Annotated in this window: 53 protein-coding genes, 1 tRNA gene, 1 other RNA gene and 1 pseudogene (1 of these 56 running past the window's edge); 38 read left to right on the top strand and 18 right to left on the bottom strand. The window is 48.7% G+C overall.

Going from position 1 to position 57,671, the window contains the following annotated elements:
• From PY479_RS11985 to PY479_RS11995, 3 genes are all read left to right on the top strand, one after another.
• Positions 1-77: transfer RNA gene (locus PY479_RS11985), tRNA-Asp, on the top strand.
• Between the two features lie 388 nt (positions 78-465).
• Positions 466-2,439, top strand: a complete 1,974-nt coding sequence (gene aegA, locus PY479_RS11990) for a formate-dependent uric acid utilization protein AegA (protein ID WP_275483909.1) — start codon at positions 466-468, stop codon at positions 2,437-2,439.
• 152 nt (positions 2,440-2,591) lie between these two features.
• Positions 2,592-3,866, top strand: a complete 1,275-nt coding sequence (locus PY479_RS11995; protein ID WP_275483910.1) for a CinA family nicotinamide mononucleotide deamidase-related protein — start codon at positions 2,592-2,594, stop codon at positions 3,864-3,866.
• A 39-nt stretch (positions 3,867-3,905) separates the two neighbouring features.
• On the opposite strand, the gene PY479_RS12000 is transcribed toward PY479_RS11995, so the two are convergent.
• The 3 genes from PY479_RS12000 to argE form a co-directional block, all read right to left on the bottom strand.
• Positions 3,906-4,436 (bottom strand): DUF1439 domain-containing protein, encoded by a 531-nt coding sequence (locus PY479_RS12000; protein WP_275483911.1) that lies wholly within the window; start codon positions 4,434-4,436, stop codon positions 3,906-3,908.
• Positions 4,436-7,081, bottom strand: a complete 2,646-nt coding sequence (gene ppc, locus PY479_RS12005; protein WP_275483912.1) for a phosphoenolpyruvate carboxylase — start codon at positions 7,079-7,081, stop codon at positions 4,436-4,438. Before ppc ends, PY479_RS12000 begins: the two co-directional genes overlap by 1 nt.
• Positions 7,082-7,191: 110 nt before the next feature.
• Entirely contained in the window at positions 7,192-8,343 is a 1,152-nt protein-coding gene (gene argE / locus PY479_RS12010; RefSeq protein WP_212594708.1) for an acetylornithine deacetylase, read from the bottom strand.
• A 255-nt stretch (positions 8,344-8,598) separates the two neighbouring features.
• On the opposite strand from argE, the gene argC reads away from it, so the two are divergent.
• The 5 genes from argC (at position 8,599) to argH (ending at position 14,007) form a co-directional block, all read left to right on the top strand.
• Positions 8,599-9,579 carry an N-acetyl-gamma-glutamyl-phosphate reductase gene (gene argC / locus PY479_RS12015; RefSeq protein ID WP_212594707.1) on the top strand — a complete coding sequence of 327 codons (981 nt, stop codon included), beginning with the start codon at positions 8,599-8,601 and terminating at the stop codon, positions 9,577-9,579.
• 38 nt (positions 9,580-9,617) lie between these two features.
• Positions 9,618-10,400: an acetylglutamate kinase gene (gene argB, locus PY479_RS12020; protein WP_212594706.1), complete on the top strand. Its 783-nt coding sequence runs from the start codon at positions 9,618-9,620 to the stop codon at positions 10,398-10,400.
• 13 nt (positions 10,401-10,413) lie between these two features.
• The gene (locus PY479_RS12025) at positions 10,414-11,319 is read left to right on the top strand and encodes an ornithine carbamoyltransferase (RefSeq protein ID WP_212594705.1); all 906 of its coding nucleotides are present in this window, start codon (positions 10,414-10,416) and stop codon (positions 11,317-11,319) included.
• 33 nt (positions 11,320-11,352) lie between these two features.
• Positions 11,353-12,579 (top strand): argininosuccinate synthase, encoded by a 1,227-nt coding sequence (locus PY479_RS12030; RefSeq protein ID WP_212594704.1) that lies wholly within the window; start codon positions 11,353-11,355, stop codon positions 12,577-12,579.
• Positions 12,580-12,642: 63 nt separating this feature from the next.
• On the top strand, positions 12,643-14,007 hold the full coding sequence (gene argH, locus PY479_RS12035; RefSeq protein WP_275483913.1) for an argininosuccinate lyase: 1,365 nt from the start codon (positions 12,643-12,645) through the stop codon (positions 14,005-14,007).
• 60 nt (positions 14,008-14,067) lie between these two features.
• Here the strand turns inward: argH and PY479_RS12040 are convergent, their stop codons facing one another.
• Positions 14,068-16,641, bottom strand: coding sequence for a PBP1A family penicillin-binding protein (locus tag PY479_RS12040; RefSeq protein WP_275483914.1), 2,574 nt, complete (start codon positions 16,639-16,641; stop codon positions 14,068-14,070).
• 182 nt (positions 16,642-16,823) lie between these two features.
• Here PY479_RS12040 and PY479_RS12045 point away from each other — a divergent pair, with 182 nt between their 5' ends.
• From PY479_RS12045 to PY479_RS12085, 9 genes are all read left to right on the top strand, one after another.
• Complete coding sequence (locus PY479_RS12045) at positions 16,824-17,903, top strand: pilus assembly protein PilM (RefSeq protein WP_212594701.1); 1,080 nt, start codon at positions 16,824-16,826, stop codon at positions 17,901-17,903.
• The gene (locus PY479_RS12050) at positions 17,891-18,484 is read left to right on the top strand and encodes a PilN domain-containing protein (protein WP_275483915.1); all 594 of its coding nucleotides are present in this window, start codon (positions 17,891-17,893) and stop codon (positions 18,482-18,484) included. The genes PY479_RS12045 and PY479_RS12050 overlap by 13 nt, the downstream gene beginning before the upstream one ends.
• Positions 18,481-19,107 carry a type 4a pilus biogenesis protein PilO gene (locus PY479_RS12055; RefSeq protein ID WP_212594699.1) on the top strand — a complete coding sequence of 209 codons (627 nt, stop codon included), beginning with the start codon at positions 18,481-18,483 and terminating at the stop codon, positions 19,105-19,107. The genes PY479_RS12050 and PY479_RS12055 overlap by 4 nt, the downstream gene beginning before the upstream one ends.
• Positions 19,104-19,622 (top strand): pilus assembly protein PilP, encoded by a 519-nt coding sequence (locus tag PY479_RS12060; protein WP_212594698.1) that lies wholly within the window; start codon positions 19,104-19,106, stop codon positions 19,620-19,622. The genes PY479_RS12055 and PY479_RS12060 overlap by 4 nt, the downstream gene beginning before the upstream one ends.
• 18 nt (positions 19,623-19,640) lie before the next feature.
• Entirely contained in the window at positions 19,641-21,698 is a 2,058-nt protein-coding gene (locus tag PY479_RS12065; protein ID WP_212594697.1) for a type IV pilus secretin PilQ family protein, read from the top strand.
• A 212-nt stretch (positions 21,699-21,910) separates the two neighbouring features.
• Positions 21,911-22,426: a shikimate kinase AroK gene (gene aroK / locus PY479_RS12070; protein ID WP_212594696.1), complete on the top strand. Its 516-nt coding sequence runs from the start codon at positions 21,911-21,913 to the stop codon at positions 22,424-22,426.
• Between the two features lie 8 nt (positions 22,427-22,434).
• Positions 22,435-23,514, top strand: a complete 1,080-nt coding sequence (gene aroB, locus PY479_RS12075) for a 3-dehydroquinate synthase (protein ID WP_275483916.1) — start codon at positions 22,435-22,437, stop codon at positions 23,512-23,514.
• Positions 23,515-23,530: 16 nt separating this feature from the next.
• Positions 23,531-24,976, top strand: coding sequence for an ATP-binding protein (locus tag PY479_RS12080; protein WP_212594694.1), 1,446 nt, complete (start codon positions 23,531-23,533; stop codon positions 24,974-24,976).
• A 68-nt stretch (positions 24,977-25,044) separates the two neighbouring features.
• Complete coding sequence (locus tag PY479_RS12085) at positions 25,045-25,884, top strand: Dam family site-specific DNA-(adenine-N6)-methyltransferase (RefSeq protein WP_212594693.1); 840 nt, start codon at positions 25,045-25,047, stop codon at positions 25,882-25,884.
• A 28-nt stretch (positions 25,885-25,912) separates the two neighbouring features.
• Here PY479_RS12085 and PY479_RS12090 read toward each other — a convergent pair whose 3' ends face one another.
• Complete coding sequence (locus tag PY479_RS12090) at positions 25,913-26,269, bottom strand: hypothetical protein (RefSeq protein ID WP_212594692.1); 357 nt, start codon at positions 26,267-26,269, stop codon at positions 25,913-25,915.
• A 188-nt stretch (positions 26,270-26,457) separates the two neighbouring features.
• On the opposite strand from PY479_RS12090, the gene rpe reads away from it, so the two are divergent.
• From rpe to trpS, 3 genes are read left to right on the top strand one after another with little or no spacing between them, the layout of a single operon-like run.
• On the top strand, positions 26,458-27,126 hold the full coding sequence (gene rpe, locus PY479_RS12095) for a ribulose-phosphate 3-epimerase (protein WP_275483917.1): 669 nt from the start codon (positions 26,458-26,460) through the stop codon (positions 27,124-27,126).
• Between the two features lie 2 nt (positions 27,127-27,128).
• Positions 27,129-27,809 (top strand): phosphoglycolate phosphatase, encoded by a 681-nt coding sequence (locus PY479_RS12100; protein WP_212594690.1) that lies wholly within the window; start codon positions 27,129-27,131, stop codon positions 27,807-27,809.
• A 19-nt stretch (positions 27,810-27,828) separates the two neighbouring features.
• Positions 27,829-28,836 carry a tryptophan--tRNA ligase gene (trpS, locus tag PY479_RS12105; protein ID WP_212594689.1) on the top strand — a complete coding sequence of 336 codons (1,008 nt, stop codon included), beginning with the start codon at positions 27,829-27,831 and terminating at the stop codon, positions 28,834-28,836.
• A 75-nt stretch (positions 28,837-28,911) separates the two neighbouring features.
• Here the strand turns inward: trpS and dolP are convergent, their stop codons facing one another.
• From dolP to PY479_RS12125, 4 genes are all read right to left on the bottom strand, one after another.
• Positions 28,912-29,487, bottom strand: coding sequence for a division/outer membrane stress-associated lipid-binding lipoprotein (gene dolP / locus PY479_RS12110; protein WP_212594688.1), 576 nt, complete (start codon positions 29,485-29,487; stop codon positions 28,912-28,914).
• Complete coding sequence (locus PY479_RS12115; protein WP_212594687.1) at positions 29,484-30,077, bottom strand: phosphoheptose isomerase; 594 nt, start codon at positions 30,075-30,077, stop codon at positions 29,484-29,486. The genes dolP and PY479_RS12115 overlap by 4 nt, the downstream gene beginning before the upstream one ends.
• A gap of 96 nt (positions 30,078-30,173) precedes the next feature.
• Positions 30,174-30,500: a YraN family protein gene (locus PY479_RS12120; protein ID WP_275483918.1), complete on the bottom strand. Its 327-nt coding sequence runs from the start codon at positions 30,498-30,500 to the stop codon at positions 30,174-30,176.
• Between the two features lie 16 nt (positions 30,501-30,516).
• A complete protein-coding gene (locus PY479_RS12125) occupies positions 30,517-32,409 on the bottom strand; it encodes a penicillin-binding protein activator (protein ID WP_275483919.1) in 1,893 nt (630 codons plus the stop codon).
• 88 nt (positions 32,410-32,497) lie between these two features.
• On the opposite strand from PY479_RS12125, the gene rsmI reads away from it, so the two are divergent.
• The 6 genes from rsmI to PY479_RS12155 all read left to right on the top strand — a co-directional run bounded on the left by rsmI (position 32,498) and on the right by PY479_RS12155 (position 37,931).
• Complete coding sequence (gene rsmI / locus PY479_RS12130; RefSeq protein WP_275483920.1) at positions 32,498-33,343, top strand: 16S rRNA (cytidine(1402)-2'-O)-methyltransferase; 846 nt, start codon at positions 32,498-32,500, stop codon at positions 33,341-33,343.
• Between the two features lie 44 nt (positions 33,344-33,387).
• Positions 33,388-33,748: RNase P RNA component class A (gene rnpB, locus PY479_RS12135), an RNA gene on the top strand.
• A 96-nt stretch (positions 33,749-33,844) separates the two neighbouring features.
• Positions 33,845-35,122, top strand: coding sequence for a DUF6538 domain-containing protein (locus PY479_RS12140; RefSeq protein WP_275483921.1), 1,278 nt, complete (start codon positions 33,845-33,847; stop codon positions 35,120-35,122).
• Between the two features lie 181 nt (positions 35,123-35,303).
• A complete protein-coding gene (locus PY479_RS12145) occupies positions 35,304-35,567 on the top strand; it encodes a type II toxin-antitoxin system HigB family toxin (protein ID WP_275483922.1) in 264 nt (87 codons plus the stop codon).
• Complete coding sequence (locus tag PY479_RS12150) at positions 35,560-36,792, top strand: ImmA/IrrE family metallo-endopeptidase (protein WP_275483923.1); 1,233 nt, start codon at positions 35,560-35,562, stop codon at positions 36,790-36,792. Before PY479_RS12145 ends, PY479_RS12150 begins: the two co-directional genes overlap by 8 nt.
• Before the next feature lie 11 nt (positions 36,793-36,803).
• The gene (locus tag PY479_RS12155) at positions 36,804-37,931 is read left to right on the top strand and encodes a beta family protein (protein WP_275483924.1); all 1,128 of its coding nucleotides are present in this window, start codon (positions 36,804-36,806) and stop codon (positions 37,929-37,931) included.
• A 185-nt stretch (positions 37,932-38,116) separates the two neighbouring features.
• On the opposite strand, the gene PY479_RS12160 is transcribed toward PY479_RS12155, so the two are convergent.
• Complete coding sequence (locus PY479_RS12160; RefSeq protein WP_275483925.1) at positions 38,117-38,350, bottom strand: hypothetical protein; 234 nt, start codon at positions 38,348-38,350, stop codon at positions 38,117-38,119.
• Between the two features lie 287 nt (positions 38,351-38,637).
• Between PY479_RS12160 and PY479_RS12165 the strand changes: the two genes are divergently transcribed.
• The 3 genes from PY479_RS12165 (at position 38,638) to PY479_RS12175 (ending at position 41,631) form a co-directional block, all read left to right on the top strand.
• Complete coding sequence (locus PY479_RS12165; RefSeq protein WP_275483926.1) at positions 38,638-39,189, top strand: recombinase family protein; 552 nt, start codon at positions 38,638-38,640, stop codon at positions 39,187-39,189.
• Between the two features lie 472 nt (positions 39,190-39,661).
• Positions 39,662-40,921: a hypothetical protein gene (locus PY479_RS12170; protein ID WP_275483927.1), complete on the top strand. Its 1,260-nt coding sequence runs from the start codon at positions 39,662-39,664 to the stop codon at positions 40,919-40,921.
• A gap of 227 nt (positions 40,922-41,148) precedes the next feature.
• Entirely contained in the window at positions 41,149-41,631 is a 483-nt protein-coding gene (locus tag PY479_RS12175; RefSeq protein ID WP_275483928.1) for a hypothetical protein, read from the top strand.
• Between the two features lie 439 nt (positions 41,632-42,070).
• Here the strand turns inward: PY479_RS12175 and PY479_RS12180 are convergent, their stop codons facing one another.
• The 3 genes from PY479_RS12180 to PY479_RS12190 all read right to left on the bottom strand — a co-directional run bounded on the left by PY479_RS12180 (position 42,071) and on the right by PY479_RS12190 (position 46,208).
• On the bottom strand, positions 42,071-43,168 hold the full coding sequence (locus PY479_RS12180) for an NADH:flavin oxidoreductase/NADH oxidase (protein ID WP_275483929.1): 1,098 nt from the start codon (positions 43,166-43,168) through the stop codon (positions 42,071-42,073).
• Between the two features lie 104 nt (positions 43,169-43,272).
• Entirely contained in the window at positions 43,273-44,886 is a 1,614-nt protein-coding gene (locus PY479_RS12185; protein ID WP_275483930.1) for a hypothetical protein, read from the bottom strand.
• Between the two features lie 101 nt (positions 44,887-44,987).
• Positions 44,988-46,208 carry a threonine/serine exporter family protein gene (locus PY479_RS12190; protein WP_212594682.1) on the bottom strand — a complete coding sequence of 407 codons (1,221 nt, stop codon included), beginning with the start codon at positions 46,206-46,208 and terminating at the stop codon, positions 44,988-44,990.
• 166 nt (positions 46,209-46,374) lie between these two features.
• Between PY479_RS12190 and PY479_RS12195 the strand changes: the two genes are divergently transcribed.
• Positions 46,375-46,770, top strand: coding sequence for an MAPEG family protein (locus tag PY479_RS12195; protein WP_212596693.1), 396 nt, complete (start codon positions 46,375-46,377; stop codon positions 46,768-46,770).
• Positions 46,771-46,924: 154 nt separating this feature from the next.
• Positions 46,925-49,150, top strand: a pseudogene (locus tag PY479_RS12200) (YgiQ family radical SAM protein); the annotation flags it as partial.
• A 241-nt stretch (positions 49,151-49,391) separates the two neighbouring features.
• Here PY479_RS12200 and PY479_RS12205 read toward each other — a convergent pair.
• Positions 49,392-49,907 carry a GNAT family N-acetyltransferase gene (locus PY479_RS12205; RefSeq protein WP_275483932.1) on the bottom strand — a complete coding sequence of 172 codons (516 nt, stop codon included), beginning with the start codon at positions 49,905-49,907 and terminating at the stop codon, positions 49,392-49,394.
• Between the two features lie 227 nt (positions 49,908-50,134).
• On the opposite strand from PY479_RS12205, the gene PY479_RS12210 reads away from it, so the two are divergent.
• Entirely contained in the window at positions 50,135-50,461 is a 327-nt protein-coding gene (locus PY479_RS12210) for a DUF1232 domain-containing protein (RefSeq protein ID WP_212594679.1), read from the top strand.
• Positions 50,462-50,668: 207 nt separating this feature from the next.
• Positions 50,669-51,706: an acyltransferase gene (locus tag PY479_RS12215; RefSeq protein ID WP_275483933.1), complete on the top strand. Its 1,038-nt coding sequence runs from the start codon at positions 50,669-50,671 to the stop codon at positions 51,704-51,706.
• A gap of 54 nt (positions 51,707-51,760) precedes the next feature.
• Here PY479_RS12215 and PY479_RS12220 read toward each other — a convergent pair whose 3' ends face one another.
• From PY479_RS12220 to PY479_RS12235, 4 genes are all read right to left on the bottom strand, one after another.
• Positions 51,761-52,339, bottom strand: coding sequence for a lipid-binding SYLF domain-containing protein (locus PY479_RS12220; protein WP_212594677.1), 579 nt, complete (start codon positions 52,337-52,339; stop codon positions 51,761-51,763).
• 197 nt (positions 52,340-52,536) lie between these two features.
• The gene (locus PY479_RS12225; protein ID WP_275483934.1) at positions 52,537-53,382 is read right to left on the bottom strand and encodes a hypothetical protein; all 846 of its coding nucleotides are present in this window, start codon (positions 53,380-53,382) and stop codon (positions 52,537-52,539) included.
• A gap of 66 nt (positions 53,383-53,448) precedes the next feature.
• The gene (locus tag PY479_RS12230; protein WP_275483935.1) at positions 53,449-53,820 is read right to left on the bottom strand and encodes a nitrous oxide-stimulated promoter family protein; all 372 of its coding nucleotides are present in this window, start codon (positions 53,818-53,820) and stop codon (positions 53,449-53,451) included.
• A gap of 137 nt (positions 53,821-53,957) precedes the next feature.
• On the bottom strand, positions 53,958-54,317 hold the full coding sequence (locus PY479_RS12235; RefSeq protein WP_212594674.1) for a DsrE family protein: 360 nt from the start codon (positions 54,315-54,317) through the stop codon (positions 53,958-53,960).
• A gap of 231 nt (positions 54,318-54,548) precedes the next feature.
• On the opposite strand from PY479_RS12235, the gene PY479_RS12240 reads away from it, so the two are divergent.
• From PY479_RS12240 to PY479_RS12260, 5 genes are all read left to right on the top strand, one after another.
• Complete coding sequence (locus PY479_RS12240) at positions 54,549-55,187, top strand: hypothetical protein (protein ID WP_275483936.1); 639 nt, start codon at positions 54,549-54,551, stop codon at positions 55,185-55,187.
• A 101-nt stretch (positions 55,188-55,288) separates the two neighbouring features.
• A complete protein-coding gene (locus PY479_RS12245; RefSeq protein ID WP_275483937.1) occupies positions 55,289-55,582 on the top strand; it encodes a hypothetical protein in 294 nt (97 codons plus the stop codon).
• Positions 55,582-57,030 (top strand): YdiU family protein, encoded by a 1,449-nt coding sequence (locus PY479_RS12250; protein WP_275483938.1) that lies wholly within the window; start codon positions 55,582-55,584, stop codon positions 57,028-57,030. The genes PY479_RS12245 and PY479_RS12250 overlap by 1 nt, the downstream gene beginning before the upstream one ends.
• Positions 57,031-57,045: 15 nt before the next feature.
• On the top strand, positions 57,046-57,357 hold the full coding sequence (locus PY479_RS12255) for a DUF3630 family protein (RefSeq protein ID WP_275483939.1): 312 nt from the start codon (positions 57,046-57,048) through the stop codon (positions 57,355-57,357).
• On the top strand, positions 57,354-57,671 hold the 5' end (the start) of the coding sequence (locus PY479_RS12260) for a serine/threonine protein kinase (protein ID WP_275483940.1). The gene runs 678 nt beyond the window's last position; the window shows 318 of its 996 coding nt (coding positions 1-318); its start codon is at positions 57,354-57,356; the stop codon falls past the right edge of the window. Before PY479_RS12255 ends, PY479_RS12260 begins: the two co-directional genes overlap by 4 nt.

The raw sequence follows: 57,671 nt of genomic DNA on the forward strand, positions 1-57,671 counted from the left end.
GGGGTGGTAGTTCAGTTGGTTAGAATACCGGCCTGTCACGCCGGGGGTCGCGGGTTCGAGTCCCGTCCATCCCGCCACTAATAGCAAGGCCTCGTCTCACGACGAGGCCTTTTGCTTTTTCCTCTCTTGCGTTTTATCTTCATTATTTGTTCTATCTAAGCGTTGTCGCCTTGTTTAATTTTTTCACTAAACGAGTCAAGATTCCGGATTTTATAATAAATCTGTAATTTAATTACAATTATGCTGCTTATAAGCCTTTTTAAATGATTTTCTGTCATCGGATGAGTGACTTTTCTCCTATTCACAGTACTAAAAACTGCATAGTTCCTGTCCGGTATCAAGTTTTCACTTCAATTTAGCAGGTTAGAATATTCAAATGTGAAACTACGCGTAGTCTTATTTCATCTGAAATTTTGTTGGGGAGCAGAATTTCATTTGCTGGAATCGGCTTGAGTTGGGGGCGTGATGAATCGGTTTGTGATTGCGAGTGCCAAGGATTGTATTGGTTGTCGGGCGTGTGAAGTCGCCTGTGTGTTGTCGCACAATAATGGGCGTTATCCTGATAGTGCTGACTCATTTAATCCACGCATAAAAGTGGTCCGTGGGGAATCGCGGATATCTGCTGCGGTATGCCGTCATTGTGAAGATGCACCTTGTGCTAACGCGTGCCCTGTACGCGCTATTACTCGTGATCATAACAGTGTGCAGTTACAGCAAGATAAATGTATTGGGTGTAAGAGTTGTGTTTTAGCCTGTCCATTCGGCGCGATTAATATGGTGTACGAATCTGCCGACCACAACGAAGCCAAAGCCTATGCCCATAAGTGTGATTTGTGCCATGAAAATGAGCAGGGGCCGGCTTGTGTTCAGGCCTGTCCGACCAAGGCGCTGCAATTTCTTGATGAATCAGCGTTAATCAATCTTCGCCGTCAAAAGCAATTACGCAGTGCTGGCGTTGATTACGATCTGAGACTGCCACATATTCATCGCCTAACACCGATATTGGCGTCGCTACCAGAACGTCCGCGCCAGGATGCGATTAAAGCGCCTTTGGAGTTGCGTAAAACCACCTTTGTTGAAACTTATCAGCCGTTCTCTGCGGAACAAACCAAAGCACAAGCAGAACGATGCCTGAGTTGTAGTGACCGTTCCGTATGTGAATGGACCTGTCCACTGCATAACAACATCCCCAAACTGCTCGAACTGGCTAAACAAGGCCGTATAGATGAAGCGGTTGAGCTGTCGCATAAGACCAGTTCGTTACCGGAAGTCTGTGGCCGGGTATGCCCACAAGACCGCCTGTGCGAAGGCTCCTGCACTCTCAAAGATAAATATGGTTCAGTTACTATTGGTAATGTTGAGCGTTATATTACCGACACTGCGTTGTCTAAAGGCTGGAAGCCAAATCTTAGCCATGTCGTCGCTACCGGTAAACGTGTTGCCATTATTGGCGCTGGCCCCGCCGGATTAGGCTGTGCAGATATCCTCAGCCGTAATGGGGTGCAAGCCGTGGTGTTTGATCGACACCCGGAAATCGGTGGTATGCTGACCTTTGGTATCCCTGCGTTTAAGTTGGACAAAAATGTTCTGATCAATCGTCGGGAGCTGTTTAGCGGGATGGGCATCGAATTTCGGCTGAATACCGAAATCGGTCGCGATATTTCACTGCAACAGCTACTGGATGAGTTCGATGCCGTGTTTGTGGGTACGGGTACTTACCAGTCGATGAAGGCTGGCTTAGAGCATGAAGATGCTCCAGGCGTGTATGAAGCGTTACCGTTTTTAATTGCAAACACTAAACATGAAATGGGATTACCTGAACTCGCAGACGAGCCTTATGTGAATCTTGCGGGTAAAAAAGTCGTGGTCTTAGGTGGTGGCGATACGGCGATGGATTGTCTGCGGACATCTTTGCGTCAAGGTGCTGCCAAAGTCACCTGTGCTTATCGTCGCGATGAAGCAAATATGCCGGGCTCTAAGAAAGAGGTGAAAAACTCGCGGGAAGAAGGGGCTGAATTCCAGTTTAATGTGCAGCCGCAATTTATCCAGCTCGACAAAAAAGGGCGGCTGACCGGGATTGGCTTGATCCGCACCGAACTCGGTGAAGCGGATAGTAGCGGTCGGCGGCGACCGCAGGCGGTCGCCGGCTCTGAATTTGTCTTAGACGCCGATGCCCTTATCATCGCTTTCGGTTTCAGTGCGCATCAGATGCCATGGCTGGAAAAAGCACAAGTAAAATGTAATCGCTGGGGATTGATTGACGCTCCTCGTAACAATCGTTTCCCGTGTCAAACCAGTCATCCAAAGATCTTCGCCGGTGGCGATATTGTGCGCGGTGCAGATCTGGTGGTGACCGCAATGTCTGATGGTCGTAAGGCGGCGTTGGGTATTATTGCTTCGCTGGGGCTTGAGCCTCAGCCAGCACCCGAAATACAGTAAGTTTGGTTAAGAACGGCCCGCAAAAATGCGGGTCGTTTTGCTTTCAATAGGCGACGACTCACCGCCAAATCCTCGTTCTGCATACCCATCTTCAGTGAATTAGCGTAATCTGGTGTGCGTTGGATCAACATTAAAACAAACGGGTGTTTTTAATGAAGCTGGAGATGATTTGTACCGGTGAAGAGGTGCTTTCCGGACAGATAGTGGACACCAATGCCGCCTGGTTTGCTAATCTGATGATGGAAAATGGCATTGAAGTACAACGGCGGGTCACGGTGGGAGATCGGATAGAAGATCTTGTGGCAGTGTTTCGTGAACGGAGCCTGCATGCTGACGTGATTCTGGTCAATGGCGGTTTAGGTCCCACTTCCGATGATTTATCGGCTGAAGCGATGGCCAAAGCGAAAGCAGAACCGTTGGTGGAAAATCCGGTGTGGCGCGAGCATATCACTGACTGGTTTGCTCGTAATAACCGGCCAATGCCTGCCAACAATCTCAAGCAAGCACTGTTACCGGCCTCAGCTGTCATGGTTGACAATCCGGTAGGAACGGCTTGCGGCTTTCGGGTAAAACTCAATCGAGCATGGCTGTTTTTTACGCCGGGCGTACCTTTTGAATTGAAACATATGGTGCGGGAACAATTTTTACCGTTTATCCGCCAAGAGTTTGATATTCACTCTGAGGTGGCGGTCGAAAAATTGCTAACCATAGGTCACGGAGAATCCTCTTTAGCCGAAAAGCTTGAGCCACTGGCGATGCCAGACGGTATCACTCTGGGTTACCGTTCATATATGCCGCATATTGAGATCAAGATTTTTGCACGTGGCGCATCGGCGATTGCACAGCTTGCTGAAGTGACTGCAAAAGTGAAGGTTGCGCTGGGGACCGCTGTCGTTGCGGAAAATCGTACCTCGTTGGCAGAAGAGATCCACCATCGGCTGTTTAAGTCAGGTCTCAGTCTCAGCGTTGCGGAGTCCTGCACTGGCGGCATGATCACCAGTCAACTAGTGGCTTTCCCGGGTAGTTCTTCCTATCTGCATCAGGGGCTGGTGACTTACTCCAATGAGAGCAAGGTCCGAGTATTAGGCGTAAAACCTCAGACACTTGACGACTATGGTGCGGTTTCAATTCCCGTGGTGGAAGCGATGGCACGTGGAGCCCGTGAACTATTAGACAGTGATTTTGCCTTGGCGACCAGTGGCATTGCCGGACCCGATGGTGGTACGCCGGAAAAGCCCGTAGGAACTGTCGCCATAGCGCTGGCTACCCGTAACGCGGTGTACAGCCAGATGATCCTGCTCTCTGGCCGTTCACGCGAATTGGTACGCAGTATCAGTGCGGCGGTAGCTTATGACATGTTACGCCGAGAGTTGCTGAACGAAGGCGTCATTGTTGATTACTCCTTCATTCAGCGCTATCCGAAGTAATATCAAAGTGAGTAGTCACTACTCGTTAGCGTATAGTGGCTACTCAAATTCCAATACCAGCTTTCCAGGTTCCACCTTAATAGCTCGGGTCATTTCTGCCAGCTTCGCCTGCACGCTGTTGTGGGTGTTTAACTCATACACTGGTTGGTTCTCAAGCAGTGTTCTGGCCAGGTCAACCAACTGCGGTGATACGTTGCCTAACAGTTTTTGCAATTTCGCGGGCGTCGCTTTGAATTGGACTAACTGCAAATCCCGCAGAAAAATGCTATGACTCGATTTGTCGTAAACAGGTTTTGCCTCGAATTCGGCTTGCAGATCGGCGCGTAGCGGCAAAATGGGTGTCGCCACCTTTATTTCCGCCAACGCGGTCACCGCCATTACGCCTGGTTTACTCCCCAATGTTACAGTGACACTGCGAAATCCCATGGATAATGCCGATGAGTCCTTAGCTTGATGCTGCTTGGCAAGCTTGTCATTTAGGTAATTTGTTACCTGCTGTTCACTGATGCTGTATTGGCTGACACAACCACCCAAATACAGCATCGCCAGCAGCAAAATGATGAATTTCATCAACCGGTGTTCCTCATACCTGCAGCGACACCGGCGATAGTTAACATCAATGCTAATTCCAGTGTTTCCGATGCTTGCTGTTCCCGACGGGTGCGCCCCAATAGTTCAGCCTGTAGGAAGTTAAGCGGGTCAATATACGGATTGCGCAATTTAATCGACTCACGATTCCAGGGAGTATGCGCCATTAGCGTATCGCTATCGGTGAGTTCCAACACCACCTTCATCCCCAGTTGCAGTCTGGCTATCAGCTCGTCGCCAAGATGGTGCAGTTCGACCGGTACCAGGCAGGTTTCATAATAGCGTGCCAGATTTGGTTCGGCTTTGGCATAGACCATCTCCATCATGGAAATGCGGGTGCGGAAAAATGGCCAGTGCTGCTCCATTTCTTGTAGCAGCACTTTTTCACCTCGATCTATGGCGGCTTGCAATGATTCTCCGGCACCCAGCCATGCAGGCAACATTAGGCGGTTTTGCGACCAGGCGAAGATCCATGGGATCGCTCGTAAGCTCTCAATACCACCATCCACGCGTCGCTTGGCCGGACGGCTACCAAGGGGCAGTTTCCCCAACTCTATTTCTGGCGTTGCCGCGCGGAAATAGGGCACAAAATCAGGCTCTTCGCGCACAACTTTACGATAGGCGGTGACCGAATCCGAGGCAATGCGCTCCATACATTCGCGCCACTCCGGTTTGGGCTCCGGCGGTGGCAGTAAGGTCGCTTCCATCACCGCCGAGGTATATAACGCCAGCGATTGTATTGCCTGTTTCGGCAGGCCGAATTTGAAACGGATCATCTCGCCTTGTTCCGTCACCCGGATTCGGCCATCAACGGAACCTGGCGGTTGTGACAGAATGGCATCGTGCGCTGGTGCACCACCGCGGCCAACGGTGCCGCCGCGACCATGAAACAGAATAAGTTTTACGCCAGCATTACGGCATACCGCGACTAACTGTTCTTGTGCCCGATACTGCGCCCAGGCCGCCGCCATCACACCGGCGTCTTTGGCGGAGTCCGAGTAACCAATCATCACCTCTTGGGTGCCCTTAGTGTAGCCTCGGTACCAGTCAAGATTGAGCAGTGCGGTCATACAGCTGGCAGCATTGTTAAGGTCTTCTAGGGTTTCAAACAGTGGCACTACCCGCATCGGGTGCGGACATCCGGTTTCTTTCAACAGTAATAACACGGCCAGCACATCGGATGGCTTACCTGCCATAGAGATCACATAAGACCCCAACGCTCTTGCCGGTTGTTTGGCAATCAAGCGACAAGTGGCAAGCACTTCGGCAACATTGTCCGAGGGTTGCCAGGTGCCAGGAAGCAGAGGTCGGCGGTTAGTCAGTTCTTTCAGGAGAAACGCTTGCTTCTCTGACTCCCCCCAATGCGCATAATCGCCTATACCGAGATAACGGGTGAGTTCTGCCAACACTTCCGCGTGTCTGGCGGCATCCTGACGGATATCCAGACGCACCATATGAATACCGAAACAGGCGAGCCGTCGCAGCATATTTAACAGTAAACCGTTGGCAATGAGGCGCATACCGCAATCGCATAGACTGTGATACAGCAACATTAACGGCGTTTTTAAATCGTCTTCGTGCCAGATAATGGTGCTGTAATCGACCTCTGGCTGATGTCCTTCAATCCGGGCATTAAGAAAGTCGATGGTGTTTCGCAACTTTTGCCGTAAATCTCGCAGCACATCGCGGTAGGGTTCACGACTGTTGTTGGTGTAGGCCATCAGTGCTTCATTGGCATCTTCCATTGACAGCTCTGCCAGGAGCTCAACGATATCTTTGAGGTGCAATCTGGCCGCCGCGTGACGATTGCGATCGAGCACTTCCTGGGTCACTTTAGCGGTGACAAACGGGTTGCCGTCACGGTCACCGCCCATCCAGCTGGAAAATCGTACCGGCGCAATATCAATAGGCAATTGCACACCCGTACGTTCTTCAATCTGATCGTTAAGCTGTCTTAGAAAATCGGGCACTGCCTGCCACAGTGAGGCTTCAATGGTGGCGAGGCCCCAACGCGCTTCGTCAACCGGGGTCGGGCGTTCACTGCGAATTTCATTGGTATGCCAAATCTGCGATACCAATTGCCGTAACCGCAGATTCAGCTGCTTGGTCTCGCGTTGGCTGAGTTTGTCGTTTTCCAACGCTGCCAGGCAATCGACTACCGCAGCATATTTCTGGATTAACGTACGTCGCGATATCTCAGTCGGATGTGCGGTCAGCACCAGGTCGATATCCATCGCTTTCAAACAGTCCAGCATCTGCTGCTGATCTATCGGGCCATTGAGCATCCGGCTTAGCAACAGCTCAACGGGATCGGGGACACACACCAGCTCATCACAATTGCGACTGATGGTATGGAACTGCTCGGCAATGTTCGCCAAATTGAGAAACTGGTTAAACGCTTTAGCGACGGGGACTAACTCGTCATCTGGTAATGCATTAAGTAGCTGCAACATCTGCTCACGTGCAGCACTGTCGCCTTTACGCGAACTTTTGGCTAACTGGCGGATCTGTTCCACCTTTTCCAGAAATGAATCCCCTAAGTGGTCGCGCATCGTCTCACCGAGGATCTGCCCTAACATACTGACGTTCGCCCGTAGTGAGGCATACATATCTGTCGTTTGTTCCATTGTGGCTCCCATTTCCCCAAAAATGTGTTGCTGTGCCTCAGCACCTACCCGTCACAATACCTAGCCGAGGCCATTAAGGTCAATGAAGTGTAGATGACATTGCGTTAATGCTATTCAATACAAGCGTGATAAATCAGTTGCTTAAGTAGTGATATTGTCGGCTTTAGCTGCGCCAAATCGATAAATTCATCTGGCTGATGTGCCTGATCGATGCTGCCAGGTCCGAGTACCAGTGTATGGCAACCAATGCTGCGAATATATGGAGCTTCAGTAGCATAATTCACCACCTCCGGTGCGTTCCCGGCCAATTTGGCCACCAGTTGGCTCCAGGCAGAATCTGCGGTATCGGCAAAGGGTTCTGCCCCTGGGTACAAGGTGCTGATGCTGATGGCACCCGGATATTTTTCAGAAATGGGTAACAGGTACTGCTGCGTCATCAACTGCAGATCGGCAATGGCGATGCCGGGCAAGGGGCGGATGTCCATATGCAAGTCGCAACACCCACAAATACGGTTAGCGGCGTCACCACCATGAATATGACCAAAGTTCATCGTAGGATATGGCACACTGAAGGCATTTTCTCGATAGTTATCTGCCAGATGCTGTTTTAACTTCAGCAACTGCCCAATCACCTGATACATGATATCGATGGCGTTAAGTCCCTTGGCTGGGTCAGACGAATGACCGCTGCGGCCAGTAATTCTGATCCCTTGTGCCAGATGCCCTTTATGCATATACACCGGACGCAGGCTCGTGGGTTCGCCAATGATGGCGTACTCCGGACGGATAGCTGCGTTGGCGGCAAAAGTCTTCGCGCCACTCATGGTGGTTTCTTCATCAGCGCTGGCAAGGATATACAGCGGCCGTTTGAATTGCTGCAGTGGCATATCTTTCACGGCTTCTAATACCAGCGCAAAAAAGCCTTTCATATCGCAGGTGCCAAGGCCATACCAACGGTCGTCCTTTTCTGTCAGCACAAACGGATCTTGGTGCCAACGACCTTCATCAAACGGTACGGTGTCGGTGTGACCGGCTAATAACAACCCACCTTTACCACTGCCGAGCGAAGCCAACAGATTATATTTATTGCGACTGTCCTTCACTGGCTGTTGCTGGCAATGAAAGCCCAGTTCCGAGAACCAGTTACTGAGAAGATCGAGCACCCCTTTATTGGTCTGATCCTGTTCGGCTTCTATGGCGCTGATAGAGGGAGAAGCGATAAGCGCACTGAAGCTGTGTTTGAGTTCCGGCAATTTGGTCATAATTCCGCCAAAAATAGTAAAATAACTATTCACATATATTGCATAAATAAACTTGTATGGTAGTCTAGCAAACAGCTGAGACAGGTGTCATCAGCGAAACGCTGTCACCTGCATAAAATACCCTGTTTGAGCTTATTATTGAGCTTAATACAGATAAAAGCTGCATATAATCCCTGCAGCGTTAAACTTGTCATCAGGCATTCTGCCCGGGCACAACTTTAGCCCTTCCTTTTGACTAGATATAGATTTGAGATCATGAAAAATATTGCCATTATCGGTGCCAGTGGCTACACCGGAGCCCAGATAACCGCGTTGATTGAAAATGAACCCGGGCTCAGTGTGCAGGGGTTGTATGTGTCTGAGAATAGTCTCGACAAAGGCAAAGCCCTCGCTGACCTCTATCCTGTATATCAACAGGTTCCTTATGTATTGCAACCATTAACTGCTGAAGCCAAAGATACCATTGCGGCAGAATCAGATGCCGTAGTGCTGGCCACAGAACACGTTGTCAGTCTGGAACTCGCTGCCTGGTTTTATGAAAAAGGACTGCGAGTGTTCGATCTTAGCGGCGCTTATCGTTTTGCCGATGCCGCACAGTATCCCAAATGGTATGGTTTTGAACATACACAGCCAAAAGTGCTAGCGCAGGCGATTTATGGCTTGGCTGAATGGAATGCTGACAAGATTGCCGCAACCCGCATGATTGCCGTTCCAGGATGTTATCCCACCGCTTCATTGTTAGCACTTAAGCCAGTTAAGCCGCTGCTTACCGAAACGTTGCCAGTGATTAATGCCGTCAGTGGTGTCACCGGTGCCGGTCGAAAAGCACAACTGCATACCAGTTTTTGCGAAGTCAGTTTGACGCCCTATGGCGTGCTCGGACATCGCCACCAACCAGAAATTGCCACTCATCTGGGACAGCAGGTTATTTTTACACCGCATCTGGGTAACTTTAAGCGTGGTATTTTGGCAACCATTACCGCACAACTGAAGTCGGGCACGACTACTGCGCAGGTTGCAGAAGCCTATAGCGTTTATGATAACTCACCTTTGGTGAAGGTAAGTCAGCAGCGTTTTCCGAAAGTGGATGATGTGGTGCTGACGCCAAATTGCCATATCGGTTGGAAGTTTGATGAAGCCAGTGGCTATCTGGTGGTAGCCAGCGCTATCGACAATTTGATGAAAGGTGCGGCCAGTCAAGCACTGCAATGCATAAAGATTCATTTTAATCTTTGAATTAACCAGCCCTAGCGGCATTTTTGAGAGTTTCCTTTATGAGCACAAATGACAGTGTGTTGGTTCTGAAAGTCGGTGGCGCATTAATGCAGTGTGAGATGGGCATGGCGCGATTGATGGAAACGGCAGCCAAGATGTTGTCCCAGGGACAGAAAGTGGTACTGGTGCACGGCGGCGGTTATCTGGTTGATGAACAGTTGAAAGTCAATGGCATGGAAACCGTTAAGTTGGAAGGCTTGCGGGTGACACCTGCCGAGCAGATGCCAATAGTGGTTGGGGCATTGGCTGGTACCTCTAACAAAATCCTGCAGGCCGCCGCAGTAAAAGCGGGCGTTGTTGCTGTAGGTATGAGTCTGGCAGACGGTAACCTCGTCGACGCCAGCATTAAAGATGAACGTCTGGGCTTTGTGGGTGAAGTTACTCCAAAAGATGGTACCTACATTAATTTCCTGTTAGCCCAGGGCTGGATGCCAATTGTCAGTTCCATTGCAGTGTCAAGCGATGGAGACTTACTGAATGTCAATGCTGATGAAGCGGCCACCGTACTCGCCAAATTGGTTGGTGGTAAGCTGGTATTGCTGTCAGATGTTTCTGGTGTACTGGATGGAAAAGGCCAGTTGATCCCACAACTGAACCGCGACCAGATCCAGCAACTGGTGAAACAGGGCGTTATCGAAAAAGGCATGAAAGTTAAAGTAGAGGCTGCGCTGGATGTGGCGGAGCAGATGGGGCAGCCAGTACAGGTAGCCTCATGGCGGGATGCAGCCCAGTTGGCTGCCCTTGCCCGGGGAGAGAACATCGGAACACAAATTCAACCGTAAGTAAGGATTAGTTATGAAGCACCTGTTGTCCCTTAAAGACCTGAGCCAATCGCAACTGTTGGCATTGCTGGACTTGGCGGTCAAGATCAAAGCCAACCCAGCCGAATATCGTCATGCGCTCGATGGGAAGAGCGTAGTGATGCTGTTCGAAAAGCCCTCATTGCGTACCCGAGTGAGCTTTGATATAGGTATCAATAAGCTCGGTGGTCACTGTGTCTATATGGATCAGCAAAATGGTGCTTTGGGCAAACGAGAGTCAGTGCGCGATTTCGCCGGTAATATTTCGCAGTGGGCGGATGCGATTGTGGCGCGTACCTTTAGCCATGTCACCGTAGAAGGCTTGGCAGAATACGGCAGCGTCCCTGTTATCAATGCATTGTCGGACCTTTACCATCCTTGTCAGGCCTTGGCTGATTTCCTGACCTTGAAGGAAGTCTTGGGAAGTCTGAAAGGCCTGAAACTTGCGTATATCGGAGATGGTAATAACGTTACCAACTCGCTGATGGTTGGTGCCGCCATTCTGGGGGCACAAATGACGGTGATTTGCCCTGAGGGACATTTCCCTGATGGTTTTGCGGTAACTCAAGCGCAGCAGTTAGCCGCAGTTCACGGCGGTAGTTTACTACTGACGCCAGATGTTAGTGCGCTCGAAGGTGTGGATGCAGTCTACACTGATACATGGATTTCCATGGGAGACAGTACCAAACTTTCGGATATTGCCGTTAAATTTGCTCAATATCAGGTTTCAAAAGAACTGATGGAAAAATACAAGGTCAAGTATTTCATGCATTGCTTGCCCGCGCACAGAGGGGTAGAAGTGACGGATGAAGTAATGGACGGTGAAGGTTCGCTGATATTACAGCAGGCGCAGAACCGGATGCACGCCCAAAACGCGGTACTTGTCACTCTGTTAAGTTGATGGCCAAAGGCCTTTTAATCCAGGAAATATAAGATGTCTATTGCACAGAAAAACACACAAGTGAAAAAGGTGGTGCTGGCTTACTCCGGTGGTTTGGACACCTCGGCCATCATCCCATGGCTGAAAGAAAACTATAACAACTGCGAAATCGTCGCCTTTTGTGCGGATATCGGTCAGGATCCAGCAGAGCTGGTGGGCTTGACTGAAAAAGCCTTGGCTTCTGGTGCTTCTGAGTGCCATATCGTCGATTTGAAAGAAGAATTTGTTAAAGACTACATCTACCCGACTATTGCAACAGGTGCCGTTTATGAAGGTACTTACCTGTTGGGTACCTCAATGGCTCGCCCAATCATTGCCAAAGCTCAGGTAGAAGTGGCCCGTAAAGTCGGGGCTGATGCCCTGGCTCATGGTTGTACTGGTAAAGGTAATGACCAGGTGCGTTTTGAAGGCTGTTTTGCTGCATTGGCGCCCGATCTGAAAGTGATTGCGCCATGGCGTGAATGGACCATGCAGAGCCGTGAAGATCTGCTGGCCTACCTGGCTGAACGTCATATCAAGACCACAGCATCAGCAACCAAAATTTACAGCCGTGACGCCAATGCCTGGCACATCTCTACTGAAGGCGGTGAGTTGGAAAGCCCATGGAACGAACCCAGCAAAGCGGTTTGGACTTGGACCGTTGATCCAGAAGATGCACCAGATGCTCCTGAGTATGTCACTGTAGAAGTGAAAGATTGCCGTGTGACTGCCGTTAATGGTGAACAGCTGGAGCCTTATGCTGCGTTGGTGAAACTCAACGAAATCGCCGCGGCGCATGGTGTTGGTCGCGTAGACATTACCGAAAACCGTCTGGTAGGGATGAAGTCTCGTGGCTGTTACGAAACTCCCGGGGGCACCGTAATGATGGCTGCACTGCGTGCAGTGGAAGAACTGGTGCTGGATAAAACCAGTCGCTCATGGCGTGAACAGGTCGCTGCGCAGATGGCGCATCTGGTGTATGACGGTCGCTGGTTCACTCCGCTATGCAACTCTTTGATTGCGGCGTCTGAAGCGCTTGCCAAAGATGTTAATGGTGAAGTGGTGATCAAGCTTTACAAAGGTCAGGCGACCCCAGTGAAAAAACGTTCACCTAACAGCCTGTACTCTGAAGCATTTGCTACCTTCGGTGAAGATACTGTATACGACCAGAAACATGCGGAAGGCTTTATCCGTTTGTATTCTCTGGCAAGCCGTATCCGCGCCATCAACAGCAACAAGTAAGACGGTGATTTATGGGGCGCCCTGGCGCCCCTTTTTGTTTATTCGTAACAGAGGAATTTCAACATGGCATTATGGGGCGGCCGCTTCAGTGGCCCGAGCAGCGAACTTTTCCAACTCTTCAATGACTCGTTGCCAGTAGATTATCGGCTGGTGGAACAGGACATTCAGGGCTCGGTTGCCTGGGCTGCCGCAATTGCCAAAGCTGGTGTGTTGACTGGGGCAGAATTGGCGTCTTTGCAACAGGCACTTCAGGAATTGCTCGTTGAAGTAAAAGATCAGCCACAACAGATCCTGAGTTCTGGCGCTGAAGATATTCACAGTTTTGTCGAACAGAAACTGATCGATAAAGTCGGTGACCTTGGCAAAAAATTGCATACCGGGCGTTCGCGTAACGATCAGGTGGCAACTGACCTTAAGCTTTGGTGTAAAGAAGAAGCTGAGCACTTGCTGACTTTGCTGACGCAGTTAAAGCAGGCGATGTTAGCGCTGGCAGAGCGCGAGCTGGATGCGGTGATGCCAGGATATACTCATTTGCAACGGGCTCAACCAGTGACTATGGGGCATTGGGCCTTAGCTTACGTGGAAATGTTTGAGCGTGACCTCAGCCGTCTGCAAGATACCGTAACCCGTCTGAATACCTGTCCGTTGGGCAGTGGTGCGCTGGCAGGTACTGCTTATCCGGTGGATCGTAAAGCGTTGGCATTGAGCCTGGGGTTTGCAGCTCCTACACTGAACAGCCTTGATAGTGTCTCTGATCGTGACCATGTGGTGGAGTTATGCAGTGACGCCGCCATCAGCATGATGCATCTTAGCCGCATGGCGGAAGATATGATTTTCTTCAACTCTGGTGAAGCCAATTTCATTGAACTGGCTGATAACGTCACTTCTGGTTCATCGTTGATGCCACAGAAGAAAAACCCAGATGCACTGGAATTGATCCGCGGTAAAACTGGCCGGGTTTATGGTTCTTTGACTGGTATTCTGACCACGATGAAAGCACTGCCGCTGGCCTATAACAAGGACATGCAGGAAGACAAAGAAGGCCTGTTCGATGTGATGGACAGCTGGAGTCTGTGTCTTAAAATGGCCGCTTTGGTATTGGAAGGCGTGAAGGTGAATCGTAATCGAGCCTTGCAGGCTGCCCAGCAAGGCTATGCCAATGCGACAGAACTGGCCGATTACTTGGTTTCTAAAGGTATGCCATTTCGTGAAGCGCACCATGTCGTGGGTGAAGTGGTGTTAAAAGCAATTGCTGAAGGTAAGCCGATTGAAGCGTTGCCGTTAGCCACTTTACAGACTTATGCCGCGATCATTGCCGAAGATGTTTACCCAAATCTGACCATTGAAGCATGTCTTGAGAAGCGTAATGTGCTTGGTGGCACCGCATTAGTGCAGGTGCAAGCCGCATTGGACGCAAAGAAATACTGATCAGTGAGCCACTGATAAAAAACGCGCCAGCTGGCGCGTTTTTTATTGAATAACATTGAGTTAGTTAAACAAGTTTTCCGATGTTTTGCCGGAATCAAGGAACAAGTTACTGTCCTCGGTAGCATCGCTGGCGTATTCCTTGGGCTCAGTGCCTTGAATAAAGTATTCAAAATCACTGGTATAGTCGTTCTTACGGGATAACTTGCCAGTTGCTAAATCAATCCTTACCGAGACGATACCCGCTGGTGGTGTCATCGGGATTTCTGGCGTGCCTTCTAAGGCATCGTGCATAAACTCGTTCCAGGCCGGCCCGGCAGTCTTAGCCCCGGATTCTGCTCCAGAAATCTGATCTTTTGCACCGTTAGGATTCCAGGCCACACGACCTAACTCGCGACTATGATCATCAAAACCTACCCAGGCGGTGGTGACCAGACTCGGGTTAAACCCACTGAACCAGGTATCTCTAGATTCATTGGTGGTACCGGTTTTACCGGCAATATCATGCCGTTTTACCACGCGAGCAGCACGCCAAGCGGTACCGTTCCATGCGGTACCATGATTCCAGTCGCCCCCCCCCCAAATCACGCTCTTAAGCGCATCGGTTATCAGGAACGCAATCTGTTTGGAGATAACTCGTTTAGCATGACGTGCCTGAGGGTTGTCACAGGTATATGGCAGATCACTGGCGGCAACGGTAACCGCTACGGGATTATCCTCTGGACGGTCTAAGCTGGTAATGGTCGATTCAGGTGCCATTGCTGTAGTTTGCACGTTAGCTACTGTTGCTGCTGGCATTGTATCGCAAGCCAGTGCAGGATCAGCGCGCTCAATCGTCCTGCCATAGGCATCATCGACGCGTGCAATGAAGTAGGGTTCCAACAATTGACCGCCATTCGCGAAACTTGAGAACGCGGTAACAACCTGCAAGGGAGTCACTGACGGAGAGCCTAATGCCAGTGATTCGTTACGGTTCAGATCGGCCGGATCAAATCCAAACTGACTGAGTTTATCAATTGCCGCATCCAGTCCAATATATCGCAGTGTTCTGACCGCCATGACGTTGATGGATTGCGCCAATCCGACGCGCAGTCTAGTTGGACCGCCGTAGACATCAGGCGAATTTTTAGGGCGCCAGGCGGTACCCTGACTTAAATCAGGCTTATTAATAGGGGCGTTATTAATCAATGTCGCCAGGGTGTAACCTTTTTCCAATGCAGTAGCATACAGGAATGGCTTGATGTTAGAGCCTAACTGACGTTTGGCCTGCACCACCCGGTTGTATTGGCTTTGAGTGAAGCTAAATCCACCTACCAAGGTACGGATGGCGCCGTCATGAGGATCGAGAGAGACCATCGCGCTGGCAACTTGTGGAAGTTGCGATAATTGCCAACTATCGCCCATCGGGCGGACCCAGATCTGTTCGCCAACTTTGACAACATCCGCCGCTGATTTGGGTGATGGCCCCTGGCGTCTGTCGTTAATAAAGCTGCGTGCCCAGTTTAAACCTTCCCAAGGAATGGTTACGGTGTGACCATTTCCAAGTAATACTTCGGCCTGCTTGTCTTCCACTTTGATGACGGCAGCTGGCTGTAACTCCTGCACAGGTGCTGTCTGTTTTAGTGTTTCAACCAACTTATCCGGCGCCGGCTCAGAATCTGTCCATAAGACTGACACCGGCCCCCGGTAACCATGACGTTCGTCATAGGCATAGACGTTGTTGCGTAACGCTTTTTGCGCTTTTTGTTGCAGATCAGAATTGATAGTGGTGTAGACGTTGTAACCACCGGTGTAGGCTTCTTCTTCACCGTATTTCTGCACCATATAATCTCTCGCCATCTCTGAGATATAAGGTGCATATAGGTCGATTTCCGCACCATGGTACTTGGCGGTGATCGGCGCAGCAGCAGCCACTTGATAGTCGTTTTGATTGATGTATCCCACATCCAGCATTCGCCGCAGGACTACGTTACGACGAGCCTTGGCTCTTTCCGGAGAGGTGATGGGGTTAACGGTTGACGGCGCTTTGGGGAGCCCTGCAATCACGGCCATTTCTGCAAGCGTCAGGTCTTTTACATCCTTGCCGTAATACACTTGTGCTGCCGCCCCGACGCCATAGGCGCGTTGCCCGAGGTAGATCCGGTTGACATATAGTTCCAGAATCTCGTCTTTAGTTAAAAGCTGTTCAATGTGAAGTGCAATAAAGATTTCTTTGATTTTTCGGATAAACTTCTTATCTCGAGTCAAAAAGAAGTTACGGGCTACCTGCATGGTAATGGTACTTGCACCCTGGCGCTTTTGGCCGGTAGTAATCATCACTAATGCCGCGCGCAGCACCCCAATGGGATCGACACCGTTGTGCTCATAAAAGCGTGAATCTTCGGTAGCAATAAATGCTTGTAACAAAGGTTTGGGAACATCACTCAATTGCAATGGAATACGACGCTTTTCCCCAAATTGAGAAATAAGTTTGCCATCACTTGAATATATTTTAAGTGGCGTCTGAAGTTTGACGGTTTTCAATGTATTGACGTCTGGCAGATCCGGCAAAACGTAAAAATACGCGCCGATAATGGCAATGATTCCCAATAGCGCGAGACTGAATACAGCGATAAGTATGCGTTTAAACCACTTCACCGGATTATTCCATAACCTGTTGAGGGGTAAATAGTATATAAGGCACAATCGCTGGGGTGAAGTGAATTACAATTATAAAAATAAACAGTGCAAAAATGTTAATAGAATATTATATAAAGATCACAATCAAACTATGTTTGTGCTACGCTTCGATTCAACAATAACAATAAGGCACCGGGACAATGCTTTCTAATCTATGGAAGCGTCAAGCCCCTCAAATGGTCGGAATTGACATCGGTTCACACGAAGTCAAGGCTATTATGTTGGGTAAGACAGCTGAAGGTTATAAAATACAGGCTCATGCGGTGGTTCCCTTAAAAAAGGGCGCAGTGAGCGACCATGACATCAGGGATAAAGACGCTGTTATTGAGGCATTACGCCAGATCAAACGGCAATTGCCTAAATCTATCAAATTTGCAGCCGTAGCGGTTTCTGGCTCAGCAGTCATGACCAAAGTGATTTATATGGATGCGTCATTGACGGAAGCTGAAATGGAAGCTCAGATCGAGATTGAAGCAGATAACCTGATTCCGTATTCCCTTGATGAAGTGTCCATCGATTTTGAAACCCTTAACGTCAACAAAGCTGATCCTTCCAAGGTTGATGTGCTGCTCAGCGCAAGTCGTACCGAAAACATTGATTCCCGGGTCGATGTTTTAGATGAAATTGGCCTTGAGACCAAAGTTGTTGATGTAGAAGGTTATGCGCTGGGTCGAGCCTATGAACTGATTGCCGCGCAACTGCCGCCAGAGACAGCGAAAGGTGTCGTAGTACTGATCGATATCGGTGCCAATATGACCACATTCGCCGTGGTGGAAAATGGTGAAACTACATTTATCCGCGAGCAAGCCTTTGGTGGTGAAATCTTCACCCAGTCAATTCTCTCTTTCTACGGAATGGCGTATGACCAGGCAGAAAAAGCCAAGGTCGAAGGCGACTTGCCACGTAACTATATGTTTGAAGTATTATCGCCATTTCAGAATCAGTTGTTGCAGCAAATTAAGCGCACACTACAAATTTACTGTACTTCCAGCGGCAAAGATAAGGTTGATCAACTGGTCTTGTGTGGAGGAACTTCGAAGCTGGAAGGAATGGCCAACCTGCTGACGAATGAACTCGGGGTACCAACGATCACTGCGGATCCTTTTAAAGGGTGTTTGCAGGCTGACGGCAGTGTTCAGCAAAAACTGGCGCCAAATATCAGCAAATACATGATTGCTTGCGGTCTCGCATTAAGGAGTTATGGGCAATGGCGAACATAAACCTGCTGCCCTGGCGTGAAGAGGCGAGGGAAAAACAGAAACGTGACTATATTGGGATTCTGGCCGCTGTATTTATCGGTGCCGCGGTGCTGGTTTATCTGGCGCTGCAATTTATTGGCTGGATGACGGATGATCAGCGAGAACGTAATGCTTATCTGCAGCATGAAATTCAGCAACTTGATAAGCAGATTGCTGAGATCACCAAGATTAAGCAACGAAAAGCTGATATTGAAAAACGTACTGAAATCATTCTGGATTTGCAGCAGTCACGTAATCTGCCGACGCATATATTGGATGAGCTGGTACGGGTGATACCTCCCGGCGTTTACCTCTCAAGCGTAGAAAAGAAAGGCAGTATTATCTGGATTGAAGGTCGTAGCGAATCTAACAACAACGTAGCCAACATGATGCGCAAGATTAAGGCATCAGCGTGGCTGCAAGACCCGACAATGCAATCCATCGTATCTCAGAAAGATGATATCAGGGAACTGCAGCGGTTCAGTCTTAAAGTCACTATCAAAGGTGGAGAACAACCACCTGCGGGCTCAGCCCAGACTGCTAAGGGGGGAACCGCTAAATGAAGTTTGATTTGAGCCAGTTTAATGATCTGGACATGGAAAATATCGGTGGCTGGCCAACCCAGGTCAAAGCGGTTTTTGCCGGGATTTTAGCCATTCTGGTATTTGTCGGTGGTTATTTTCTGTTTGTTTCTGATGCGATTGATATCTACAAGGTAGAGCAGGGTAAAGAGCAGCAATTACGCGACGATTTTCGCAATAAATATCAATTAGCGGCTAATCTGGATCTCTACCGAGAACAATTAAAGCAGATGGAAGCGCAGTTCGCAGAATTGCTGAAAATGTTGCCATCTCAGAACGAAATGCCCGGATTGCTGGATGACTTGACCTATGTTGCGACGGACGCTGGTTTGCGTATCAACAGCATTGATTGGGATGCAGAAGTCCAACGTGATTTTTATATTGAATACCCAATCCGGATGTCTGTAACCGGTGATTATCATCAAATGGGACACATGGTCAGTGGTGTCGCTAAATTACCGCGGATTGTCAGTCTGCATGATTTTGTGATTAAGCGAGAAGCTGATGGCAATTTGTCGATGGACATTTTAGCTAAAACTTATCGTTTTAAAGAAGGTGCAGAGTTACCGGCAAATGCCAAAAAGGCTAAGGGGAAAAGCAAATGAGATGGATATTGCCCCTGCCGCTGATAGTGCTGCTGAGTGGTTGTATTGGCAACCACGAAGATTTACAGCAATATGTGGAGAGTGTGAAGAAAACGCATGTGGCGCATATTCCTCCGTTAAAGGAACCGCCTAAATTTGAGCATTTTCAGTATGATGCAGATCTGCTTCGCAGTCCTTTTGTACCACCATCCCGAGAGCTGACCGCTGAAGCGATAGATACAACCAAGGATTGTCGACAGCCCGACCTGAAACGTCGCAAGGAACGCTTGGAAACATACGCGCTGGATAACCTAAGAATGCGCGGCACGCTCAGTAACAACGGTGTTATCTGGGCATTGATTGAGACCCCTGACAGCAACGTTTATCGAATTGGTGTTGGAAATTACATTGGTCTATTTAACGGCCATATAACAAAGATAAATCAGAACAGTATCGAAATTACTGAATTGGTTCCGGACGGTTCCGGTTGTTGGACCGAGCGCAGCAGCAGTCTGGATTTGACCGGCGGAAAATAGGCAAAGGAAGAGGGAATAATGAGATTTTCTTTGGTGCATAAAACCCATGAGACAGCAGGCAACTGGTGGCAAGTTGCATTGGGCTGCGTGTTGATGGTGAGTCTTGTTCCTTGTGCTTTGGCTGCGAACAAACTTGTCGATGTGAAATATCACACCATCATTGACCATCAGTTGGAGTTGGAACTGGTCTTTGATAGTCCGGTGGCCGATCCAGAAGTGAAGCTCAGTGCCGAGCCTGCAGGTATTAAACTGAATTTCAGTGATGCAACGTCCACACTGGAAAAAGCCGTGCTGCCGATCAAACAGGTCGGGGTAGAGCAGTTAACAACTGAACAGCAAGATGGTGTACTGCAAGTTGCTTTGAAACTTGATAAAGTACGACCTTATCAAGGTAAGGCTATCGGCAACACTTACCGACTGACCGTTAATGATGAAGCGATGAGTGCGGCCGATAAAGCTGCCAGCCCGTTCGTTAATAAGATCGAAAATATCGATTTTCATCGGGCTGGTGACAAAGGCGGGGAGTTGGTTGTCAACCTCAATAATGCTTCAGTGGCCGCTAACGTTGAACAAAAAGGCACCAAACTGGAAGTGAAGTTTTACAACACAGAAATTCCAGATGATAAATTGTATGTAATGGATGTTCAGGACTTTTCGACCCCAGTGCGTAGTTTTGAAACGTTCCGTGACGATATGACCACGCGGTTCCTGATCGATATTAAAGGCCCGTACAAATATAGCTATAAAGAAGAGGGTAACGCCTTCCATCTGACCATGACTCAGGATGAAAAAGCGACTTCAGCTGTTGAGCCTGAGAAAAAATATACCGGTAAAAAATTGTCTTTGGATTTCCAGAACATTTCAGTACGCACCGTGCTGCAGATTCTGGCCGATTATAATAATTTCAATTTGGTGACCAGTGATACCGTCGACGGCAGCATTACGCTGCGACTGGAAGATGTGCCTTGGGATCAAGCGTTGGACCTGATCCTCAAGACCAAGGGACTCGATAAGCGGATTGAAGGTAATATTCTGATGGTGGCTCCAGCCGAAGAGATAGCGATTCGCGAGAGCCAGGATCTGAAAAACAAGCAGGAAGTACAAAAGCTGGCGCCTTTGTACTCGGAATATCTGCAAGTCAATTACGCGAAAGCGACCGACATCGCCAAATTGCTAAAAGGTGAAGCTCAAGCGAGCCTGTTAACTGACCGTGGTTCGGTCACCGTTGATGAACGTACCAATACTTTGTTAGTAAAAGACACTGCGGATTCGTTAGAAAACGTGCATCGCCTGATCAAAGTACTTGATATCCCAATTAAGCAGGTATTGATTGAATCACGTATGGTGACGGTGAGTGACACCGTGGCTCAAGACTTGGGGGTTCGTTGGGGGATTACCGATCTTCAAGGAGATTATGGCACGTCAGGAACTCTCGAAGGGGTCTCTGATTTGGTATCGGGGAGCACACCTTCAATCGATAATCGGTTGAACGTCAATTTGCCTGCCTCAGCGACAAGTGCTGCGAGTATCGCTTTCAACGTTGCCAAGTTGGCAGATGGCACTATTTTGGATTTGGAATTGAGTGCGTTGGAACAGGAAAATAAAGGTGAGATTATCGCCAGCCCGCGCATTACCACATCTAATCAGAAAGCGGCGTATATTGAGCAGGGGGTTGAAATTCCCTACGTAGAATCTGCATCTAGTGGTGCCGCAACGGTTAAATTTAAGAAGGCGGTATTGTCCCTACGGGTGACCCCGCAGATCACTCCGGATAACAAAGTGATTCTTGATCTGGAAATCACTCAGGATTCTAAAGGCGAAGTGGTGACAACACCGTTAGGTGAAGCAGTTTCTATCAATACTCAGAAAGTGGGTACTCAGGTGTTGGTTAACAATGGTGAAACCATCGTTCTTGGTGGTATTTATCAGCAGCAGTTGATCAACAGTGTCAACAAAGTGCCAGTACTGGGTGATATCCCGGTGTTAGGTGCGCTGTTCCGTAACACCTCTGATTCCAATGAACGGCATGAGTTATTGATCTTCGTAACACCTAAGATCGTTACCGATAAGTTCTAACATTCCGGCTGATTAGATAAAGCCAGTGCATGTCACTGGCTTTACTTTCAGGGAAGAATTTTGGCTTTAATGAAGTGGCACGCTTGCCTAAAGCGGCCTTTAGCTGAGATAATCCCGGGTCAAGTCTCTTTAGAGCAAGGTAAGATGATCCTGTCGGTTTGACCCTAAATCGACTTTCGGCAAACTTTTCATAAGATTCAGACGTATAAGAAATGGCTGAAAAACGTAATATATTTCTAGTAGGCCCTATGGGTGCTGGTAAAAGCACGATAGGCCGTCACTTAGCACAAATGCTGCACTTAGAGTTTCACGATTCAGATCAGGAAATTGAAAGTCGTACCGGCGCTGATATAACGTGGGTATTCGATGTTGAAGGCGAAGAGGGGTTTCGTCGTCGTGAAGCGCAGGTGATAGCCGATTTAACCGAAAAGCAGGGTATCGTATTGGCCACAGGTGGTGGTTCGGTTCAGAGCAAGGATATCCGTAATTTTCTTTCCGCAAGAGGTATCGTCGTATATCTGGAAACAACCATTGATAAACAAGTTGCCCGTACTCAGCGTGACAAACGTCGGCCATTACTTCAAGTGGATAATCCGCGTGAAGTATTGGAAAATTTGGCGGAGATTCGTAACCCACTTTACGAAGAAATTGCTGATATCGTTGTCAAGACTGATGAGCAAAGTGCCAAGGTTGTTGCAAACCAAATCATTGAACAGTTAGGTTTTTAAGGCCAGTTATGGAACAGATCCAGGTAGCGTTGGGAGATCGTAGTTATCCTATATTGATCGGCCAGGATCTGTTACAGCAGGCTGATAAATTATTGGCTTTACTGACCAATAAAACGTTGTTTATTGTTACGAATGACACTGTTGGTCCCCTGTACTTGCAACAGGTGACTGACGTGTTATCTGCAATTGCCACTCAAGTGCATGCAGTGGTGTTGCCTGATGGTGAACAATTCAAAACGCTTGAACAGCTGAATAATATTTATACCGCATTACTTGAACATAACTGCAGTCGCGATGTAATCATCGTGGCGCTCGGCGGTGGTGTTATTGGTGACATGGCCGGGTTTGCTGCTGCAAGTTACCAACGTGGTGTCGATTTTGTGCAGCTACCGACGACATTACTGGCTCAAGTTGATTCCTCTGTTGGGGGCAAAACTGCCGTGAATCATCCATTGGGCAAAAATATGATCGGTGCATTTTACCAGCCCAAAGCGGTAGTCATTGATACACATTGTCTGCGTACTCTTCCCGCGAGGGAGTTTGCGGCAGGAATGGCCGAAGTCATTAAATACGGCATCATTTGGGATGCTGAATTTTTTACATGGCTTGAAGCACATGTCTCCGAGTTAAAAGCATTGCAGCCAGCGGCGTTGTCATACGCTATTCGTCGTTGTTGTGAAATTAAAGCCGAAGTTGTCGCTGAAGATGAGACTGAGCATGGCGTTAGAGCATTGCTTAATCTCGGCCATACGTTTGGTCATGCGATCGAGGCTGAGATGGGGTACGGTAACTGGTTACATGGTGAAGCCGTCGCCGCTGGCACAGTCCTTGCTGCAGAAACAGCCAAAGCTATGGATTTATTGGATGCGTCAATTGTTTGTCGCATCCGTCAGTTACTGGAAACCTTCGAGTTACCGGTAAAGGCTCCAGCATCCATGGGATTTGAAAGCTTTATCAAACATATGCGGCGTGATAAGAAGGTTCTTGCAGGGCAAATTCGATTAGTGTTACCCACTGCGTTGGGACGCGCCGACGTTTTTGGCCAGGTGAGTGACGCTCTGCTGGAGCAGGTTATCCGCCAACATTAATCACTGTGGTGTACAGGTGGCTGGCGAACAACTTCTACTGCCTTCTCAGGAAGCGCTTCTTCATCGATTACAGCATCTTGCCTGTTATGGCGAGCAATTGGTGTTGCTGGCAGGCTCTCAAGGTGCTGGCAAGACCGTCATATTGACGGCCTTAGCGAATGAGTTGGAAGACTATAATCTAGCGTTAGTCGCCTGTCCTCAGTATGCTTCTGCCGCAGAAATCCGCCGTAAGATCGTCATGCAGTTGTTACCCGATCCGCTGTTTGATGATGACACTTCACTGGTTGATACCCTGCTAAGATTTACCCCGAAATTGTTAAAACCGATCCATATCTTATTGGATGATGCCGACAATCTTCCTTTGGCAGTTTGGGCAGAATGTCTGATGCTGACTCAGGTCATCTGTGGTGGGGCGGCGGTGACGCTGACGCTGACGGCCAAGCCTGAGTTCGTTGGGCAGTTACTGCAACAATTACCGCAACAGCAGCGACAGTGGTTGCTGCAATTGGGGATTGAGCCATTGTCGATGGCAGAACGGGAAGGGTTATATCAGACGCTGTTAACTCGCTCTCGGCAAAAAACATTCACCCCAAGAAGCATTGTCGTGAATCAACTGGAACAGCAATCCGGTACGCCAGCAGAGGTGTTGCAGTTACTAGATTTGGCGTTACATGGCGAAGCAGAAACACCAAAAGAATTCCCCTGGCGAAAGTTAATACAAACTGCGTTGGTGGTTTTACCTATATTAGCAATGGGTGTGTGGTATATGGGGAAGATGAGGGTGCCACTTCCCAAGCAAGCGCTGCCGTCTCTCGCGATAACCGCTTCGTCAACGTTGTCGTTGCCTGAATTTTTACTAGACTGGCTCCCACCCACACTAAGACCTGCAGCGACAATTGCAGCAACATCCGTTGGTCAATGGCCCTGGCTGGCTGAGGTTAATACCCGCGTCAACGTCGATGAGACTCCATCCGCAGCGGTGAGTGAATTACTGCAGGATGCGGCTGCTACGGCAGATGTTACCACTGCCGAAGTTGTGACTTCTGATGCCGCCACTGTAGAGGTCACAAGCGTTGCCCATGTTGCTTCTGATTCAGCCGCGCCTATCTCAGAGTCTTCGGCAGCCTCTGCAGTCATTGCTGCTAATGTGCCTTCCCAAAAAATTGAAACTGCCGCTATTGCTGCAGCCTTAGTGCTCACTTTACCCACGGACGGTTATACACTGCAGATCACCAGTATGAAGCAACAACAATCAGTCGCTGGGCAGTTGTCAGTGCTACCCAAAAATGAGCCATTCTGGCTATGTCGTTCTGGTCAATGGTGGGTGGTGTTATTGGGACATTTCTCTACCTATAAACAAGCACAACAAGCAGCGGCAAAATGGCAGCATCAACATGGTGCCGCTCCTTGGATCCGGGCGTGGAAAGATATTCAGAATTACCAACCACAAGCACAGCCATAGCCGTGATATTTATTGGCAAACAGGTTACAATCCAGGCCTTTGTATGAAGTTGGCATCAATCATAATAAATGAATAAAAAACAACGCGCCTTTCTTAAATGGGCTGGCGGTAAATTCAAGCTGGTTGATGCTATTACTCGTCATCTGCCTCCAGGTCAACGACTGGTTGAACCGTTTGTTGGGGCGGGTTCGGTATTTCTGAATACAGATTTCCCGAGTTACCTTCTGTGCGATATTAATCAGGATCTTATCGACCTGTACCAGATTATCCAGCGGGAGCCAGAGCGATACATAGGCGCGGCCGCAGAATTGTTTGTTCCGTCGATGAACGATAGTGACGCATTCTATGACGTACGAGACCGGTTTAATCGTAGTCGTAATGCCTTTGACCGCGCCGTTAGTTTTTTATATCTCAATCGCCACGGCTTTAATGGCTTATGTCGCTATAATCGGCGTGGAGCGTTCAATGTGCCATTTGGCTCTTATAAAAAGCCCTATTTCCCAGAGCGGGAGATCCGCGCATTTGCCGCTAAATCCTCCCGTGCAGAATTCATGTGTATTGGTTATGAGCAGGCATTTGCGCTATTGAAGGCTGGCGATGTCGTGTATTGCGACCCGCCATATGCACCGTTATCAACCACCGCTAGTTTTACTACTTATGTTGGGGCGGGTTTCAGTCTGGATGACCAAGCGATTCTCGCTCGTTGTTCCCGCCAAACAGCTTTGGAAAAAGGGATCCCGGTGGTAATAAGTAATCACGATATTGCGTTAACTCAGGAGTTATATCGTGGAGCCAAGAAGGAAAGGGTTAGCGTACAACGTAATATCAGTCAGAAAGGCAGCGCCAGGAATAAGGTCGATGAATTAATCGCGCTTTATGATCACACCTGTGAGTGCCAACCCGATTAACCCAATGCTCATAACACTCAAATAGATGTTAAAAAACAGAAGAGCGTCCAGTATTGGTCGGTGTCATATCATCTAATGGTTTACGTTCATGACCATGCAGTAGTTCCAGCAGATCAATAAAGTGGAACTGCCCTGAACGGCTTTTTCCGCTTAACCAACTGGTCCAGCTCAGATCATCATCCTGTACAGCGCAGCGGTTATTGGGATGGCTACTCGGGAGATTGGAATTGTATTCTGTTACCTGTGCGCAGTTCTGCGCCAAACTATCATCGGCGGCGGTGAGCGACTGAAATACCAGCGCAGCAATCCCTACAGTACCGGCAACACTCGCCAGTATCGCAGCAGATTTTAAGCTGGAAGCACAATGCTCATTCTTGAAGGCCATTTTCCCGTCACTCGATACTGTATGACGTTAGGAGTATAACAAAAGCGCTGTTAATTTAAACAGCTTTTTAGAAAGGCGGGGAAATCCCTTTTTTTGCCCATAACTGGCAGAAAAATCCCTGAGTCTATAGAGACTAATGGCCCTGGCGGGTAAAATAGGCGACTTCTTAAACATCCCGTGAGTACATTATGCGACCTTTTTTGATTGCCCCCTCAATATTATCTGCCGATTTTGCCCGGCTTGGTGAGGAGGTTGACGCAGTGCTGGCTGCCGGTGCTGATGTTATCCACTTTGATGTCATGGACAATCACTATGTGCCTAACCTTACTTTCGGGCCCATGATTTGTAAGGCATTGCGTAAATACGGTGTGACCGCCGATATCGATGTGCATTTAATGGTCAAGCCTGTCGACAGCCTGATTCCTGATTTTGCCAAGGCGGGGGCGTCGATTATTACTTTCCATCCGGAAGCTACTGAACACGTGGATCGTTCACTGCAACTGATCCGTGACCACGGCTGTAAAGCCGGGCTGGTATTTAATCCGGCAACGCCACTGAGCTATCTTGATTACGTGATGGATAAACTGGATGTCATTATGTTGATGTCGGTCAACCCAGGTTTTGGCGGTCAGTCTTTTATCCCGACCACCATGACTAAATTGGCGCAAGTACGTAAGTTGATCGATGACAGTGGCTACGACATTCGCCTTGAAGTCGACGGCGGCGTCAAGGAGGACAATATTGCTGAGATTGCGTGTGCTGGCGCCGATATGTTTGTTGCTGGTTCCGCTATCTTTGGCCAAGCGGATTATAAGGCAGTAATCGATAGGATGCGGCAAGCACTGGCGGGATTGTAAGGATGACAGATTTTAGAAATATCAAAGGTATTGCGTTTGATTTGGATGGTACACTGGTGGACAGCGTGCCGGATTTGGCTGAGGCTTGTCGCGCGACATTACGCGATTGGTCGCTGAGCGGTTGCACTGATGCAGAAGTGCGTAATTGGGTCGGTAATGGTACGACTATGCTGATGCGCCGCGCATTGCAAAACAGCCTGGGGCAAGAGCCGACTGATGCGCAAATGGATGAAATAATGCCGTTATTTTTCAAGCATTATGAAGCGTGTCTTGAAAAGTTCAGTCAGTTATATCCTGGGGTCGCTGCTGTTTTACAGCAATTCCATCAACAAGGCTATCGTTTAGCTGTGGTGACCAATAAGCCCTATCGTTTTACGGTGCCGCTGTTGCAATCATTTGGGATCGCCCCGCTATTTTCGTTGATCCTTGGCGGTGATAGCCTGGATAAAATGAAACCCGATCCATTGCCATTACAGCACGTGATGCAGCAATGGCAATTGTCGAATGACGAATTGTTGATGGTTGGTGATTCCCGTAATGATATTCGTGCTGCGAAAGCCGCAGCAATTGCGAGCATCGGCTTGACCTATGGTTATAACTACGGTGAAGATATCAGTCTCAGCGGCCCGGATGCTGTCTGTGAACATTTTGAGCAAATTCTGGCGTTATTGGCGTCTAAATAAACGGAGCGTATGAAACATCATGAGCAGTAACAGTAAACCTATTGTATTCAGCGGTGCCCAGCCTTCCGGTGAATTAACCATCGGTAACTACATAGGAGCACTGCGGCAGTGGGTGAACATGCAGGATAGTCATGATTGCATTTACTGTGTGGTGGATTTACATGCGATAACGGTGCGTCAGGAACCAGAACAGTTACGTAAGGCATGTCTTGACACCCTGGCCTTGTATCTGGCCTGTGGCGTTGATCCACAAAAGAGTACGGTATTTGTGCAGTCTCAGGTGCCAGAGCATACCCAGTTGGCCTGGGTGCTCAATTGCTATACCCAGATGGGTGAACTGAGCCGTATGACTCAGTTTAAAGACAAGGCGCAGCGCCATGCGAATAACGTGAACGTTGGCCTGTTTGACTATCCAGTGCTGATGGCGGCGGACATCTTGTTGTATCAGGCCAATCAGGTACCGGTTGGTCAGGACCAAAAGCAGCATTTGGAACTGACCCGCGATATCGCTATCCGTTTTAATAATGCTTATGGCGATACCTTTACCGTTCCAGAACCCTTTATTCCAGAACTCGGTGCCAAGGTGATGGCATTGCAGGAACCGACGAAGAAGATGTCGAAGTCGGACGATAACCGCAATAACGTGATTGGTCTGTTGGAAGATCCAAAAGCCGTCATGAAAAAGCTGAAAAAGGCGATGACTGACAGTGAAGAGCCGCCTGTGGTGCGCTTCGATATCGATAATAAGCCAGGGGTGTCAAACCTGCTGAGTCTGATGTCTGGTGTGACCGGTGAAAGTGTACAGACTTTGGAAGCACAGTTTGAAGGGAAAATGTATGGCCATCTTAAAACTGCTGCGGGTGAAGCTGTTGTGGCCATGCTGGAGCCGTTACAACAGCGTTATCGTGAGTATCGTGAAGATACTAGTTTTTTGAATAAGGTTCTGCATGAAGGGGCTGAAAAAGCACGTGCACGTGCAGCCGCTACCCTTAAAAAGACTTATGAAAAGGTGGGCTTTCCACTGTAATTGCGAATTAACCAGAAAAACGCCGACGCGGATTTCCAACGTCGGCGTTTTTGTTCATGGGTGATAACGCTGGGCTTATTGCTTTGGTTCTATATAGTCAAACATTCGGATGACTTTGCGAACACCGGAAGTATTGCGGGCAATATCGGTGGCTATATCCGCCTGTTCACGGCTGATAACCCCAAGTAAGAACACTTCCCCGTTTTCAGTCACTACCTTAATCCGGGTCATATCCAAGTTTTTATCATTCAACATCCGGCCCTTCACTTTAGTGGTGATCCAGCTGTCATTGCTGCGAGTTGTAAAGGAGACGGGGTTGCCGATACGGATCTGGTTGTGAATTTTGCCACCGAGCTGGAGTCCTTGCACTAATTGCACGGCTTTATCCCTCAGGTGGGAATTGGGTGCCTGCCCAATCAGCAGTACATTTCCATTCATACTCAGGCCGCTGATATTGGCTTGAGATTTCAGTTCTTCATCACCAGACAATACGCTGGTGATGCGAAACTCCGTATTGGTATCATCCAACTGGGTAGTGATCGGTCGTTCATCATTGAGCACTACGGCTCCACCTACCGTGCCCGCCATCATGGCACCAGCACAGCCGGTGAGTATCCACACCGTCATCCCCAGCAGGAGCAGGAATCTCATTGATTGTCGTCCTGTGGAAACAGCGTCCGGTCAATACTGTCGCAGAGGCAGTGAATGACTAGCAGGTGCACTTCTTGGATACGCGCAGTGACATTGGATGGCACTCGCACTTCCACATCATTGGCACTCAGTAAGCCGGCCATGGCACCGCCATCTTTACCGGTCATTGCTACAATGGTCATGTCACGGCTCAATGCCGCTTCCATGGCTTTAATAACATTACGTGAATTACCGCTGGTAGAAATGGCCAGTAAAATATCACCTGGTTGCCCCAGTGCCAGCACCTGCTTAGAAAACACTTCGTCATAACTGTAATCGTTAGCAATAGCGGTGAGGGTGGAGCTGTCAGTTGTCAGTGCGATGGCTGGCAAAGGTGGCCGTTCAATCTCAAAGCGGTTCAACAGCTCAGCAGAAAAATGTTGGGCATCACCGGCACTGCCACCATTACCACAGGCAAGAATTTTGTGACCGCCTAATAAGCAGTTCACCATCATGGTAGCGGCCTTCTCGATGTCGTCAGGCAAGGCTTCTGCTGCGTCGATTTTGGTTTGAATCGACTCGGTAAAACAGTCTTTAATACGTTCTAACATCCGTTAATCCTTCACTGACAAGAGTCACTATCATGCCACAATATCAGCGTTATTTCAGGCATTGAAAGTGTAATAAATACGTTAATCAATGGCTTGCTAAAATGCTCCCGCTAGCCAGTTCACTTCGCTGCCGTCGATGGCAATGACATCAAACCGGCAGCTTTCCCTGATGTTATGTTGCTGCAGATATAAACTGGCCGCCTTGCGGATGCGTTCCCGTTGCGCGGCCGTCAGCGCCTGCAACGCGCCGCCAAACCCCTTGGTGGCGCGATATTTTACTTCTACGAAAACCCATTCAGAGTGCTGTTTCATGACCAGATCCAGCTCTCCAAAGGGATATCGAACATTCTGTTCGACAAATATCAGCCCCCGTTGTTCGAGAAATTTTCGGGCGAGCTGTTCAGCATCCTTGCCTGTCGTCATCTAACCCTATCCTCGATTATTGAGGTCGCAGCACCCCATGCCAGTATTTCCCCCACTTCAGCTGCCGGTTCAGTACACCATCACTGTCGACCGATAACAGTCCGGTGCGGCCGTTGAACTGGTAGCCGGGGAAGGCGCGCATCTGCGCCAACTTATTTACCAACTGCAGCGAGTCAAATCCCATCGCATAAAGCCGTTTTTGAGTATTGCCCCACGAGGGCCATAAACTCGAAACATTACTGTCACTGCTGTTTTGTAACAGCCAGGGGATATCGCTGAGCGTGATATTATTCAGTTCTTGCACCGTTTGGCGGCTGTCATCCTGTCGGGCCCGACTACTGGTATAAATGGGGACCGGCTCCGCGAAAACACTGAAGTTAACGTCAATGTACGGTTTCAGCAGCGGTAATGCCTGGTTACTACAGATCATATAGATAGCATCAATATCTCGCCGTGAACGGAAATCTGCCTTAATCTGATTGCCAAGAATGCTCTTAATCTGCTTAATCCGGTCCTGACTGTCGCTGACATTAAGCGCATCCTGAACCGTATCCCGCATCTTATCCGCTGAAAAATAATGAATTTCAGCGGGTTCATTGGTTAAGGCTTGCCAGCTGACATTAAAACTTTCGGCCATGCGATGGCCAATATTATCGTCGCTGGCCAGCAACAGCGGACGTTCAATACCATCCTGATACATGCGTTGAGCCGCATCCGCGGATTCCTGCGTCGGTGACAAGGCAAAATAGTATTTATCTTTATTAACCAATAGCTTGCTTGTATGGTTCAAAAACAACTCTGGTGGTGCAGCGCGTGGCGACACTGCTTGTGCTGGGGTCGGTTGTGCACTCCCGGTGGTGGTTGATGGCACTATTGGTGCTGACGGTTGTTGCCCTAATGAGAGAATCTGTTCGACTTCATTAGGCAACAATGGACCGATGATAAAATCCGCGTTGTTCTGCAGCGCTTGCTGATAGGCTTTAGCCGCACCGGTGGCAGTGTCATAGAAATTAATGCTGACCGAATCATCTGGTTCTGCCAGATAGGCAGCGACTATGCCCTGCCGTATGGGTTCAGCAATATCGGCGCGCTCCCCGCTCAATGGCAGTAACACTGCAATATGTTGCGGATGGTAAGGTTTGGTATTTAACGCCCGCTGCAAATCCTGGGGTAATTGTAACGCGGCGGGATGCGACGGATTCGCTCGTTGCCAGCCATCCAGATGACTGACCAGACTTGCCGGATCCACCGCGTAGTGTTTTGCCAGATAAGCTAATTGCAGCCAGCCAAGGTACGCAGTATCGCCGCCTTTATTTGCCTGAGCTTCTAACGTTTCCTCAGGTACGGATTTGAGTAGTGTCCAGATTTGCTGATACAGCGGTTTGGCTTCATCCGCAGGTAAATGCTGGCTCCAGTCGTTCAACTCTCGTGCTTGTAATACCGGTTGCTTAGTTTTTTCATAAAGACGCACCCGCATTTGGTGATAATTGTTCCATTGCCACTGAGGGAGTTGCCAGGTGGATTGGAACTGCAGTTGCGTCAAGGCATCACCTAAATGCCCCTGCTGTTCAAGCACTCGGGCATTGAGAATGCGATATTCCGCCATCAATTCCGGATCAGCTAACAGGTTTTTTTTCAGCGCTGTCAGAATCTCAGCCGCGGACTCAGGCTGATTGCTGTTCAGGTAACCCTTTGCCGCCAATAGCAACAAGCGCTGGCGAGTGGCTGGTTCAGCCGCTTTAGTGGCTTGTGCTATATAGCTGGCAGGTGTGGCATTAGCCGTTGCCAATGAGATGACCTGGCTTTGAATATTTTCTGTTGGTTGTTGCGGTCGGCTGCCACAACCCCAGAGGCTGGCCAACAGCACAATGGCAATTGTAGGCTTGATCAAATTCTGGCTTTTCAACACAAGGCTGTACTCTGGTAATATGCTGGCCTTAGTTTAACCTTCTATGTTGTCCAGCGAAAGACCGGACAATCTGTTATCCGAGGTGGTTATGACCATGCCCGTTGCGCTTTATATTGTTCCAACTCCGATTGGTAATCTAGGGGACCTCACCCCACGGGCGGTAGAGGTGTTGTCTGCAGTCAGCCTGATTGCCTGCGAAGATACCCGTCATAGCGGTAAATTACTGAGTCACTTTAATATTACCACTCGTACGATGGCACTGCATGATCACAATGAACGCGCCAGGGCGCAATGGTTTATCGAAAAGCTGCAGGCCGGGGAGTCGGTGGCATTGATCAGCGACGCCGGGACTCCGTTGATTTCCGATCCCGGCTATCATTTGGTGTCACAGGTGCGTGACGCCGGATTTCAGGTCAGTCCGTTACCGGGGGCTTGTGCCGCAATTACAGCCCTGTCGGCGTCAGGGCTGCCGTCCGATCGCTTCTCGTTTGAGGGCTTCCTGCCGGCCAAAGATAAAGCACGTCTGGATAAATTGGCGTCGCTCAAGGAAGATAGTCGCACGCTGATATTCTATGAATCGCCTCACCGAATTCTGCCAAGCCTAGAGGCTCTGGAACAGGTATTCGGCAGCAAGCGGCCGATGGTGATGGCGCGCGAACTTACCAAGACCTTTGAAACCTTTCTGGTGGGGAGTATCAGCGAGGTTCGCGCCCGGGTTGAGGCAGACCCCAATCAGCAAAAGGGCGAAATGATACTGATGTGCCACGGTTATGTCGGTGCTGCCGATGAAGATGCGATACCCGCAAAAGCGCTGGATACACTGAAACTGCTATGTGGCGAATTGCCACTTAAAAAGGCAGCTGCAATTACCGCTGAAATCTACGGCCTGAAGAAAAATGCCCTTTATAAACAGGGATTGGAACTTGGCTGGTAACAGAAATAGTTTGCCAGTGGGGCTGGCTGGGCTATAATCCGCGCCGAGTTGGCCAGGCAGTCGCTGCGTTCGCAAGAACGGGGAGGAAAGTCCGGGCTCCACAGAGCAGGGTGCCAGATAACGTCTGGGCGGCGTGAGCCGACGACCAGTGCAACAGAGAGTAGACCGCCTGCCTTCGGGCCGGTAAGGGTGAAAGGGTGCGGTAAGAGCGCACCGCGCGGCTGGTAACAGTCCGTGGCATGGTAAACTCCACCCGGAGCAAGATCAAATAGGGTTCCTTATGGCGTGGCTCGCGTCGGAACCGGGTAGATTGCTTGAGCCTGCGAGCGATTGCAGGCCTAGAGGAATGGCTGCCGCTCCCTTCGGGGAGAACAGAACCCGGCTTATATAGTGCCAACTCACGGATTAGGGTAACCGCTTGTATATCAGGCGGTTATCCGACTCCGCCCCTACAAAATTCCAATCAGCTGGTACACAACTTGAGACACAGGTTGGTACTAGATGCTTTATCTCTGCCGTAGAAATCACACATATTATTTCCGCTTTCGCATTCCTGCTCGCCTAAGGCAACTGAGCGATTCACCTGAGATTAAATACTCCCTTCATACCACCAGCTATTCTGAAGCCGTCGAGTCTGTCGCACCTTTTCTCAAGGCGATTCGACTAATCAAACGTGCTCGTGAAATGAACGCAGCGGTTGAGTCCGCACTTAAAGAAATCAGAGAACCAGTTTTATATTATCCAGCAGCCCAGCCTGTTCCGTTAGCACAACTCTCAATGCCGACTGAGAATCAGGAAGATAGTAAGCTTCCCCCATACCTGCTTAGCGAAGCGTGGAGCGATTTCAGGGCGTTCAAGAAAGACTGGAGTCACAAGGTTATCAGACAGAATGAACGCTACTACGAGCTTATGAAGTGCTTGTGGGAGGATGTTGATGTGCGTTCAATTAATAAAAGAATGATTAAAACCCTACTATCACGCTTTCAAGATTTTCCTCGGGGCAACATCAATCCTTACTGCAAGCTGTCGGTCGCAGAACTGCTGGAATTGGACGCACAGTCAGTTGCAGATGAATACAAGGTTTCTGGCAAATTGGTCAAAGATCTCTTGAAGCTTTGCCAGAGTTTCTTCAGCGCTTACCTTACGATTGAAAGAGGTGTTTACCAAGTTGCTCCAACTTCCAATGTTCGGTATGAGGCTAAGTCAAAGTCTTACGCTAGCTTCTCAGATACTCAAGTGCGCCGGATTAAAGCTAAGGCTCTAACTCTTGATGGTTGGGAGCGCTGGTCGGTTTTGTTGGCAATATATACGGGTGCTCGGCGAGGAGATATCACTGGATTAACCAAGAGCAGCTTGAGGTTTGATGAAGACTCCCAGCGATATTACCTATGGATATCAGAAGGTAAAACTGAGGCAGCTACACGTGCTATACCGATTCATAAGGAGCTAATTCGTAATGGCTTTTTAGAGTTTGTTAGAGCCAGTAAGACCACCTTGTTTCCTAAATTGATGAGTCGCCCAGCTCGAATGACACATCACGTCAGAGAGTTGCTGGATGAGCTTGAAGTACCGGATGTTAACGACAAGGGGCAGAGATATTCATTGCACAGCTTCAGGCATACGTTCATCACCAAGGTACAGCAATGCGGCGTGCCTACCTCGTTGTTCCAGACTGTGGTTGGTCACCAAAAATCTGAGTTAGGTATCTCGAAGCGATATACGCACGATTTTACTGTCAATGCTTTGTCCGTAGTTATGGATGCAATCAATGACTGGTAAATAAGAACGTTCTTACTAACTAGCTATAGAACTTAAAATAAATTCGTTCTTAGGTTGAAATTTAACCTAAAAGACCATACTAAATCTAAGTCAATATAATGGATTTCGTTCCCAAATGTGGAACTAATGATTGACAAGATGAAAAAGTGGCAATATATTGGTTCCCAAATGGAGAACATAGATGCGGTTGTTAGGACAGATTAAGTTAAAAGCAACACAGGGATGTGGCTCGGACATTGACTTGTGGATTGCTATTTGGATTGGTGAATTGAGCTTTGCCAATTGGAAAGAGACAAACGATGTGCTTGAGGCGTATCCAAGAGTTGAGCAGAAGGGGGCGAATGTTTTTGTGTTCCCTGTAAGTGATAGCTCACATCGGATAAAGATACTTTTGTCTTTCGAAAAGGGAACCGCGTTGATTCAAGAAGTGTATAAAAATGAATAAACCAATGCCATTGACGGTCATTAGAACTGCTGAACAGTACGAGGCTTATCTTCGGGAAGTTGAAAGCCTATTAGTGAGAGAGCTTGAACCCGGCTCAGATGAATCAGAGAGGCTGGAAGTTTTAACTGTTCTTATTGAAAGTTATGAGAAGACAAACTTTGAGATTGTACCCGTTGACCCAATAGACGCTATCAAATTTCGTATGGCAGAGAAGGGTCTAAAACAGGTGGATTTGGCACCTTATTTCGGTACTAAAAGTAGAGTTTCCGAGGTGTTGTCTGGAAAGCGTCCTTTAACAGTACCGATGATTAAGTCGTTAGCTGTTGGGTTGGGAATTGCTCCTCAGACTCTTTTAGGGTTGGATGCTGAGCCGGATTTTTCGGGCCGTATTACGAAGAGGGAAATGGACTGGTCTAAGTTCCCAATCAAAGAAATGATTTCAAAAGGTTGGATTGACGATATCAAAGGGAAGGTGAAGCAAGGAGTAGAAGAACAGGTTAAAAATTTCATCGCACAGTTAGGTGAGACAACCGCTTCTGCATCTTTTAAAAGAACACTCAGTGGTGACGCATATTCTCCATCGTCACATTACAAGTTATATGCTTGGGTCGCCCGAGTTATCCAGACAGCGAGAGCTAAAAAGCCAAGGCTCGGCAGATACAATCCCGAGTTACTGTCGAATGAGTTTTTAAGAGAAGTCGCTCAGCTAAGTTGGTCAGAGTTTGGTCCATTGCTAGCTGTCGAATTGCTTGAGAAAAATGGCATTTGTGTCGTGATTGAACCAGCGCTAAAGGGGACTTCAGTTGATGGAGCTGCACTTAAAGATAGCGACGGTACACCAATAATTGCTCTTTCGCTGAGGCAGGACAGACTAGATAACTTTTGGTTTACGCTATTGCACGAATTGGTTCATATCTGGAAGCACACGGATGCTGAGAAAACATTCGTTGATGACATTGAGCACCCTAGTGATAGCCGAGACCCTTTCGAAGCTGAGGCTAATCGCATTGCTAGAGATACACTGATACCAAGAGTTAGCTGGAAGAGAAGCGATGCTTATTTGAATCCCAATGGGGCCACCATTGAGAAGTTATCGAGAGAGCTAAGAATTCACCCTGCTATCATCGCCGGAAGATTGAGACGTGATACAGGGAAATATAACCAATTTAATGAGTTGGTTGGCCGTGGGGAAGTTCGTAAACACTTTCCTTCAAGTAGCTGGTAAGAGAGGTGTCTATGAACCCTAGATATGTACCTATCCTGAGAACCAAGCAAGGTGAGTTTGAAGCTTATAGCCTGCTTGAAGATGAGATTAAGAGAGAAACACTGCCTCTTTTTGAGCTATCTCAGTTTACCGATACGATGCGTGCAAGGGTTCGTTTTCAAACGGTTACTAACCCACTTGAGATCTATATTGGTGAAGTTGCGGCCAAAATTCACGCAGCCGTTGGATCTTCATCTGTAATTACAGACATATTTAAGTGGGCACCCAACTCAACCATTGAAAATGGTGAACACGTACTAGCTTACCTGACTTCTTGCCTAACGGGGTTGGGTTCTAGTGTCATTCCTGTGATTGGCTATGAGCGCTGGGGAGATAGAGAATACTCCTCTGTCTTAAAGGGTTTGTCATCTAAATACAGTCAGTTTTGCCTTCGTCTTGAATCTTATGCTTTTGAAGATATGGTGGAAGAGCGGCATTTCTTGGAAAACATAAATGACATAATCGATTCGATGGGGTTAGACGTTACAAAATGCTGTTTGATTCTGGATTTTGGAGCGACTCAACTACCAATCGTCGACATTGAAGAGAAACTTTCCGAGGCGTTGGCGCTATTAAGTCCATACAAGTTTGGGTTCATATCTATCGCTGGATGCTCTGTCACAGTGATGGTAAATGATATGGTCTCAGAGCGGGACACTACTGGTCTCGTTGTTAGGAAAGAAATGATAGTCTGGAAATCCAACAGGAGATTCAATGCCCAGTCAAAGTTAGTGTTTGGTGATTATGGTGTTGTAAACCCTGATATGAAGGATGACGTCAAAGCGAAACACGCAAATTGTAAGATTAGATATACAACTCAAGAAAAGCATTTTGTTGTTCGTGGCCATTCGAAACAGGAGGGTTGGGACCAGATGTACGGTCTTTGCCAAACACTCATGGGCTCACCTTACTATCTCTACCCTTCATTTAGTTGGGGTGATGCTCAGATTGAGAAGTGTGCGAATGGGAAGTTCACAGGGAACGCGACGAAGTGGGTGTCATTTGATTTGAATCATCACATTACATACGTGATTGCTGAGGTATTTGAAGTTGAACGCAGTCTTGAAGTTGGCAAAGTGAAAGCGATAGCGAAAGCATAGTATTGTACTCAAGTCGGTAATGTGCCGGCTTGAGTCATCGTGAGGTGAGTTATTGGAGGGGCTTCCAACAGTATGTTGGTAATGCTGGAGTGTTGGCCCCTGATTTTAATTTTGCCGAAAAAATTTTAGATTGTATTTCAATAAAAAACGTGCATTGTTCCCCCCCCGTGCCGTCCCGCACAGGATTATGTAGGTGTCTTCCCTTTTGCAAGAGCTTCGAGAACCTCCTCCTTTGAGTACCCATCTTCGATGGAAATCTTTGAACCCGAACGAGGTGAATGGCATTCCCTGAGTATTGCAATTGTGCCTTCTGGCTTAGCAACTTTATTTATTCCAAAATCGGTGCGCTCGGTCCCTTCAATTATCTCCCCATTTGCCAGAATATAAAGGTCTTGGTATTCCTCTGTCGGTTTGTACATAAGCTTTCCCTGTCGTTGTTGAGCCGATAAGTAAATAGTTTGTCCTTGTGAAAGTAGTTGCGCAATTTATTAATAGTCCCCTTTGTTAGCTGGGGCATTCAACCGCCCTGAAAATAGACAATTCCGTTTGGTTAGCAAGCTTTGATGATTCTTGTCGTAATATTCCCAATAGCCTGTACTCCAGCGGAACAGATTCGCGGAACGGTCAATGTGTTCCGTTAGGGTTGACTTTTGATTTATGGTGCGGCTAATCTGTCAGGGTCTAGAGGCTATTGGAACACAAAGGAATGCAAACACTCGGCTATAAGCGCGTATCGACAGTTGACCAGAACACCGCTCGCCAGCTTGATGGCATGAAGTTGGACAAGGAGTTCGTTGACCATTGCTCAGGTGCAACAACAGAGCGTCCGGCACTGAAGGAGTTGATTAACCACTCGCGTGAAGGCGACGTTATTCTGGTGCACAGCATTGACCGTATGGCGAGGAACCTGAGCGACTTACTATCACTGATTAGCGGATTCACTGAGCGAGGCATTACCATTAAGTTCGTCAAGGAAGGCTGGGAGTTCACTGCTAACCAGTCAAATCCTATGCAGGACTTAATGCTGTCTGTGATGGGTGCTGTTGCTCAGTTCGAGCGTGCTCTGATTAAAGAACGTCAGCGCGAAGGCATCGAGAAGGCCAAGGCTAGGAATGTATACAAGGGGCGTAAGCAGTCCGTTGACCGCGAAGAAGTCTTGAAGCTCCACCAGCAGGGCGTGAAGAAGGCACAGATAGCCAAGCAGTTAGGCGTTGGCAGAACCAGCGTTTATCGAGTGCTTGAGGAAACTGGACTATAAGTCAGTGATGAATGGAGATAATTTCAATTAAATCAATAGGTAGTGACTGTCCGGCATAAAGATATAACGCTGAAACGAGGTCAGCCTCAATACGGAACACTCAAGGTCTGGCTGACTGTCCGGCCTACGTATAAAAATGTTCACGAATACGGGTGCAAGTCTCCAAGTTCAGCTTGGCGTCACGAGTACCCTGTTTCAGCAGAACGTCTTTCTCACCTCCATCACTCATTCATGCATCGATGACAGATATAAGTAGATGGTTTACCAACAACACAAACTACCAACCCACCATTAGTGTACCAGCCTTAGTCTCAGCCAGAACCTCTGGCATCAGCTTCTTATACCTGAATTGATTCATTAATCGACCACATTAACGAATGTCTTGGTCGATGGTGAGTCATTGGCTCTGAAGCGGCACGAAGTTTGGCTAGGAGAGGCTAGTAGCACTAATAGGGGGAATAAGGAGATTTAATTGAAGACTTCATTTTTTGAGCGACCAGCCCCCAACTTTCGTTGGCAAGCAGCATTAAAGCATCGGCAATCTGATAGATATCCAAATCTCAATACCTTCTACTTGCGTGAGTCCAAGGGGCTAGATGGAATGCTTGCCGATGTTATCGTTGATTCTTTGTTTAGCCAGCGTCGTCGTCGAACTAAGCCAATAGAAGCCGCTTGTCGATGCTTGCTGGCAAACCTAGCTCATGCAGCTTCATTTTGGGGTAACGACAAATGCGTGGGGGTTATAGTGCCCAAAGGCAAATACAAACCTGCTATTCCATCGCGCTATCGCTCCAGTGCATTCTCAGTCGACACTTTGTCTGACGCTATAGATGCCTTGATTGCTCAAGATGTCGTGGTGTTTGAGAGAGGCTTTTATTGTGTTGAACAAAGAATTGGACTTTATTCTTTCATCGTACCGACAACTTCATTCATGGAGAAGCTTGATAATAGTGAGAACCATGATTTAGTAACATTGAGCAAATTGAAGGAGCCGGTGGTACTAAAGAATGAGGACAAGTCATTGGTGGACTATGAGGATGATGAGTTTACTTGTGGTCTAAGGAACGGTCTTACCACACAGAATGAGTTCAGGCAGTCATCTCAATGGTGTTTCACTGACGAAGAAAGACAATACAGGTTGGCTGATGAGGACTTGAGATGTAAACGCGTTTTCAATGGCGGCTGGACATTCGGTGGGCGGTTGTATTGTCCTGCTCAGTCGTTGCCAAAGTTAAGCCGACGTACTATCACCATCGACGGTCAGAAAACTGTCGAGCTGGACTATAAGTCGCTTCAGCCTCGAATCATGTATCACGTCTCAGGTCTTGACTCACCTGAAGACTGCTATGCAGTAGATGGTCTGAGTCGAGCAGAGGCGAAGTCTGTGGCCTTGGTGGCGATTGGGACATCTAGCAGGCTGTGTGCAAAGCGAGCACTGGTTTCAGAGTTCCATATCACTCATACGCAGGCTGGTGAAATGCTGGAATGCTTTGAAAGGGCGCATGCTGGTATCAAACAAAGCTTCTACAACGAAGCATGGAAGTGGCTTCAGTATTACGACAGCCAACTCTGTTCGCTAGTGGTTGAGAGCTTAACGATGGCCGATATTCCAGTTCTGCCTGTTCACGATAGCTTCGTCGTCCCTGAGATTCACCTCGATACGCTGGAGGGCATCATGCGTTCCAGTTACCAACAACTGTTCAATAACGCCCCTCAGATAAGTGTTGCCTAGAAGCGTCAGTATTCGACTGTCCGCCTTACGTATAAAAATTTCATCATCCCTGTATCTGCGTCTCTTTCAAGGACGGTGAATCGGACTACAGGCGTCACTTACGTTTACATGTCTTAAATCTGACTGTCCGGCTTACGTATAAAGATTCGCTTGGTCGCATCGTAAATATCTAACTGCGACAAGGTGACAACCAATTTAAACCACTTCACAAACTCAAGGAGAAACCAATGAAAAACCAAACAACCCAACTCTACATCGATGGTATTCAACACGCTGTATTGACAGAAGACAACGGTCTTTATGACTTAAACAAGGTGCATAAGCTTTTCAATCTAGAACGAGCATATCGGCCAAACCGCTGGCGTACGGAAATTAGAGATGAATTGGCGGCACAAGGCTGCATTCTGGAAGTACCCAATGGATGTGTCACCAAAACGTATGTTGGTCGAGATGCACTGTTTGCTTATGCGCTATGGGTAGAAGAGGGAATCTACACGAATCTTCTGGATGATTATTTAAAGTCTTTTATAGCCAAAAACAAAACTATTGAGCGCCTCAAGACAGAGCTCGAGAGTAAGGATTCAACCATTAAGCGCTTAGTAGAAGAGCTATGGCAAGCCCAGTCAGTTAACGATTGTCTTAAGGCTACCATTAAGTCTTTTTGTAAAGAAAATCAGAAGGAGGAATTAATCACGTTAGCAGCCGCCTAGTTCGATTGCTCAACTTGCCTCACCTATAGAAATCGCACCGTCTAAGAGGTGTGCTGGTGGCAAGTTGTGCTTTCAGGTGAGACACAAAGTGGTACACTAGTGGGACACAAACACAGTGTACCGACTGATTTAGTGAGTTGGGTGTAAGCAAGTACCGCGATGCTGGTAGAACTATTCGTGGGAACGTAAAGTTGACTCGGAGAGCGCCAAATAGGGTTCCTTATGGCGTGGCTCGCGTCGGAACCGGGTAGATTGCTTGAGCCTGCGAGCGATTGCAGGCCTAGAGGAATGGCTGCCGCTCCCTTCGGGGAGAACAGAACCCGGCTTATATAGTGCCAACTCACCTAATTTATAAAGCCCAGCTGATTCGCTGGGCTTTTTCTTTTGGTAGACAAACAAGTTTACGACGTTCTCGAGCGGTCGCATGAAAAGTGAAAGACTACTTATGTAGCAGCGACCTCAATCCCTGTGGTTGGCAGCGTAGATACTGCGGTGCGGCTTGCACTTCAGCGCCAAGCGCGGCAGCCGCATGCCAAGGCCAGCGCGGGTCATAAAGGATGCCGCGAGCCAGGGCGATGGCATCAGCCTGATCTTGCAGTAGAATTTTTTCGGCCTGCTGCGCATCGGTGATCAGTCCTACCGCAATCACCGGCATCTTTACCTGGGCGGTAATCGCGGCGGCAAATGGCACTTGGTAGCCAGCGCCGATAGCAATTTGTTGTTGGTCTGATAAGCCGCCGCTGGAGACATGAATATAATCGCAACCGCGATGATCCAGTTCCCGTGCAAACGCAATACTTTGTGGCAGATCCCAGCCGCCATCCACCCAATCGGTAGCGCTGATGCGCACGCCCACCACAAAATGGCGGGGCAGCGCAGCGCGAACTGCATCAAATACTGCCAGTGGCAGTCGCATGCGGTTGCTGAGGGAACCGCCAAAGTCATCATTTCGTTGATTGCTGAGTGGCGATAGAAATTGATGCAGCAGATAACCGTGAGCTGCATGCAGTTCTACGCCATTCATCCCCGCAGCGTGCGCCCGTTTTGCGGCGGCAACAAACTGGTTGATGCAGTCGTCTATCTGGGCGTCGGTCATCGCCAGTGGCAGTCGTTGTCCTTCGGTAAACGGCACCGCACTTGGCGCGATGGTTTGCCAACTGCGCTCATCCGTTTCAGGTAGTTGCTGGCCGCCATCCCACGGTTTGTGGCAAGAAGCTTTACGCCCGGCATGGCCTAGCTGTACCAACAAAGGCATATCTGAATCCCGCCGAATATCGCGTACTAGCTGCTGTAAGGCATACTGACATTGATCGTTCCATAACCCCACATCGGCGTAAGAAATTCGGCCCTCCGGCGCTACGGCCGAGGCTTCAACGATCAACATCCCAGCTGCAGACTGCGCCAGATTGCCATAATGTTGCCAATGCCACGGCTGTACGACACCGTTGTCGGCGGAATACATACACATAGGGGCGATGATAATGCGATTTTTCAGCGTGAGTGACCCCACGGTCAGGGGACTGAACAGCTTTGCCACGAGATGCCTCCTTTGCAAGACTATTGTTGCCGTGGCAGTTAAAAGCACGACACTAGGAGACCATTGTATGCTTTGATGGGCTGTGGTTGGCAAGTGGGCGTGGATCAGAAATGACTTTTTACTTCAAAGCGCCATTCCCAGCCGTTGACGTTTTCCCCGTTACTCATCGGCAAGCTGAAGTCGATGTGTACCACGTTGCCATAACTGGAGCGGGATGAATAGATACGTGCGCCAACACCGATGGCGCCGATGGGATGTGAGATTTCGTTATCGTCCGATAACGGTCCACCAAACGCCTGCCCCACGTCGATGAATGCCGCCCAACCTAATTCTGCGAGTTGGTACAGATTGATATTGGGATAGTTACGTAGTTCGGTGGTGAGCAGCCACAGCTGGTCTCCATATTGAAACTCGTTAGGGTAGCCTCGCATGCCGGTTTCATCCCCAAGCGTTAATGGCAAATCCCAAAAATTGTGGCGAGAAGTTGTCATCCGCACACGTGAGTAGGCTGACCACTTTTGATTGAAACGGTAAAAGTATTCGGCGGTAGCACTTACCCGGTAATAGTCCGGCTGGGCTGTCGCAAAAACGCCTTCGGCATTCATTGCCAGTAATAACAACTCGTTATCGTCGGCATAGCCGCGATTCATCTGCCAATTAAGGTGGTAACCGAGGTGATCGCCATCATTGGTTTCTAGGCCCAAACGCAGTTTATGGTGCCAGCCAAGGTTAATATCCTCATTAAAATTAATCAGATGCACATTGGTCATGACCCGATAATCATCTTGCAGATATTCCCATTCTGTCCATGGGTAAATGAAATCGCGATCCTGTGGCAGCGGCAGTAGTGGTTGGCCCGGCACCGGCGCAAATGTGTGGCGGTCACGTGTGATACCAAAGCGTAGTCGTTGGCGAACGGCGCCATCACTGCTGAGCAGCTTCCCCCAGTAAAATTCTGCGAAATCCATCCCCTCCTTGTATTCTTGCAGATCTTCACCGTTCTGCCGAAAAGTGTTGATGCGATCGACACTTAAGTATTCTCCCCCATAAGCTCGGGTATCCATCAGTGTGTAAAACGGCTTGTCGAACTTTAGCCACGTGGATTTGCCATCATCATTATCGGCAAAGCTGGCCGCTACCCGGGCATTTTTGATAATCGTGAGCGGAGTTTCGAAATCAAATTTGTAGCCAGTGCGGTTTTCATCTGATTGATATTCCAGTTGGGTTTGCATCCCCAAGCCGAGAATATTGTCGTCCTTAATGCCAAATGAGTAGCGATTTTTACCGCCGCTGCGGCCCCAATCCACCGTCGGCAATAATGACCACTGATCCCACGTCTCTACCAATAGATTTACTGGCTGATTCGGGCTGCTTTTGCTGGCGGGAACTTTAAGAATTTTGGCATCGCGCAGGTAAGGTTCTTTTCTGAGGATACGCTGTGCCTCTTCTAACTGTTTCTGGGTGATAACATCCCCTTCTTTAAAACTCAGGCGCTCCAGTACAACTGAATCTCGGGTATTGATGTGAACGGCATTGGCCCAGCGGTGCAAAAAAATGGCGTTATCGGCTGATTCATCAAAGATAGGGTTGGTCATCACCTGAATATGGCCGACGACGAAACTATTGTCGTCAGCGGCTGGTTTGGCTACAGGTGTCGCATATCCCGATATACTGACAGCGGCCGTCGCCAGTAACCACAGTACCTGGTGATAATGCATTCAGCGCTCCCCAAAACAACACAGTGTTGAACCGGACTATTTGAATCATAGTCGTTTTTTGGAAATGTGGCGGAATGTCACGACGGTTTTTGACGATCCTGTTACAGCGTGGAGCGCGGGGTGATTACAACATTGGAAAAGATTAGCCCAGCGACCAGTGACATAAAAATCAGGAACAGCTGCGCCCCCAAATGTGGCTGTGCCAGCATGGTATCTCCGGACACGAATGCATTGAGCCCAAGATAGGTCTTGCTGCCGGGAACCAGGATCACGATGCCCTGTAATAACGCGATAGAGGCCGGGGCTCTGGTCCAGCGAGAAAACAGATTGGCATAGATGCCTACTGCCAGCGCGCCAAAGAAAATACCGATGGAATCGCCAAGATAGATACCGCCGAACATCGCCGCGACAAACGCCAAGACTCCGGCAAAGATTCCCCAAGGTGCATCTTTCAGGCGGGCTTTGAAAATGAATACTAGTGCTGAAGATAATAATGGGACTGCCAGCCAACTGGCCCAGCGCGGTAATGATGTCGGCTCAATAAACAGATCCTGACCAAATATCGCGCTGCCAATAGCAACTCCAAGCACTGCGCCAAAATAGAGTTTGAACAATACCATGACGGCATCCATGATGCGCATGGTGCCAGACATCAGATCGCGGGCAGACAATTCTGCCAGCCCGAGGGTCAGTCCCAAGCCGGGAATAAACACAATGATGCCGGAGAGGATCACTACCGGGATGTTGATGGATGGGTCCAGCAAGGCAAAGCCACAACTGACGATTCCGGCGACCGTGGCTGCTAGTGGCTCCAGCAATTCGGCCATACGTTTGGAGTGCTCAGCAGCGAACACCAACCCGTACACTATCAGCCCGACAATGCCAGACCAGAACACGTCATTCCAGCTGGTGGCCATCAGCATGGCAAACGCGGCACCAGCACAACCATACGCGCAGAGGGTTAGTAGCGGTCCGTATGGATTGGGCATTTCAGCAATTTGATCAAGACGTTGCAACGCCTCTGACAAGGTACGCTGTCCACTGCGCAGTTCTTCCACCAGCGCATCAGTGCGTGCCAGCGCGCCCAAATCCAGCTCTCCAGGTTTTACTCGGGCAACGTGGTTGTATTCCTGATCGGTATCGTGCTGTAACACGAAGGTCATGGACGTTGGGGAGATCAGAAAGTAACCGTCCAGCCCCAGCGTTTTGGCGACAGTTTGCAGATGGGTTTCCAGACGATAAGCTGGTGTACCAAATTTGTGCAAAGCCTTGCCCAGCTTTATTATAAAGCGGCGTTTTTCCAGAAATTCCTGATTGTCCACTGGGGAGCCTCGTACTTGTGTATCAAGGTGGCCGGCAAGGCAACATGCCAATTTGGCGCGCATTTTAAAGGAATTTTATCTCAAGGGAATAATGACATAAAAAATTAAATTTCCTAAGGTTATTTAACCATATCGGCAGTGATAAACGCTGTCAGCGGAGAAAATGATGACACTGTATGTTTCTGGTTTTTATTGCGCGTTAACAACCTTCTTGGCGCTGTTTTTGAGTGCCCGAGTCGTGCAACTTCGAGTGCGTTTTAAAGTCGGGGTAGGCAATGGCGAACATCCTGAGATTTATCTCGCACGGCGGGCGCACGGGAATCTGCTGGAAAATGCGCCGTTGGGGTTGCTACTGCTGGCAATCGCTGAGTTAGATGGCTTGCATGCAGGATGGTTACATCTGTTTGGTACGGTGATGCTGGTGTCTCGCTTGCTACATGCCATCGGGTTGACGCAGGGGAAAGGTGGTCCGCACATGGGCCGTATGTTGGGCATGTTGGGAACCTGGGGGGTGATGGTGGCATTGGCTGTCGTTGATATTGTGATGTTCCTTGAAGCTTAAAGCCCGCAAGCTGCTTAAGGGTATTACGAAAGAGTGCAGAAAAAGGCACTTATTGCTGAAAAATTGTTCACACTTAATCAGGGTGCCCTGTTATACTCCGCGCCCCTGAAGGCCGTGTTGCCAGAGTTTGTTTAAGCCAGTTGGTTGGATACACATGCACGTTGAGTCCAGTTTATTTCGTTATCCTCGTTATCGCGCCGATCTGAAACCTGCGCCGTTTCTGCCAATGTCTCGTAAAGAGATGGAACAGCTTGGCTGGGACAGTTGTGATGTGATCGTGGTGACCGGCGATGCCTATGTGGATCATCCTAGCTTCGGTATGGCGGTGATTGGCCGCATGCTGGAAGCGCAAGGGTTCCGTGTCGGGATCATCGATCAGCCAGACTGGCAGCGCAAAGACGATTTTATGCGCCTCGGTCGCCCCAATCTGTTCTTTGGCGTCACCGCTGGCAATATGGACTCAATGATCAACCGTTACACTGCCGATCGCCGATTGCGCACCGACGATGCTTATACGCCGGGTAATGTGGGCGGTAAGCGACCCGATCGGGCGGTAACGGTTTACACCCAGCGCTGCAAAGAAGCTTATAAAGAGGTGCCGGTGATTATCGGCGGCATCGAGGCCAGTCTGCGCCGCATCGCCCATTATGATTACTGGCAAGATAAAGTGCGCCGCAGTGTACTGTTTGACAGTAAAGCCGACCTGCTGATTTACGGCAACGCCGAACGGCCTTTGGCCGAAGTGGCACATCGTCTGGCAAAAGGCGATGACATTGGTGATATGCAGGATATTCGCGGTACGGCGGTGCTGCGTAAAACCGCATTGCCGGAATGGAAAGGTGTCGACTCCCGTAAAATCGACCAGCTACATAAAATCGATCCTATTCCCAATCCCTATGGCGCCGATGATGTGGGTTGCCAGAATCTCTCTGGCCCCAGTGATGTGAAAGTGTTTGATAATGACGCGCCACAAGCCATCACTGTGCAGCCGCCCCGTCCTAAGCCCTGGGAGAAAACCTATGTACTGTTGCCAGCATTTGAGCGGGTGAGTGATGATCGTTTTCTGTATGCTCATGCTTCACGGGTGTTGCATCAGGAAACTAATCCCGGTTGTGCCCGCGCGCTGTTTCAAATGCACGGCGATCGCGGTGTCTGGGTCAATCCGCCAGCGTTTCCGCTCAATACTGATGAGATGGACGCGGTGTTCGACCTGCCATATCAGCGGGTACAGCATCCCGCGTATGGCCAGCAAAAGATCCCGGCGTATGACATGATCAAAACCTCGATCAACATCATGCGAGGGTGTTTTGGTGGCTGTTCATTCTGCTCCATCACCGAGCATGAAGGACGCATTATCCAGAGCCGTTCGCAGGATTCGATTATCCGCGAAATCAAAGACATTCAGCAGAAAGTGCCAGGGTTTACCGGGGTAATTTCCGATCTTGGCGGCCCGACGGCCAATATGTACCGGCTCGGCTGTAAAAGTGAAAAAGCGGAGAAAACCTGCCGCCGTTTGTCCTGTGTTTATCCGGCAATCTGTGGCCATCTGGACACGGATCATCAACACACCATTGATCTGTATCGGGCGGCCCGTGATATCCCGGGTATCAAAAAAGTGCTGATCGCCTCCGGGGTGCGTTATGACCTGGCGATTGAAGATCCGCGTTATGTAAAAGAGCTGGTGAAGCATCATGTGGGCGGGTATCTGAAAATTGCGCCGGAGCATACGGAAGATGGGCCGCTGTCGAAAATGATGAAGCCCGGCATGGGCACCTATGACAAGTTCAAAGAGATGTTCGACCAGTATTCAAAAGAGGCCGGTAAAGAACAGTTCTTAATCCCCTACTTTATTTCAGCTCATCCCGGCACCACTGACGAGGATATGCTCAATCTGGCATTGTGGTTGAAAGCCCGTAAATTCAAATTGGATCAGGTGCAGAATTTCTACCCTTCACCCATGGCTAACGCTACCACTATGTATCACACCGGGTTGAATTCACTGCGTAACGTCAAGCATGACAGTGAAGAGGTGTTTATTCCGAAGAAAGGGCGTCAGCGCCGATTGCATAAAGCGCTGCTGCGTTATCATGATCCGGAAGGTTGGCCGTTGATCCGCGAAGCGCTGATCAGCATGAAACGTGAAGATTTGATCGGTACCGGTCCACAACATTTGGTGCCGCCAGCTGGTCGCGCTGAGCAATTTGCGCGTAAACAGAGCAACAAACCTGCGGCAAAGGGCAAACAGGGGCTAACCCGTTTTAGCAGTAATCAGTTTGCCAACAATGTCAGCAAGAGTGAAGGTAAACAGGCAAAACCCGCGACAACATCTGCGCCACGAGCTCAGGCAGAAACGACTAAGCCCAACTCGCCGCGTGGTCGTCATAAACCTGCGCAGCATAAAGCCAGATAACTCTCCCACGCTTATCGACCAAAAGTCCGGCCAATAGCCGGATTTTTAGTCTTCATAACATGTTAGTTGGCGCGATTAACCTATTGCAAATCAACATCTAAGGTCGATTTTATCTGTGTTGGGTTTTAGGTCGACCACGCTGTAAGCCGAAAAGTTCGTTGTCACCGAGAGTGCCTGGATTTGGCGTCGGTTAGTTCTTTTTCTATCCGCGTTAATCTGCCGCATGGGGTGCGAGTTTAGCGGTCAAAATATGATCTTCCCAACGGCCATTGATTTTAAGGTATCGTTTGGCCAAGCCTTCACGCTCAAAGCCCAGACGTTCCAGCAACTTCCCCGAGCGTTGATTGGTCGGCATATAGTTCGCCATTACCCGGTTCAACCGCAGTTCGTCAAAGGCAAAGTTAAGCGCTGCCTGGCACAAGGGGAGCATTTGGCCCTTTCCCTGTAACGTACTATCAATGCCATAGCCCATATAACATGCCTGCAAGGGCCCACGAATAATGTTACTTAGGGTGCAATGTCCAACGATTTGCAGGCCGCTATCTAGCACAAACCAATATTCATTAATCGGTGCTGCAAACAGTGCATCCAATCTGTGTTGCCAGTTGCTCAGCGCGTGATGACCCTTTGGGCGTAACGGTTCCCAGCGCGCAAAATGTTGTTGATTACGAATAAAATAATCGGATAACGCTTGTGCATCTTTGTGAGTGACGGCTCTTATTTTCATGATTGAATCGCTTAACTCTCAGTTGTTAAACAATCACACGGTTGATCTGTTATAGGTGATGTTTATACCTGAAATTCGTTGAAGATAGCTAAGAAATACCAATTCAAATTGATCTTTGCGATATTATGGTAAAGCCGGTGCAGTCCTAAGAAAAAGCATATCACCATGCTTTAATGTTAGAGATATGTGGCTACATAGCGCTGAGCATAGGTATCTCGGAGGAATCAATGCAGCAGCAATACAGTGAACAGGGATTTTGGGACAAGCTTAAGGGATTCGCTGTTAAAGCTGGCCGGGAAGTCGTTGAAAATGCGTTATTGCTTTATTACGCCGCACAACGTAACGACACTCCGAAGTGGGCTAAAACGGCGATTTTTGGTGCCTTGGCTTACTTTATTTCACCGCTCGATGCCATTCCGGATCTGACGCCTATCGTCGGTTTTAGTGATGACCTCGGTGCGCTTGCTGCGGCGATGGCCATGGTCAGTATGTACATTGATGATTCTGTTCGTGAAGAAGCGAGTTCCACGCTGAAGCGGTGGTTCGGAGATTAGTGATAACTATATAAATAATATCGATATTTTTGGTTTATCCAGACGCGTAAAAAATATTTTTGCAGACCTATTCCGCTTTGCTGTAATTGCCGCTATTCTGGCGGCGATTCTCCATCCAGACATTCATTTCTATTGTATGGTCCGGTCATTTCTGCCGCTGGACATGTCGTTTCTCCCGTTCCTTCTTGTTAGTCATGTGAGGCCCTTATGCGCCAGAAACAAACAGAATTTACCTATATGCGTGGCATGGCTATTTTGCTGATTGTCGCTGGCCATAGTGTTTATAACTCGGGCGAGGGATTTCCTGCGATGCTGGAAAACCTGGTACGAGGCGGTACCGCATTATTTGTATTTATCTCGGGGTATTTTTTTCACCGGGTGTTTTATCCCCGATTTGAATACCGTGGGTTTATGAGTAATAAAATTCGTAACGTGGCATTGCCCTTTTTATGGGTGTCGTTGGCTGGCCTGTTGTTGTTGATAGCCGAATGGTATTGGTTAAAAGGGCATTCGCCACAAGCGATATTGTTGGACTGCTGGTACACCGTGCGCAATGGTTATGTGTTGTTTCCTCATTGGTATGTACCTTTCATCATGGCGGTATTTGCCATTTCTCCGGTATTTATCGCTTATATTCGGCTCGCTCGCTCGTGGCGTACGGGATTGTTACTGTTATTGATGGTGACAGCGATGTTGTTACATCGGCCGATTGGCAATGTTAACGTTCTACAGTCGCTAGTGTATTTCACGCCATTCTATCTGTTGGGAATACTGTATTCACAAGAAGAGGTAGTGGTAAAACGGCTGTCAGTCCCGCTGAATGTATTAGCCTGGCTGGGATTAATCCTCAGCTTATGGGTGCAGACGAATATTGATGGGCACGTTGGTAACTATCATAAAGATGCGTGGGTATACGGAGGCATAGATTGGCAATTCGTGCAGAAATTCTGTCTGTGCATTCTGGTGCTTAAAGGCTGTGAATTGCTGACTAGAATAGGCGAGTTTCCATGGCTGGAACGGGTGGCAGATATGAGTTTTGCCATTTTCTTCCTGCATCCGATCTTTTCCATGTTATTTGGTGATGCCTGTCAGTTGCTGCATTTTAAACTCGCCCCAGGGTCAGCTCTGACTTCGGTAGCTTTGTCGATTGGCATTTTCCTGATGTTACTGTTCTTCAGCATGTGGTCAGCCATGGGGATTAAAAAAGGGCTGGGGGAGCGCTCGCGGCAATGGATTGGCTGGTAATAAAAAAGGCGACCTAATGTCGCCTGTTTTATTGATGATGCGGTTATGGCTAGTCTATTTTTGATCAAAGGTAAATGATTGCCCTGCCAGTGCCGCTTCAAACATCAAGCCGCCTTTAGCTGAAGTAAATACTGCCATGCCATTGATGTAGGATGCGGTTGCGGTTTGACTGCCGCCATGCTGACCGGCTCCCGCAGAGTTACCGATAGTGCCTGCCTGGGCATTGGCTCCCACGTTGATAGCAACTGCGGAGGCTTGGGCCCCGAACTCGAAACTGCCACTGGTAAAATCGTTATAAGCCTTGGCATCCTTAAAGAAGATGATTTCACTGTATGCTTGGCCACCGAGCTGGAAACCTATGGATACCTGAGTCAGCGATGAATCGCCAGTGTATACGCCACCACGGTATACCCGACCTTTACCATAGGCTGCACCAATCCCGATACCTCCTTTGCCAACGGTAGGGAATATGGCATAGCCGTAAGCAGTATTAAAAAATTTATGGGTTTCAGTGGCCTTTTGGAATGTTGTCAGCGCATCACTGTAGCTATCCTCGGCATGCGCTCGACCGACAAAACTAATACTGGCAACTAGCGCAATGGTGGCTAGCAAAATACTGTTAAAGGTTTTCATTTCGAACCTCCATCCATTTGAGTTTTAACGGCAGGTGTTCCCGTTGTTTGGGCACTAGCTTACCTTCCAGTATCCAAAAAAACAGTGTGGCAGCAGAAAAAAGCGTTTCTTTTTGGCTACTTGTCAGCTTAGGTTCAGTAAAAAAGCGTGCTGAAACGTCAAAATTGTGAGCTTAGTTAATGTTTCTTTGGCAGTTATTAGTGGTGCTTACCAGAGCGCATAAGCTGACGAATAAACTGTCGCTCCTCTTCAGTGAGTACATTGTCACGCCCTAGCTTTTGGCGGGCCGCTCGCCCGCGCAAATAGGCTAGATGAGTCAGTTGTTTTAAACCATAAAGTGCTAGAGCATAGATTGTTAGCAGCAGTACAACATGAGGCACAGTTTGGGTGATAGGCGATATTTGATCGCCAAATAACAGTAATAAGGCAAACGCCACAGTGCGCACCAGCCAATTAATCATTAAGGCGATTGTCAGGATTAACAGCCAACGAAATCGCAGTTGTAGTTGCGGATCTTGGCTAAGGGTGACTTGTGTTTGATGACGCAATAGTAAGCGCAAAATTAACCAGACATATAACAGCGTTTGCAGACTCAGTGCCAGCGTTAACCATAGGGTCAAACCGTTAAAAGAATTGTGTCCTGCTATCGCCAAAACGTTTTCAATGCTGGAGTGGTGAATAAATAGGGTAACAACGACCAGTGTCATTGCGACCAGCATGGGATTCACGTGCCAGAATGGGAGTTGCAGGTATAGATGGGGATAACACAAGCGCCGACAATACAAGTACACCAGCGGTAGCACTAAAAAATAGGTCGGCAGCAGTAACAGAAACAACAGTTGCGTGGGCATGTTATTCTGATTCAACATCCCCGTAAAAAAGTAGAGTGCCAACAATCCAAAAATACTGGCTAACAGCCATTTCTGCTCGCTACGGTCAAGATAAACAAACATCGCGTAGCCTGCGAGCATCAGACAGTGCAGGCCACCCAGTAGTGACAACCACCAATAGGCTTCTGTAAAAAAATGATCAAGCGCTGCCATGGCGCTCTCCGCGTGCTCTGCTTAATTAATTTTTGTCGCAGATAGCGGCAACTGCAATAAAAAGCGTTACTTCTGCTGGCGTTTCGCGCGATTAGAAGCGTTTTGGGGAGGTTTGGGCGGAAACTGCTTACGTTCGTTGAGTAAATGCCGTATCGCTAACAATGGGTGTCGCCATAACATACGGGGGCCACCATAGCGCATCACCTGCCGTATTTGTTGTTTTTGCTCGGCTTTATAGCAATGTACTGGACAATGTTTACAGGCGGCTTTGTCTTCACCGTACGGGCAGCGATCTAAACGGGTTTCTGCATAATCTAGCAATGCCTGGCATTCCGGACATAGCGTATTTTTACCACCATGATGATCACGACAATAAATTACCATCATGGCGCTGATGGTACGAAATTCCGTTTGTAACTTGCCGTGCAGCAGTGACATAACTTCTCCGGCATTGCAGCTGATGCAATCAGTTTAGCGAGCCGTCATATAAACGGGTAGCAACAGTATGGGAGATTTTGAAGATGCGCACAAAATACTACTTATGCGCATCTGCCGGTCTGTCTGTTGCTTGCTAATCAGATATGCATGACCTTATCGGCTTCAAGGGTCCAGCGCGTAAGATCGCCCAGGGTGCCAATGGCGGCACCATCGACAAGCATTTCTTGCGTGACGCCGCGAGCTTCAGCACAAGTTTTACACAGCAACAAGGGCACATTTTGCGCGGTGAGAATCTCTAACATCTGTTGCAGGTTATAGCTGAGATCCGGTGTGCTTTGGCCTTTGACTGCACTGAAAACCGCATCTGACATCAGGAAGAGCTTTAGCTCAGCTTCGGTTGCCGCAAACTCTTTCAGAGCAATCGCAATGCGTAAAGTGTTGAACATTTTTTCAGAGCCATACGGACTCGCATGAGCCACTATCAATATTTTTTGCATAACCAATATCCTTAATTGCCTCAGTTAAGTTGGCACAGTGATAACCGAATTACCCACAAATTGTTAAACAGGTCACAGGATAGGGGACCGACAGGGCAAATACGCAAAGTTAAATACTTGATTTTTACGGAGAGAATACATTAAATCTATGGTTGGTAACACAGTTTGATCGGCAAAGCTTGCGCGATGTTTTGCGGGTCTTAATTCCCTCAATGCAAATGGTGAAACAACATGTTGAAATTGATAGCCATCATTGCGCTGATCGGCGTAGGGGTATTTTTGTACCGGCGAGCACAATCGTTGGCAGCCCAAGAGCGTCATCGGCAACCACGCCCAACTCCGCCAGCGAACGAACGCCAGGATGCCGATTTTGCAGCACCAACGGCCGCCGTTGATACTGAACTGCCAGAGCCAGAGCCAGAGCCAGAGCCAGAGCCAGAGCCAGAGCCAGAGCCAGAGCCAGAGCCAGACGTCAGTTGGGCCAATGTCACCTTGAAGCGTGCACTGGCACATTACAATGCCACGACTCAAGTGATAGCACGCCACGAAGCGTTGCTGGCCGTCATCGGCGAATGTTATAAACAGCGCAAAAATAGCCAATATCTGCAGTTCGGTCAGCGCCTTGCAAAGATGTACTCACCATTATTCAGTGAGTGTCGTGAGGTAACCTTGGCCGCCGATCCTAAAGCGGTCTTTAAAGCCAATGGTTTCCTGCAGCTGTCCACTATCTGTACTGAAGCGGGTCATTATGAACAGGCCATAGATCTGTGTCAGCAAGCACTGGATTATGGTCTGGAAGACGGTACGGTCACCGGGTTTGATGGTCGCATTAAACGGATAGAAAAGGCGCGTCTGAAAGCCGGGGGCTGATAATGCCTTGGTAACTCGCTAATATAGAACTGCCATACCCGGTCTGCCAGCGGCGGCCGGGTTTCTTTTTATTTTGTCTTGATAACAGGCAGAGGTCCTCGATGAAGTATTTCCTATTTGCATTAGTCCTGCTTTCTGGGATGACAGGCTGTACTCAGGTTCCCGAGTGGACCTTATTTTATTATTCAGGACATCAGCAAGTTCCTCAGCCTGCACACCATTACGAAGCGATTAGTGGCTATTATGAAACGCTTGCGCAATGTCAGGCCAAAGGTCAGGGGTTGCAGCAATTGGCAGATACTCCGGCGGTATTTCAGTGTGCCCATCGCTGCCGCTTAGATGAGGCGAATGTGGTAACCTGTGATCTATGGCACACTTTTACTCCTGAGCACTGATGGATTTCAAACAGGATTTTTTTGAACAACTGCCCGGCTTTTATGAAACGGTGGCTCCTGCGGGTTTACCTGCTCCCAGTTGGTTAGCGTGGAGCGATGATGCCGCAGTGCTGGTGGGTAACCTGCAACCTGATGAACAACTGCTACAGCAGTTGGCCGGTAATCAACGTATGCCAGGTGCAAACTACTACGCACAGGTGTATAGCGGGCATCAATTCGGGGGATATAGTCCCCAATTAGGGGATGGTCGATCAATTATTCTTGGCGAGGCGATTGGCCCAAACGGATGTTGGGATGTGGCGCTTAAGGGCGCAGGCGCTACACCATTTTCCCGTCATGGTGATGGCCGTGCGGTAACGCGTTCTGCCATTCGGGAGTTCTTAGTATCGGAGGCACTGTTTCACCTTAATGTGCCAACCACCAGAGCGTTAGCCGTGATTGGTTCAGCATTGCCGGTATGGCGCGAAACGTTGGAAAAAGGCGCAATTACCGTACGCTTGGCTCGCAGCCACATTCGGTTTGGCCATTTTGAATACTGTTATTACAGTACTGGTGGCAAGCGTGAACAAGTTCAGCAACTTGCCGATTTCACTATCAGACAGCATTTCCCGCATCTCAGTTGCGACGCCGCCGGTTATCGGCAGTGGTTTGTGGAAGTCGTAGAAGCCACCGCCCGACTGATTGCAACCTGGCAGGCTATCGGCTTTGCTCATGGGGTGATGAATACCGATAACATGTCAATTTTGGGGGATAGTTTCGATTTCGGACCGTTCGCCTTTCTTGATACGTTTAAAGAAGATTTTATCTGTAATCACTCCGATCCCGAGGGGCGTTATGCATTCGGGCAGCAACCGGGGATTGGCTTATGGAATTTGCAATGTCTGGCCCAGGCACTAACACCACTCATATCCTCTGATGACCTGTTGGCCGCGTTAACACATTACCAGCCAATGTTAGTGCAGCATTATTTACAACTGATGCGGCAAAAGCTGGGCTTGCCAGCGCCTGCAGGTGAAGCGCATGGGCCGGAAGATTTGGGGTTGTTTGGTGCATTTACTACCATGTTGGAGCAACAGCAACTGGACTATAGCTTGACTCTGCGGCAATTCGCGACGCTGGATCCCGTGGCGAATCATTCAGATTTACGCGATATGTTTGTCGATACCTCAGCGTTTGATCATTGGTTTACCGGCTATTGCAAACGCCTGGGCAAAGTCGACAATATTGAACAGTGGCAGGAAGCGCGGCGTCTTAATAATCCGCAGTATATTTTGCGAAACTATTTGGCGCAGAAGGCAATTGCGGCAGCTGAGGCGGGCGATACCGCACCGTTGCAGCGACTGTATCAGTTGCTAAGACGCCCTTATGATGCCCAACCTGGCTATGAGGACTTCGCGCGGCGACCACCTGATTGGGGCGAAGGCTTGATTATGTCCTGCAGTAGTTAACTGGAAGCATATAGTATGAATGATCCCAAAGCAGCCAATCCCGCTGTCAGGTTGGATGTGAACGAACACACACTGATTTTTGAATTGGCGGTAGCGGATTTTGAACAGTTTCCGACTCAAGCTGAACAGCTGTGCCAGCGGTTAGATTTGCGCGTGCGTGAACGCAGTTGGGGCGCTGACAGGCATCAGTGGCTGGTCGAGTTTGAAAGTAGCTTGTTATGGCTTAATTTTGAATTTTACAGCGGTAGCTGTTGGTTAAGTTGCCAGCAACCGGAGGATTTTGAGGTGCTGCAATATCTGCAATCTTTATGGGAGTCACAGCCATGAGTGATACCTGTGCAGCATTTCACTTCAGCGGGTTAACCCCTGAGCTGATTTTAAACGCCATTGAAAGTATCGGGATCTACCCAGAAAGCGGGTTGTTGCCACTCAATAGTTATGAAAACCGCGTTTATCAGTTCCGTTGCGATCGCGGAAAACGCTATGTGGTGAAGTTTTATCGACCAGAACGTTGGAGCGATGAGCAGATCCTTGAGGAGCATGCGTTTGCTTTTGAGTTACAAGCGGCTGAAATCCCCTTAGCCGCACCGGTTAACGTGGATGGGGTGAGTCTGCATCTTTTTGAAGGGTATCGTTTTGCA

The sequence above is a fragment of the Shewanella sp. A32 genome (assembly GCF_029167175.1).
Classification (GTDB): domain Bacteria; phylum Pseudomonadota; class Gammaproteobacteria; order Enterobacterales; family Shewanellaceae; genus Shewanella; species Shewanella yunxiaonensis.

Excerpts from the sequence above, each read along its gene's own strand:
- aegA (WP_275483909.1), top strand. The coding sequence starts at position 466 with ATGAATCGGTTTGTGATTGCGAGTGCCAAGGATTGTATTGGTTGTCGG.
- PY479_RS11995 (WP_275483910.1), top strand. The coding sequence starts at position 2,592 with ATGAAGCTGGAGATGATTTGTACCGGTGAAGAGGTGCTTTCCGGACAG.
- PY479_RS12000 (WP_275483911.1), bottom strand. The coding sequence starts at position 4,436 with ATGAAATTCATCATTTTGCTGCTGGCGATGCTGTATTTGGGTGGTTGT.
- ppc (WP_275483912.1), bottom strand. The coding sequence starts at position 7,081 with ATGGAACAAACGACAGATATGTATGCCTCACTACGGGCGAACGTCAGT.
- argE (WP_212594708.1), bottom strand. The coding sequence starts at position 8,343 with ATGACCAAATTGCCGGAACTCAAACACAGCTTCAGTGCGCTTATCGCT.
- argC (WP_212594707.1), top strand. The coding sequence starts at position 8,599 with ATGAAAAATATTGCCATTATCGGTGCCAGTGGCTACACCGGAGCCCAG.
- argB (WP_212594706.1), top strand. The coding sequence starts at position 9,618 with ATGAGCACAAATGACAGTGTGTTGGTTCTGAAAGTCGGTGGCGCATTA.
- PY479_RS12025 (WP_212594705.1), top strand. The coding sequence starts at position 10,414 with ATGAAGCACCTGTTGTCCCTTAAAGACCTGAGCCAATCGCAACTGTTG.
- PY479_RS12030 (WP_212594704.1), top strand. The coding sequence starts at position 11,353 with ATGTCTATTGCACAGAAAAACACACAAGTGAAAAAGGTGGTGCTGGCT.
- argH (WP_275483913.1), top strand. The coding sequence starts at position 12,643 with ATGGCATTATGGGGCGGCCGCTTCAGTGGCCCGAGCAGCGAACTTTTC.
- PY479_RS12045 (WP_212594701.1), top strand. The coding sequence starts at position 16,824 with ATGCTTTCTAATCTATGGAAGCGTCAAGCCCCTCAAATGGTCGGAATT.
- PY479_RS12050 (WP_275483915.1), top strand. The coding sequence starts at position 17,891 with ATGGCGAACATAAACCTGCTGCCCTGGCGTGAAGAGGCGAGGGAAAAA.
- PY479_RS12055 (WP_212594699.1), top strand. The coding sequence starts at position 18,481 with ATGAAGTTTGATTTGAGCCAGTTTAATGATCTGGACATGGAAAATATC.
- PY479_RS12060 (WP_212594698.1), top strand. The coding sequence starts at position 19,104 with ATGAGATGGATATTGCCCCTGCCGCTGATAGTGCTGCTGAGTGGTTGT.
- PY479_RS12065 (WP_212594697.1), top strand. The coding sequence starts at position 19,641 with ATGAGATTTTCTTTGGTGCATAAAACCCATGAGACAGCAGGCAACTGG.
- aroK (WP_212594696.1), top strand. The coding sequence starts at position 21,911 with ATGGCTGAAAAACGTAATATATTTCTAGTAGGCCCTATGGGTGCTGGT.
- aroB (WP_275483916.1), top strand. The coding sequence starts at position 22,435 with ATGGAACAGATCCAGGTAGCGTTGGGAGATCGTAGTTATCCTATATTG.
- PY479_RS12085 (WP_212594693.1), top strand. The coding sequence starts at position 25,045 with ATGAATAAAAAACAACGCGCCTTTCTTAAATGGGCTGGCGGTAAATTC.
- PY479_RS12090 (WP_212594692.1), bottom strand. The coding sequence starts at position 26,269 with ATGGCCTTCAAGAATGAGCATTGTGCTTCCAGCTTAAAATCTGCTGCG.
- rpe (WP_275483917.1), top strand. The coding sequence starts at position 26,458 with ATGCGACCTTTTTTGATTGCCCCCTCAATATTATCTGCCGATTTTGCC.
- PY479_RS12100 (WP_212594690.1), top strand. The coding sequence starts at position 27,129 with ATGACAGATTTTAGAAATATCAAAGGTATTGCGTTTGATTTGGATGGT.
- trpS (WP_212594689.1), top strand. The coding sequence starts at position 27,829 with ATGAGCAGTAACAGTAAACCTATTGTATTCAGCGGTGCCCAGCCTTCC.
- dolP (WP_212594688.1), bottom strand. The coding sequence starts at position 29,487 with ATGAGATTCCTGCTCCTGCTGGGGATGACGGTGTGGATACTCACCGGC.
- PY479_RS12115 (WP_212594687.1), bottom strand. The coding sequence starts at position 30,077 with ATGTTAGAACGTATTAAAGACTGTTTTACCGAGTCGATTCAAACCAAA.
- PY479_RS12120 (WP_275483918.1), bottom strand. The coding sequence starts at position 30,500 with ATGACGACAGGCAAGGATGCTGAACAGCTCGCCCGAAAATTTCTCGAA.
- rsmI (WP_275483920.1), top strand. The coding sequence starts at position 32,498 with ATGACCATGCCCGTTGCGCTTTATATTGTTCCAACTCCGATTGGTAAT.
- PY479_RS12140 (WP_275483921.1), top strand. The coding sequence starts at position 33,845 with ATGCTTTATCTCTGCCGTAGAAATCACACATATTATTTCCGCTTTCGC.
- PY479_RS12145 (WP_275483922.1), top strand. The coding sequence starts at position 35,304 with ATGCGGTTGTTAGGACAGATTAAGTTAAAAGCAACACAGGGATGTGGC.
- PY479_RS12150 (WP_275483923.1), top strand. The coding sequence starts at position 35,560 with ATGAATAAACCAATGCCATTGACGGTCATTAGAACTGCTGAACAGTAC.
- PY479_RS12155 (WP_275483924.1), top strand. The coding sequence starts at position 36,804 with ATGAACCCTAGATATGTACCTATCCTGAGAACCAAGCAAGGTGAGTTT.
- PY479_RS12160 (WP_275483925.1), bottom strand. The coding sequence starts at position 38,350 with ATGTACAAACCGACAGAGGAATACCAAGACCTTTATATTCTGGCAAAT.
- PY479_RS12165 (WP_275483926.1), top strand. The coding sequence starts at position 38,638 with ATGCAAACACTCGGCTATAAGCGCGTATCGACAGTTGACCAGAACACC.
- PY479_RS12175 (WP_275483928.1), top strand. The coding sequence starts at position 41,149 with ATGAAAAACCAAACAACCCAACTCTACATCGATGGTATTCAACACGCT.
- PY479_RS12185 (WP_275483930.1), bottom strand. The coding sequence starts at position 44,886 with ATGCATTATCACCAGGTACTGTGGTTACTGGCGACGGCCGCTGTCAGT.
- PY479_RS12195 (WP_212596693.1), top strand. The coding sequence starts at position 46,375 with ATGACACTGTATGTTTCTGGTTTTTATTGCGCGTTAACAACCTTCTTG.
- PY479_RS12205 (WP_275483932.1), bottom strand. The coding sequence starts at position 49,907 with ATGAAAATAAGAGCCGTCACTCACAAAGATGCACAAGCGTTATCCGAT.
- PY479_RS12210 (WP_212594679.1), top strand. The coding sequence starts at position 50,135 with ATGCAGCAGCAATACAGTGAACAGGGATTTTGGGACAAGCTTAAGGGA.
- PY479_RS12215 (WP_275483933.1), top strand. The coding sequence starts at position 50,669 with ATGCGCCAGAAACAAACAGAATTTACCTATATGCGTGGCATGGCTATT.
- PY479_RS12220 (WP_212594677.1), bottom strand. The coding sequence starts at position 52,339 with ATGAAAACCTTTAACAGTATTTTGCTAGCCACCATTGCGCTAGTTGCC.
- PY479_RS12225 (WP_275483934.1), bottom strand. The coding sequence starts at position 53,382 with ATGGCAGCGCTTGATCATTTTTTTACAGAAGCCTATTGGTGGTTGTCA.
- PY479_RS12230 (WP_275483935.1), bottom strand. The coding sequence starts at position 53,820 with ATGTCACTGCTGCACGGCAAGTTACAAACGGAATTTCGTACCATCAGC.
- PY479_RS12235 (WP_212594674.1), bottom strand. The coding sequence starts at position 54,317 with ATGCAAAAAATATTGATAGTGGCTCATGCGAGTCCGTATGGCTCTGAA.
- PY479_RS12240 (WP_275483936.1), top strand. The coding sequence starts at position 54,549 with ATGTTGAAATTGATAGCCATCATTGCGCTGATCGGCGTAGGGGTATTT.
- PY479_RS12245 (WP_275483937.1), top strand. The coding sequence starts at position 55,289 with ATGAAGTATTTCCTATTTGCATTAGTCCTGCTTTCTGGGATGACAGGC.
- PY479_RS12250 (WP_275483938.1), top strand. The coding sequence starts at position 55,582 with ATGGATTTCAAACAGGATTTTTTTGAACAACTGCCCGGCTTTTATGAA.
- PY479_RS12255 (WP_275483939.1), top strand. The coding sequence starts at position 57,046 with ATGAATGATCCCAAAGCAGCCAATCCCGCTGTCAGGTTGGATGTGAAC.